The organism is Mycobacterium heidelbergense (assembly GCF_050205645.1).
In the GTDB taxonomy this organism is placed as follows: domain Bacteria; phylum Actinomycetota; class Actinomycetes; order Mycobacteriales; family Mycobacteriaceae; genus Mycobacterium; species Mycobacterium heidelbergense_A.
Window position 1 is genome coordinate 1 of sequence record NZ_JBNMQT010000012.1, and the last position, 55,354, is coordinate 55,354.

Annotated in this window: 57 protein-coding genes, 1 tRNA gene, 2 pseudogenes and 1 riboswitch (1 of these 61 cut by a window edge); of the genes and pseudogenes, 29 read left to right on the forward strand and 31 right to left on the reverse strand. The window is 66.9% G+C overall.

Features of this window, described 5'->3' with window-relative positions:
• The 5 genes and pseudogenes from ACQI5H_RS15275 to ACQI5H_RS15295 all read right to left on the reverse strand — a co-directional run.
• Positions 1 to 110: pseudogene (locus ACQI5H_RS15275) on the reverse strand (hypothetical protein); the annotation flags it as partial.
• A pseudogene (locus tag ACQI5H_RS15280) lies at positions 107 to 616 on the reverse strand (transglycosylase family protein); the annotation flags it as partial. The pseudogenes ACQI5H_RS15280 and ACQI5H_RS15275, both read right to left, overlap by 4 nt.
• 12 nt (positions 617 to 628) lie before the next feature.
• Positions 629 to 834: riboswitch (cyclic di-AMP (ydaO/yuaA leader) on the reverse strand.
• Between the two features lie 205 nt (positions 835 to 1,039).
• Positions 1,040 to 1,318, reverse strand: coding sequence for a MoaD/ThiS family protein (locus ACQI5H_RS15285; protein ID WP_427080199.1), 279 nt, complete (start codon positions 1,316 to 1,318; stop codon positions 1,040 to 1,042).
• Complete coding sequence (gene moaA / locus ACQI5H_RS15290) at positions 1,311 to 2,390, reverse strand: GTP 3',8-cyclase MoaA (protein WP_427080200.1); 1,080 nt, start codon at positions 2,388 to 2,390, stop codon at positions 1,311 to 1,313. Before moaA ends, ACQI5H_RS15285 begins: the two co-directional genes overlap by 8 nt.
• On the reverse strand, positions 2,387 to 2,788 hold the full coding sequence (locus ACQI5H_RS15295; RefSeq protein ID WP_427080201.1) for a YccF domain-containing protein: 402 nt from the start codon (positions 2,786 to 2,788) through the stop codon (positions 2,387 to 2,389). Before ACQI5H_RS15295 ends, moaA begins: the two co-directional genes overlap by 4 nt.
• A 163-nt stretch (positions 2,789 to 2,951) precedes the next feature.
• Here ACQI5H_RS15295 and ACQI5H_RS15300 point away from each other — a divergent pair, with 163 nt between their 5' ends.
• The 3 genes from ACQI5H_RS15300 to ACQI5H_RS15310 all read left to right on the forward strand — a co-directional run bounded on the left by ACQI5H_RS15300 (position 2,952) and on the right by ACQI5H_RS15310 (position 6,421).
• Positions 2,952 to 3,359, forward strand: coding sequence for a cold-shock protein (locus tag ACQI5H_RS15300; RefSeq protein WP_076057904.1), 408 nt, complete (start codon positions 2,952 to 2,954; stop codon positions 3,357 to 3,359).
• Positions 3,360 to 3,443: 84 nt separating this feature from the next.
• Positions 3,444 to 5,399 (forward strand): acyl-CoA dehydrogenase family protein, encoded by a 1,956-nt coding sequence (locus ACQI5H_RS15305; RefSeq protein ID WP_427080202.1) that lies wholly within the window; start codon positions 3,444 to 3,446, stop codon positions 5,397 to 5,399.
• A gap of 17 nt (positions 5,400 to 5,416) precedes the next feature.
• The gene (locus ACQI5H_RS15310; protein ID WP_427080203.1) at positions 5,417 to 6,421 is read left to right on the forward strand and encodes a glutathione S-transferase family protein; all 1,005 of its coding nucleotides are present in this window, start codon (positions 5,417 to 5,419) and stop codon (positions 6,419 to 6,421) included.
• 105 nt (positions 6,422 to 6,526) lie between these two features.
• Here ACQI5H_RS15310 and ACQI5H_RS15315 read toward each other — a convergent pair whose 3' ends face one another.
• On the reverse strand, positions 6,527 to 7,015 hold the full coding sequence (locus ACQI5H_RS15315) for a DUF2771 domain-containing protein (RefSeq protein ID WP_427080204.1): 489 nt from the start codon (positions 7,013 to 7,015) through the stop codon (positions 6,527 to 6,529).
• Complete coding sequence (locus ACQI5H_RS15320) at positions 7,012 to 8,670, reverse strand: MFS transporter (RefSeq protein ID WP_427080319.1); 1,659 nt, start codon at positions 8,668 to 8,670, stop codon at positions 7,012 to 7,014. Before ACQI5H_RS15320 ends, ACQI5H_RS15315 begins: the two co-directional genes overlap by 4 nt.
• A gap of 117 nt (positions 8,671 to 8,787) precedes the next feature.
• Here ACQI5H_RS15320 and ACQI5H_RS15325 point away from each other — a divergent pair, with 117 nt between their 5' ends.
• On the forward strand, positions 8,788 to 9,669 hold the full coding sequence (locus ACQI5H_RS15325) for a DUF3027 domain-containing protein (RefSeq protein WP_427080205.1): 882 nt from the start codon (positions 8,788 to 8,790) through the stop codon (positions 9,667 to 9,669).
• On the opposite strand, the gene ACQI5H_RS15330 is transcribed toward ACQI5H_RS15325, so the two are convergent.
• Complete coding sequence (locus ACQI5H_RS15330) at positions 9,666 to 10,121, reverse strand: SRPBCC family protein (RefSeq protein ID WP_076057898.1); 456 nt, start codon at positions 10,119 to 10,121, stop codon at positions 9,666 to 9,668. The genes ACQI5H_RS15325 and ACQI5H_RS15330 overlap by 4 nt on opposite strands.
• Before the next feature lie 9 nt (positions 10,122 to 10,130).
• Complete coding sequence (locus ACQI5H_RS15335) at positions 10,131 to 10,436, reverse strand: DUF2530 domain-containing protein (protein WP_427080206.1); 306 nt, start codon at positions 10,434 to 10,436, stop codon at positions 10,131 to 10,133.
• Positions 10,437 to 10,514: 78 nt separating this feature from the next.
• Between ACQI5H_RS15335 and ACQI5H_RS15340 the strand changes: the two genes are divergently transcribed.
• From ACQI5H_RS15340 to ACQI5H_RS15350, 3 genes are read left to right on the forward strand one after another with little or no spacing between them, the layout of a single operon-like run.
• Positions 10,515 to 10,946, forward strand: coding sequence for a MarR family transcriptional regulator (locus tag ACQI5H_RS15340; protein ID WP_076057897.1), 432 nt, complete (start codon positions 10,515 to 10,517; stop codon positions 10,944 to 10,946).
• On the forward strand, positions 10,943 to 11,767 hold the full coding sequence (locus tag ACQI5H_RS15345) for a TrmH family RNA methyltransferase (RefSeq protein ID WP_427080207.1): 825 nt from the start codon (positions 10,943 to 10,945) through the stop codon (positions 11,765 to 11,767). The genes ACQI5H_RS15340 and ACQI5H_RS15345 overlap by 4 nt, the downstream gene beginning before the upstream one ends.
• Positions 11,764 to 12,042: a DUF2537 domain-containing protein gene (locus ACQI5H_RS15350; RefSeq protein WP_076057895.1), complete on the forward strand. Its 279-nt coding sequence runs from the start codon at positions 11,764 to 11,766 to the stop codon at positions 12,040 to 12,042. Before ACQI5H_RS15345 ends, ACQI5H_RS15350 begins: the two co-directional genes overlap by 4 nt.
• Here the strand turns inward: ACQI5H_RS15350 and sepH are convergent, their stop codons facing one another.
• Together sepH and serC are read right to left on the reverse strand one after the other, a co-directional pair.
• Positions 12,043 to 12,822, reverse strand: a complete 780-nt coding sequence (sepH, locus tag ACQI5H_RS15355; RefSeq protein WP_427080208.1) for a septation protein SepH — start codon at positions 12,820 to 12,822, stop codon at positions 12,043 to 12,045.
• A gap of 122 nt (positions 12,823 to 12,944) precedes the next feature.
• The gene (gene serC, locus ACQI5H_RS15360) at positions 12,945 to 14,063 is read right to left on the reverse strand and encodes a phosphoserine transaminase (protein ID WP_427080209.1); all 1,119 of its coding nucleotides are present in this window, start codon (positions 14,061 to 14,063) and stop codon (positions 12,945 to 12,947) included.
• 199 nt (positions 14,064 to 14,262) lie between these two features.
• Here serC and ACQI5H_RS15365 point away from each other — a divergent pair, with 199 nt between their 5' ends.
• Positions 14,263 to 15,288, forward strand: a complete 1,026-nt coding sequence (locus tag ACQI5H_RS15365) for an AurF N-oxygenase family protein (protein ID WP_427080210.1) — start codon at positions 14,263 to 14,265, stop codon at positions 15,286 to 15,288.
• Between the two features lie 16 nt (positions 15,289 to 15,304).
• Positions 15,305 to 17,005 (forward strand): FAD-dependent oxidoreductase, encoded by a 1,701-nt coding sequence (locus tag ACQI5H_RS15370; protein ID WP_427080211.1) that lies wholly within the window; start codon positions 15,305 to 15,307, stop codon positions 17,003 to 17,005.
• Here the strand turns inward: ACQI5H_RS15370 and ACQI5H_RS15375 are convergent.
• Together ACQI5H_RS15375 and ACQI5H_RS15380 are read right to left on the reverse strand one after the other, a co-directional pair.
• Positions 17,002 to 17,457, reverse strand: a complete 456-nt coding sequence (locus ACQI5H_RS15375) for a VOC family protein (RefSeq protein ID WP_427080212.1) — start codon at positions 17,455 to 17,457, stop codon at positions 17,002 to 17,004. The genes ACQI5H_RS15370 and ACQI5H_RS15375 overlap by 4 nt on opposite strands.
• Before the next feature lie 126 nt (positions 17,458 to 17,583).
• A complete protein-coding gene (locus ACQI5H_RS15380; RefSeq protein WP_076119278.1) occupies positions 17,584 to 18,705 on the reverse strand; it encodes a citrate synthase 2 in 1,122 nt (373 codons plus the stop codon).
• Between the two features lie 71 nt (positions 18,706 to 18,776).
• Between ACQI5H_RS15380 and pdxH the strand changes: the two genes are divergently transcribed.
• Both pdxH and ACQI5H_RS15390 read left to right on the forward strand, forming a co-directional pair.
• Positions 18,777 to 19,436 carry a pyridoxamine 5'-phosphate oxidase gene (gene pdxH, locus ACQI5H_RS15385; protein ID WP_427080213.1) on the forward strand — a complete coding sequence of 220 codons (660 nt, stop codon included), beginning with the start codon at positions 18,777 to 18,779 and terminating at the stop codon, positions 19,434 to 19,436.
• Positions 19,437 to 19,612: 176 nt separating this feature from the next.
• Complete coding sequence (locus tag ACQI5H_RS15390) at positions 19,613 to 20,908, forward strand: citrate synthase (protein WP_427080214.1); 1,296 nt, start codon at positions 19,613 to 19,615, stop codon at positions 20,906 to 20,908.
• On the opposite strand, the gene ACQI5H_RS15395 is transcribed toward ACQI5H_RS15390, so the two are convergent.
• The 5 genes from ACQI5H_RS15395 to ACQI5H_RS15415 form a co-directional block, all read right to left on the reverse strand.
• The gene (locus ACQI5H_RS15395) at positions 20,909 to 22,480 is read right to left on the reverse strand and encodes a phytoene desaturase family protein (RefSeq protein WP_427080215.1); all 1,572 of its coding nucleotides are present in this window, start codon (positions 22,478 to 22,480) and stop codon (positions 20,909 to 20,911) included.
• Between the two features lie 15 nt (positions 22,481 to 22,495).
• A complete protein-coding gene (locus tag ACQI5H_RS15400) occupies positions 22,496 to 22,759 on the reverse strand; it encodes a DUF2630 family protein (RefSeq protein ID WP_427080216.1) in 264 nt (87 codons plus the stop codon).
• Between the two features lie 41 nt (positions 22,760 to 22,800).
• Entirely contained in the window at positions 22,801 to 24,141 is a 1,341-nt protein-coding gene (locus ACQI5H_RS15405) for a HAMP domain-containing sensor histidine kinase (RefSeq protein ID WP_427080217.1), read from the reverse strand.
• 17 nt (positions 24,142 to 24,158) lie between these two features.
• Positions 24,159 to 24,869: a two-component system response regulator PrrA gene (gene prrA / locus ACQI5H_RS15410; protein WP_139329770.1), complete on the reverse strand. Its 711-nt coding sequence runs from the start codon at positions 24,867 to 24,869 to the stop codon at positions 24,159 to 24,161.
• 79 nt (positions 24,870 to 24,948) lie between these two features.
• On the reverse strand, positions 24,949 to 26,088 hold the full coding sequence (locus ACQI5H_RS15415; RefSeq protein WP_427080218.1) for an FAD-dependent monooxygenase: 1,140 nt from the start codon (positions 26,086 to 26,088) through the stop codon (positions 24,949 to 24,951).
• Positions 26,089 to 26,190: 102 nt separating this feature from the next.
• On the opposite strand from ACQI5H_RS15415, the gene ACQI5H_RS15420 reads away from it, so the two are divergent.
• Positions 26,191 to 26,760 (forward strand): TetR family transcriptional regulator, encoded by a 570-nt coding sequence (locus ACQI5H_RS15420; protein WP_427080219.1) that lies wholly within the window; start codon positions 26,191 to 26,193, stop codon positions 26,758 to 26,760.
• A gap of 66 nt (positions 26,761 to 26,826) precedes the next feature.
• On the opposite strand, the gene ACQI5H_RS15425 is transcribed toward ACQI5H_RS15420, so the two are convergent.
• On the reverse strand, positions 26,827 to 28,299 hold the full coding sequence (locus ACQI5H_RS15425) for a carboxyl transferase domain-containing protein (protein WP_427080220.1): 1,473 nt from the start codon (positions 28,297 to 28,299) through the stop codon (positions 26,827 to 26,829).
• Between the two features lie 42 nt (positions 28,300 to 28,341).
• Between ACQI5H_RS15425 and ACQI5H_RS15430 the strand changes: the two genes are divergently transcribed.
• The 9 genes from ACQI5H_RS15430 to ACQI5H_RS15470 all read left to right on the forward strand — a co-directional run bounded on the left by ACQI5H_RS15430 (position 28,342) and on the right by ACQI5H_RS15470 (position 37,451).
• Entirely contained in the window at positions 28,342 to 29,073 is a 732-nt protein-coding gene (locus ACQI5H_RS15430; RefSeq protein ID WP_427080221.1) for an enoyl-CoA hydratase, read from the forward strand.
• A gap of 5 nt (positions 29,074 to 29,078) precedes the next feature.
• The gene (locus ACQI5H_RS15435; protein WP_427080222.1) at positions 29,079 to 30,194 is read left to right on the forward strand and encodes an MBL fold metallo-hydrolase; all 1,116 of its coding nucleotides are present in this window, start codon (positions 29,079 to 29,081) and stop codon (positions 30,192 to 30,194) included.
• A 32-nt stretch (positions 30,195 to 30,226) separates the two neighbouring features.
• Complete coding sequence (locus ACQI5H_RS15440; RefSeq protein WP_427080223.1) at positions 30,227 to 31,801, forward strand: serine hydrolase; 1,575 nt, start codon at positions 30,227 to 30,229, stop codon at positions 31,799 to 31,801.
• The gene (locus ACQI5H_RS15445; RefSeq protein WP_427080224.1) at positions 31,798 to 34,200 is read left to right on the forward strand and encodes a cation-translocating P-type ATPase; all 2,403 of its coding nucleotides are present in this window, start codon (positions 31,798 to 31,800) and stop codon (positions 34,198 to 34,200) included. The genes ACQI5H_RS15440 and ACQI5H_RS15445 overlap by 4 nt, the downstream gene beginning before the upstream one ends.
• Positions 34,201 to 34,233: 33 nt before the next feature.
• Positions 34,234 to 34,422: an antitoxin gene (locus ACQI5H_RS15450; protein ID WP_427080225.1), complete on the forward strand. Its 189-nt coding sequence runs from the start codon at positions 34,234 to 34,236 to the stop codon at positions 34,420 to 34,422.
• 4 nt (positions 34,423 to 34,426) lie between these two features.
• Positions 34,427 to 34,900: a type II toxin-antitoxin system Rv0910 family toxin gene (locus ACQI5H_RS15455; RefSeq protein ID WP_427080226.1), complete on the forward strand. Its 474-nt coding sequence runs from the start codon at positions 34,427 to 34,429 to the stop codon at positions 34,898 to 34,900.
• Complete coding sequence (locus ACQI5H_RS15460) at positions 34,884 to 36,107, forward strand: class I SAM-dependent methyltransferase (RefSeq protein ID WP_427080227.1); 1,224 nt, start codon at positions 34,884 to 34,886, stop codon at positions 36,105 to 36,107. Before ACQI5H_RS15455 ends, ACQI5H_RS15460 begins: the two co-directional genes overlap by 17 nt.
• Positions 36,108 to 36,181: 74 nt before the next feature.
• Positions 36,182 to 36,955 (forward strand): VOC family protein, encoded by a 774-nt coding sequence (locus ACQI5H_RS15465; protein WP_427080228.1) that lies wholly within the window; start codon positions 36,182 to 36,184, stop codon positions 36,953 to 36,955.
• 61 nt (positions 36,956 to 37,016) lie between these two features.
• Complete coding sequence (locus ACQI5H_RS15470; protein WP_427080229.1) at positions 37,017 to 37,451, forward strand: hypothetical protein; 435 nt, start codon at positions 37,017 to 37,019, stop codon at positions 37,449 to 37,451.
• Positions 37,452 to 37,454: 3 nt separating this feature from the next.
• Here ACQI5H_RS15470 and ACQI5H_RS15475 read toward each other — a convergent pair whose 3' ends face one another.
• The 3 genes from ACQI5H_RS15475 to ACQI5H_RS15485 all read right to left on the reverse strand — a co-directional run bounded on the left by ACQI5H_RS15475 (position 37,455) and on the right by ACQI5H_RS15485 (position 40,772).
• Positions 37,455 to 37,937 (reverse strand): VOC family protein, encoded by a 483-nt coding sequence (locus ACQI5H_RS15475; protein ID WP_427080230.1) that lies wholly within the window; start codon positions 37,935 to 37,937, stop codon positions 37,455 to 37,457.
• Positions 37,938 to 38,029: 92 nt separating this feature from the next.
• On the reverse strand, positions 38,030 to 39,544 hold the full coding sequence (locus ACQI5H_RS15480) for a carotenoid oxygenase family protein (RefSeq protein WP_427080231.1): 1,515 nt from the start codon (positions 39,542 to 39,544) through the stop codon (positions 38,030 to 38,032).
• 1 nt (position 39,545) lies between these two features.
• On the reverse strand, positions 39,546 to 40,772 hold the full coding sequence (locus tag ACQI5H_RS15485; RefSeq protein WP_427080232.1) for an acetyl-CoA acetyltransferase: 1,227 nt from the start codon (positions 40,770 to 40,772) through the stop codon (positions 39,546 to 39,548).
• A 259-nt stretch (positions 40,773 to 41,031) separates the two neighbouring features.
• Here ACQI5H_RS15485 and ACQI5H_RS15490 point away from each other — a divergent pair, with 259 nt between their 5' ends.
• From ACQI5H_RS15490 to ACQI5H_RS15500, 3 genes are all read left to right on the forward strand, one after another.
• Positions 41,032 to 41,994: a dipeptidase gene (locus ACQI5H_RS15490; RefSeq protein ID WP_427080233.1), complete on the forward strand. Its 963-nt coding sequence runs from the start codon at positions 41,032 to 41,034 to the stop codon at positions 41,992 to 41,994.
• A gap of 95 nt (positions 41,995 to 42,089) precedes the next feature.
• Complete coding sequence (locus tag ACQI5H_RS15495) at positions 42,090 to 42,518, forward strand: DUF6188 family protein (protein ID WP_427080234.1); 429 nt, start codon at positions 42,090 to 42,092, stop codon at positions 42,516 to 42,518.
• An 87-nt stretch (positions 42,519 to 42,605) separates the two neighbouring features.
• Positions 42,606 to 42,974 (forward strand): VOC family protein, encoded by a 369-nt coding sequence (locus tag ACQI5H_RS15500; RefSeq protein ID WP_427080235.1) that lies wholly within the window; start codon positions 42,606 to 42,608, stop codon positions 42,972 to 42,974.
• Positions 42,975 to 43,041: 67 nt separating this feature from the next.
• On the opposite strand, the gene ACQI5H_RS15505 is transcribed toward ACQI5H_RS15500, so the two are convergent.
• Complete coding sequence (locus ACQI5H_RS15505; protein ID WP_427080236.1) at positions 43,042 to 43,359, reverse strand: hypothetical protein; 318 nt, start codon at positions 43,357 to 43,359, stop codon at positions 43,042 to 43,044.
• Positions 43,360 to 43,877: 518 nt separating this feature from the next.
• On the opposite strand from ACQI5H_RS15505, the gene ACQI5H_RS15510 reads away from it, so the two are divergent.
• Positions 43,878 to 44,570, forward strand: a complete 693-nt coding sequence (locus ACQI5H_RS15510) for a winged helix-turn-helix transcriptional regulator (protein WP_427080237.1) — start codon at positions 43,878 to 43,880, stop codon at positions 44,568 to 44,570.
• A gap of 11 nt (positions 44,571 to 44,581) precedes the next feature.
• Positions 44,582 to 45,058, forward strand: coding sequence for a tautomerase family protein (locus ACQI5H_RS15515; RefSeq protein ID WP_427080238.1), 477 nt, complete (start codon positions 44,582 to 44,584; stop codon positions 45,056 to 45,058).
• A 25-nt stretch (positions 45,059 to 45,083) separates the two neighbouring features.
• On the opposite strand, the gene ACQI5H_RS15520 is transcribed toward ACQI5H_RS15515, so the two are convergent.
• From ACQI5H_RS15520 to ACQI5H_RS15550, 7 genes are all read right to left on the reverse strand, one after another.
• Positions 45,084 to 45,159, reverse strand: a tRNA-Arg gene (locus ACQI5H_RS15520).
• 49 nt (positions 45,160 to 45,208) lie between these two features.
• Positions 45,209 to 46,033: an LLM class F420-dependent oxidoreductase gene (locus ACQI5H_RS15525; protein ID WP_427080239.1), complete on the reverse strand. Its 825-nt coding sequence runs from the start codon at positions 46,031 to 46,033 to the stop codon at positions 45,209 to 45,211.
• Positions 46,034 to 46,058: 25 nt separating this feature from the next.
• Positions 46,059 to 47,123 (reverse strand): poly-gamma-glutamate hydrolase family protein, encoded by a 1,065-nt coding sequence (locus ACQI5H_RS15530; RefSeq protein WP_427080240.1) that lies wholly within the window; start codon positions 47,121 to 47,123, stop codon positions 46,059 to 46,061.
• Positions 47,124 to 48,365, reverse strand: coding sequence for an Nramp family divalent metal transporter (locus ACQI5H_RS15535; RefSeq protein ID WP_427080241.1), 1,242 nt, complete (start codon positions 48,363 to 48,365; stop codon positions 47,124 to 47,126).
• A 75-nt stretch (positions 48,366 to 48,440) separates the two neighbouring features.
• Entirely contained in the window at positions 48,441 to 49,154 is a 714-nt protein-coding gene (locus ACQI5H_RS15540) for an SDR family oxidoreductase (RefSeq protein ID WP_427080242.1), read from the reverse strand.
• 76 nt (positions 49,155 to 49,230) lie between these two features.
• Complete coding sequence (locus ACQI5H_RS15545) at positions 49,231 to 50,307, reverse strand: diacylglycerol kinase (protein ID WP_427080243.1); 1,077 nt, start codon at positions 50,305 to 50,307, stop codon at positions 49,231 to 49,233.
• A 10-nt stretch (positions 50,308 to 50,317) separates the two neighbouring features.
• Positions 50,318 to 51,109, reverse strand: coding sequence for an SDR family oxidoreductase (locus ACQI5H_RS15550; protein ID WP_427080244.1), 792 nt, complete (start codon positions 51,107 to 51,109; stop codon positions 50,318 to 50,320).
• 318 nt (positions 51,110 to 51,427) lie between these two features.
• On the opposite strand from ACQI5H_RS15550, the gene pstS reads away from it, so the two are divergent.
• The 3 genes from pstS to pstA are packed head-to-tail and all read left to right on the forward strand — an operon-like array spanning position 51,428 to position 54,439.
• Positions 51,428 to 52,540 (forward strand): phosphate ABC transporter substrate-binding protein PstS, encoded by a 1,113-nt coding sequence (gene pstS, locus ACQI5H_RS15555; RefSeq protein WP_427080245.1) that lies wholly within the window; start codon positions 51,428 to 51,430, stop codon positions 52,538 to 52,540.
• Between the two features lie 10 nt (positions 52,541 to 52,550).
• Entirely contained in the window at positions 52,551 to 53,540 is a 990-nt protein-coding gene (gene pstC / locus ACQI5H_RS15560; RefSeq protein WP_427080246.1) for a phosphate ABC transporter permease subunit PstC, read from the forward strand.
• Positions 53,537 to 54,439 (forward strand): phosphate ABC transporter permease PstA, encoded by a 903-nt coding sequence (gene pstA, locus ACQI5H_RS15565; RefSeq protein WP_427080247.1) that lies wholly within the window; start codon positions 53,537 to 53,539, stop codon positions 54,437 to 54,439. The genes pstC and pstA overlap by 4 nt, the downstream gene beginning before the upstream one ends.
• 4 nt (positions 54,440 to 54,443) lie before the next feature.
• Here the strand turns inward: pstA and ACQI5H_RS15570 are convergent, their stop codons facing one another.
• Positions 54,444 to 55,354, reverse strand: partial view of a Ku protein gene (locus tag ACQI5H_RS15570; protein ID WP_427080248.1) — the 3' portion only. 25 nt of this gene lie beyond the right edge of the window; only the last 911 of its 936 coding nucleotides appear in the window; the start codon falls outside the window, past its right edge; the stop codon is at positions 54,444 to 54,446.

A 55,354-nucleotide genomic window follows, 5' to 3' on the forward strand; every position in this document is an offset into this window, starting at 1 on the left:
CCAAACGCGTCGGCCGCGGCGGCCGCCAGCAAATCGAATTCGGAACGCGCGCCTGGCGCGCAGGACGCGACCGCATCGTCTTCGGACGGCAACAGCCGCCGAGAAGCGGCGCATCCGGGGGAGGCGCGTCTGCCGGCGGGGGAGCGTCCGGCGGTGGCGGCGGCGCCAGCCACGGCGGTGGTGCCAGCGGCCCGCCGTTGAGCCAGGGCAGATCCAGGCCGGCCGGGACGGGCGCGGGAGCCTCGCGCGGCGTCGGGCCCGACAGCGGACCACCGCACACGGGCCAGGCGCCACGGCCTTGGGTGGCCAGTACCCGCTCAGCGACCGCGATCTGCTGATCCTTGGTGGCCAACTGGGCCGAGGGGGCGTACTCGCCGCCGCCGTGCGAAGCCCAAGTGGCCGCGGTGAATTGCACACCGCCGTAGAAGCCGTTGCCGGTGTTGATTCCCCAGTTGCCACCGGACTCGCAACGGGCTACTTGATCCCATTCGCCGTCGGTGGCCGCTGCGGCCTGACCGGCCAGGGCGATGCTGCCGCCACCAAGTACCGCCCCCGTGAAGGCGATCTTGGCGACGCTGATGTTGGAACTAGTGGGCTTACGGTGCCGTCCACTCATGCGCGCCGAAATTTCCTCTCTCGTTCGCGCCTGCGAGGTCAGCTGTCGGGTTCGGGTTGGAGAGGCTACCCGGCCGACGTCGTCCTGCCGACGACATCGGCTTCACCCCAAGGAGCCGCATGCGACTCCAGTCCGATCACGGTGGACCGGTGGGTCCCCCGCCTCCATCCAGGTACGGATTCCCCGCCCTATTGGATGGAGCTCGGCGCGATAGGGAGGGGAGGAACGCCACCGGTAACTTGGCGAGCCTCCGGAGACGCTAGCGGGTTCTGTTGGTCTCGTCACGTCTCGCGAAACCGGGCGTTTCTCTCACCGTCATCGGGAAAACCGCCAGGAACTCCGCGCGCTGGCGCAGGTCAGAGCGCCCGAGATCGGAGCGTGTCCGCGCCGTTATCAATCCGTTATGTGACGCGTTTCACACTGTCAGCCGCCGGCGAACGGCGGCAGCACGTCGATCGTGTCACCCGATCGCAACGCCTTGGTCTCGTCGCGAACGGCTATTCCGTCGCACAAATACGAGCATCGAGTCAGCACCTTGGCCAGACGACTACCCGGGACCGCCAGTCGTTCAACCAATTCGGCCACCGTGGTGCCCGGCCGCAGGATCACCGACTCCGAGTCGGCCCCGGCGGCGGCGCGCGCGGCGGCGAAGTAGCGAACCGTGACCTTGATTCCGTCCGGTTCGACGGGAAGTTCAGCCACCGATCGAACTCATCGGCCGATCGGGCTGGATGAAGTTGGGGTCGTTGATGCCGTGGCCGGCGGGCTTTCCCCACATCGCGGTACGCCAGGCCGCCTCGATCGCGTCGTCGGGCGCGCCGCCACGCAACAGGCCGCGAAGGTCGGTCTCCTCGGCCGCGAACAAGCAGCTGCGAATCTGGCCGTCGGCCGTCAGGCGGGTGCGATCACACGTCGAGCAGAAGGCGTGCGAGACCGACGCGATGACGCCGAACTTTCCGGCCGGCGTGTTCGGGCCCGTGTCCACTAGCCAGAGCTCGGCCGGCGCCGAGCCACGGGGCGCGGGATCCGGCCGCAGCCGAAAGTGCGGGCGCAGCGCCGCCAGCACGTCGTCGGCCGTCAGCGCGGCCTCCCGGCTCCACTGGTGCCCGGCGTCCAGCGGCATCTGCTCGATGACCCGCAGTTGGTAGCCGTGCTCGAGGCAGAACCGCAGCACCTCGACCACGTCCTCCCGCCCAGTGGCGGGATCGAGCACGGCGTTCACCTTCACGGGCGCCAGACCCGCTGCCTTCGCGGCGGCCAAGCCGTCGAGCACGTCACCGAGCCGGTCCCGGCGGGTGATGGCCGCGAAGCGGGCGCGGTGCACGGTGTCCAGAGAGATGTTGACCCGGTCCAGTCCCGCTTCGACAAGCGCCGCGGCGCGGCGTGCCAGTCCGACACCGTTGGTGGTCAGCGAGATCTCCGGTCGCGGCCGCAGGCCGGCCGCGGCGGCGACCACCTCTTCGAGGTGGCGGGCCAACAGCGGCTCGCCGCCGGTGAACCGCACGCTGGTGATGCCGAGGCGGGTCACCGCGATGCGCATCAGTCGGGTCAGCTCGTCGGCCCGCAGCAGTTGCTCCCCGGGCAGCCAGTCCAGCCCCTCGGCGGGCATGCAATAGCTGCAGCGCAGGTTGCAGCGATCGGTCAGCGACACGCGCAGGTCGGTGGCGGCCCTGCCGTACATGTCCAGCAGCGGGCCATCGGTTGGCGCGTCGCCGTGCGTCCGGCCCGCATTGCTGCCGGGCACCGTCGGGACGCCGAGTGCGGTGAGGGTCATGCGGCCACCCGTCCTACGGCCGGCGCGTCGACCGGAACGATTTCCTTGCCCAGCGGCATCAGCGACACCGGGATCAACTTCAGGTTGGCCAGCGCCAGCGGAAGGCCGATGACGGTGATCGCCATGGCCACCGCGCTCACCAGATGACCGATCGCAAGCCACAATCCGAACAGCAATATCCAGATGACGTTTCCGATGAGGGCGCCCGTGCCGGCGGTCGGCTTTTCGACGATCGTCCGGCCGAATGGCCACAACGCATAGGACGCGATCCGCAGCGAGGCGAAGCCGAAGGGGATGGTGATGATGAGCAGAAAACTGATCAGCGCCGCCACCAAGTATCCGGCGGCCATCCAGAGGCCGCCGAATACAAGCCAGATAATGTTCAGGATCAGGCGCATATCTCCTCCAGCGGTCCTCCCAGCCTACCGAGTAACCCCTAAATGGGGGTGCTGGGCGGGCGGCCACCCGAGTAGGATCTGAATCCGCATCGCGTCCTGCACAGGCGGGGCGCTTCTTGTGTTGTCCATTCCTAGTTATCCGTTAGACAAGCAGGTGAGACGAGTGCCGACCGGCAAGGTGAAGTGGTACGACGCCGACAAGGGGTTTGGCTTCCTGTCGCAGGAGGACGGCGAGGACGTCTACGTCCGCTCGTCGGCGTTGCCCGCGGGTGTCGAGGGCCTCAAAGCCGGGCAGCGGGTGGAATTCGGTGTGGCGTCGGGCCGCCGGGGACCGCAAGCGTTGAGCCTCAAGCTGATCGATCCGCCCCCCAGCCTGTCCAGGCCGCGGCGCGAGGGGCCCGCCGAGCACAAGCACAGCCCCGACGAGCTGCACGGCATGGTCGAGGACATGATCACGCTGCTGGAGAGCACTGTGCAGCCGGAGTTGCGCAAGGGGCGCTACCCGGACCGCAAGACGGCCCGTCGGGTCTCCGAGGTGGTCAAGGCGGTCGCGCGGGAGCTCGACGCCTAAATCCGACGCTGTGCGCCGGCTTCCTTCGTGAGTAATGTCCCAGAGTGGGTATTCAACTCGCGACAATTGAGCGAGGAGGCTGCGATGGCACAGCAGGCGCAGGTCACCGAGGAGCAGGCGAGAGCTCTCGCCGAGGAATCCCGCGAAACTGGTTGGGATAAACCGTCGTTCGCGAAAGAGTTGTTCCTCGGCCGTTTTCCGTTGGAGCTCATCCACCCATTTCCCAAACCGTCCGACGCCGACGAGGAGCGCATCCGCGCGTTTCTCGACAAGCTGCGGCAATTTCTGGACACCGTTGATGGCAGCGTCGTCGAGCGCGACGCGCAGATTCCCGATGAATACGTGAAGGGCCTGGCCGAATTGGGCTGCTTCGGCATGAAAATACCGTCCGAATACGGCGGCCTGGGCATGTCGCAAGTCGCCTACAACCGCGCGCTGATGATGATTTCGAGCGTCCATCCCAGTCTTGGCGCGCTGTTGTCGGCCCATCAGTCGATCGGGGTACCCGAGCCGCTGAAGCTCGCCGGGACCGACGAGCAGAAGCGGAAGTTCTTGCCGCGCTGCGCCGCTGGGGCCATCTCGGCATTTCTTCTCACCGAACCCGATGTGGGCTCGGACCCGGCACGCCTCGCGTCGACGGCCACGCCGATTGAAGACGGCAAGGCTTACGAACTCGAGGGCGTGAAGTTGTGGACCACCAACGGCGTGGTCGCCGAACTGCTGGTGGTCATGGCCCGCGTGCCCAAGAGCGACGGACACCGCGGGGGGATCAGCGCCTTCGTGGTGGAGGCCGATGCCCCCGGGATCACCGTGGAGCGCCGCAACAAGTTCATGGGGCTGCGCGGCATCGAGAACGGCGTGACCCGGCTGCACGGAGTCCGGGTGCCCAGCGAAAATCTGATCGGCCGCGAAGGCGACGGGCTCAAGATCGCGCTGACCACACTCAACGCCGGACGGCTGTCGCTGCCCGCGAGCGCGACGGGGTCGGCCAAGTGGGCGCTGAAGATCGCGCGCGAATGGTCCGGGGAGCGTGTGCAGTGGGGCAAGCCGCTCGCCAAACACGAAGCGGTGGCCAGCAAGATCTCGTTCGTCGCCGCGACGTGCTACGCGCTTGACGCGGTACTCGAGCTGTCTTCGCAGATGGCCGACGAGGGCCGCAACGACATCCGCATCGAGGCGGCGTTGGCCAAATTGTGGGCCAGCGAGATGGCCTGCTTGATTGTTGACGAGGTTTTGCAGATCCGGGGTGGGCGGGGCTATGAGACCGCGGAGTCGCTGGCCGCGCGCGGCGAGCGCGCGGTGCCCGTCGAGCAGGTGGCGCGGGACCTGCGGATCAATCGCATCTTCGAAGGCTCCAGCGAGATCATGAGGCTGCTCATCGCCCGCGAAGCGGTCGATGCCCATTTGAGCGCCGCCGGCGACCTCGCCAAGGCCGACGCCGGGCTGAAGCAGAAGGCCGCCGCGGCGGTCGGCGCGAGCGGGTTCTACGCAAAGTGGTTGCCGCAGCTCGTCTTTGGCGAAGGTCAGCGACCGAAGGCCTACAGCGAGTTCGGCCCGCTGGCGTCACACCTGCGGTTCGTCGAACGCTCCACCCGCAAGCTGGCCCGCAACACCTTCTACGGGATGGCCAGGTGGCAGGCCAAGCTCGAGCAACGGCAGGGATTCCTCGGCCGCATAGTCGATATCGGTGCCGAGCTGTTCGCGATGTCCGCGGTGTGCGTGCGCGCCGAGGGCCAGCGCGCCGCCGACCCGACCGTCGGCAAGCAGGCCTACGAGCTGGCCGCGACGTTCTGCGAGCAGGCGACCCTGCGCGTCGAGGCGCTGTTCCACGAGCTGTGGAGCAACACGGACAGCACCGACGTCCAGCTGACCCACGACGTCATGGAGGGCCGCTACACCTGGCTCGAAGAGGGGATCGTCGACCAGTCGGAGGGCACCGGGCCGTGGATCGCGCACTGGGAACCGGGCGAGTCGACCGAAACCAACCTGGCTCGGCGGTTTCTGACGGTGTCCGCCGCGCCGACGGAGGCAAATCTATAGGAGGCGCAGTCGTTGTCATGGCCACCTACGTTGCCGGGGCGGGTGAATTCACCCGCGACACCAACTACATCACCACCCGCGTCACCGCCGACGGACGCGACGGCTATCCCGTAGAGCCGGGACGGTATCGGCTTGTGGTTGCCCGCGCCTGCCCGTGGGCCAACCGCACGATCATTGTGCGGCGGCTGCTGGGCCTGGAAGGCGTTCTCTCCATTGGTTTTTGCGGTCCCACCCACGACGAGCGCAGCTGGACTTTCGACCTCGACCCTGGCGGCGTCGACCCGGTGCTGAAGATCCCGCGGCTACAAGACGCCTACTTCAAGCGGTTCCCCGACTACCCCAAGGGCATCACCGTCCCGGCGATCGTCGACGTTCCGACCGGCGCGGTGGTCACCAACGATTTCGCGCAGATAACGCTGGACTTCTCCACGGAGTGGACCGCCTACCATCGCGAGGGCGCGCCGCAGCTTTACCCCGAGCCGCTGCGGGCCGAGATCGACGAGGTGAGCAAGAGGATCTACACCGAGATCAACAACGGCGTCTACCGCTGCGGCTTCGCCGGGTCGCAGCAGGCCTACGATGCCGCCTATGACCGACTGTTCACCGCATTGGATTGGGTGAGCGATCGCCTGAGCGCGCAGCGATACCTGGTGGGCGACACCATCACCGAGGCGGACGTGCGGCTGTTCACCACGCTGGCTCGCTTCGATCCCGTCTACCATGGCCACTTCAAGTGCAATCGAAGCAAACTGTCCGAGATGCCGGTGTTGTGGGCCTACGCGCGCGACCTGTTCCAGACGCCCGGTTTCGGCGACACCATAGACTTCGTCCAAATCAAGCAGCACTACTACATCGTGCACGCGGACATCAATCCCACCAGGATCGTTCCCGAGGGCCCGGATCTGGCCGGCTGGCTGAGTCCACACGGCCGGGAAGCGTTGGGAGGCAGGCCTTTCGGAGACGGGACGCCTCCCGGGGCGCCGCTCGAGGCCGAGCGGGTCCCGGCCGGTCACGGCGCGTAACCCCTTCGCCGGACGTCGAGTGTGCACTCACGGCCTTGAGTGTGAGCCCACGGCGGCGACACGCCGATGGAGGCCGCCCTGAGCGCACACTCAACGCCCGCAGCGTTAAGAAACCAGGCGCACTGACCATTCCGCGTGTGGGGCGTCGCGGAGCTCGCCGGAGGGATCGACCACCAAAGTCAGTAGCTGCACCACGATCCCGGTCAATCGCCCGCGATGCGGGTCGACCGTCGGAATGGTGACCGCGAGCCGAGTCCCCGGGCGAAACATGGTGGTGGCGGTGTTGGCGGGATCCTCGTATACCTGCAGCAGCCGCCACGGTGCCCGCGAAATGGCTTCGGGCACCGAGAGCTGCACCGGATAGCGTTCGGTGACCTTCAATTCGCCTTGCGCTTGTGGCGTCTGGCAGTCATCGAGGTTGAGCACGTTGCAGTACAGGTACGGCCCCACCCGGGTCAGGTGGCCGTGCGAATACACACTGATCTCGGGTGGCTGCGGGCCGGGCCGGCGCACGAGTAGCCAGGTTCCCACCCCGGCGCCCACGGCCAGCAGAGCCACCACGGCCGTAAGCAGCACGGCCACACGGCGTTTCACTCCGGCACCGCCGCCGGGCGCCGGGCGTGGCCGCGATGCATGCTCTCCTGCTCGACCATGACCGGCCGATTACCACCGAGGCCGGGAATCAACGAGTTGCCGCGGAAGCTGACGACGGTCTGCGCCAGCCCCAGAATGAGCAGGGCGCTGACCGCGGTGAAGCCGACCCACAATTCGGTGTAGATCATGACGCCGAGCGCGCCGCCCAGCACCCAGGCCAGCTGCAGCGTCGACTCGGACCGTCCGAACCCCGATGCCCGCGACTCCTCGGGCAGGTCGTGTTGCAACGACGCGTCCAGGGACGCCTTCGCGATCGCGCTGGAACCGGAGGTGACCAGGGTGGCTATCACGGCCACCAGCAGGTTGCCCGCCACGGCTGCGGCCAGGGCGACCGCGCACACCGCCACCGTGCAGCGCACCACCAGCACGGCCGGCCTGCCCAATTTCAGCCGTGCGCTGGTGAAGTTGCCGGCGAAGTTGCCGATCGCGGCCGCGGCCCCGATCATCCCCAGCATGGCGAGCTGGGCCCAGCCGTCGGCTTGGTGCGCCTTGGCGACGAACGCCGGATACAGGAACAGGAAGCCGACCATCACCTTGATGGTGCAATTTCCCCACAGCGAGGTGATGATGTTGCGGCCCAACGGTTGTCGCAGTGTCCCGCCGACCTTCTTGACTTCTTCGGGCCAGCTTCGCCGGAGCGGATTGCTGTCCTTGCGATAGCTCAGGGTGGCGGGGACCTCGCCCGCGGTCACTTCGACCCAGCGCGGAATCCGCATCGACAGCAAGGCGCCGGCGACCGTGACCGCGACCACCACGAACAACGCCCCGGGCAGCTTGAACAGGTGGGTGCAGACGAACTCGACGCCGCCCGCGATGGCGCCGCCGGCGATGGTGCCGCCCAGTAGCCCGAAGACGGTGAGCCGCGAGTTGACCCGCACCAGGTCGATGCTCGGCGGCATCACCCTGGGCGTCACGGCGCTGCGCAGCACGCTGAACGATTTCGAGAAAACCATCATGGCCAGCGCGCAGGGATAGAGCACCATCGACGGGAAGCTGCCGGTGGCGCCGTCGTAGTTCATGATCAGCACCACCGCCAAGGCCGTGCGGAGCGCGAAGGACAGAGCCAGCGCGACGCGGCGGCCGTGCTGCAACCGGTCCAGCGCCGGGCCGATCAGTGGGGCGATGACCGCGAACGGCGCGATCGTGATCAACAGGTACAGAGCAACTTTCGACTTGCTCTCCCCGCTGGCCGCCGCGAAGAACAGCGTGTTGGCCAATGCGACGGCCATCGCGGAGTCGACCGCGAAGTTCGCCACCACGGGCCACGTCAGCGCCGTGAGGCCGGACTTGTCGGCGCCGTCGGCGGTGGCCGCCCGCTGGACCATCCAGTACATGCGGGAACCCATCTCGCGGCTTCGCTGGGCCGCCGCGCGGGTGACGGTGATCCGTTCGCCGGAGGCGGGCCCACGCGGGGGGATCGGCGGGCGGTCCGGTTCGGGCTGCTGGCCCAGCGGTGGGAGATAGCGGTTGGCGCTGGGCGTGGGCGGCGAGCGGCGAGCCCGCCGGTAGTCGGGGTCGTCGGCGGGGTAATTGGCCATGCCGGGGTGCTGGTTGACCGATCCGTTGCGCGTCCGGCGGCCCGGGTGGGAGGCCACCCGGGCGGGATCGTCGCGCCGCCGTCCAGACACAGATCAATTCTGTCCTATCCCGGCAGGCAACCGGGCGTGGCTCGCCAACCTAGTATTGGAGGCGCAGTGCAGAGAGGGGACAGCGTGACCGGATCCATCGGGGAATCCGCCGTGGCAACCGAGGCCGAGTGGCCGGCCGGGTTGGCGGCGGTGCTCACGGGTGCGGTCGACGCGGCCCGGGCGGCCGTTGTGGAGTTCGCTGGCGCGGAGGCCGTCGGGGATTACCTGGGCGTCAGCTACGAAGATCCCAGCGCCGCCACGCACCGGTTCCTGGCCCACCTGCCCGGCTACCAGGGATGGCAGTGGGCCGCCGTCGTCGCGGCTTATCCGGGCGCCGATCACGCGACGATCAGCGAAGTGGTGCTGGTGCCTGGGCCGACGGCGCTCCTAGCGCCCGACTGGGTGCCGTGGGATCAGCGGGTGCGGCCCGGGGATCTGAGCCCCGGGGACCTGCTGGCACCGGCGGCCGACGACCCGCGGCTGGTGCCCGGCTACGCGGCCAGTGGCGATCCGCAGGTCGACGAGACCGCCGCCGAAGTCGGGCTGGGCCGCCGCTGGGTGATGAGCGCCTGGGGCCGCGCCGGGGCCGCCGAACGATGGCACACCGGGGACTTCGGCCCCGATTCGCCGATGGCGCGATCCACCAAACGCGTGTGCCGCGACTGCGGTTTCTTCCTGCCGCTGGCGGGATCGCTCGGCGCGATGTTCGGGGTGTGCGGCAACGAGTTGTCCGCCGACGGGCATATCGTCGACAAGCAGTACGGCTGCGGCGCGCATTCCGATACGCCCGCCGCCGCGGGCACCGGATCGCCGATGTATGAGCCGTACGACGACGGCGTGCTCGACGTCATGGACAAGCCCGCGGAGCAGCCGGCGCCGGAACCGACGGAAGAGCCCGCGCCGGAACCCTCGGAGGGGCCGACGGCGGAATCGTCGGAGGAGCCCCCCGCGGAGCCGTCGGACTAGCTTTTCTCGGCGGCGGCTTTGATGTTCGCCAGCGACGCGTTCATGCCCTCGACCAACTCACGTTCGAAGTTCGACGTGCCGCCGAAGAGCGTTTTCACCGAGACGTTCGAGAACGCGCTGACGCCGTTTTCGGCGTGCCGGCTCTCGATGACCCGGGTGCCCTGGCCGCTCGGCTCGAGCTCGTAGCTCCAGATCGTGCGATTGGTGTTGACCCGGAACGCCAGCTTCTTCTCCGGTACCACCTCGACGACGGTGCATGTGGTGGTCCAGAACAGGCGGTTACGGCGGTTCAGGTTGAGCGTGCGGGTTCCGGGGCGCAGCGGGCCGAAGGGCTTCATCCACCGACACTGCGGGCTCCACTCGGGCATCCGCCGAAAGTCGGAGATCAACGCCCAGACTTTCGAAGCCGGCGCGTCGATGTCGACCTGCGCCTGAAGTAGCGGGGCTACCACTGCACCTCCCTATTTGGGGTCGAGATAATTTTCGAGTCCGGTTTGCGCGCCACGGTCGCCGCGGCGGGCGGCGGCGACCTGCAACACGACGATGCTGCTACCGAGCAACCCGGTGCCCAGCCCGGCGAGCGTCACCGGTCGCCAACCCTCAAGCGCCGGTACGACGAAGGCGGCCGCCGCGGCGGCGAGCCAGCCCAGGAAGCCCACGACCACGACGGGCCAGACCTGGAGCAGCATCGGCGGCAGGGCCGGCGCTTCGGGGTTTTCGCCAGGTCCGGTCTCGCCGGGTGCTCTTTCGCCGGGTGCGACAGACATCACGCCCAACATAGCCTGCGCTCCGGCGTAGGGCGCGTTCGTGTTCCTAGTTATCTGCTTCCGATGTAACCTCGCGCCATGCCTGACAGCGATGCGCGGCTGGCCAGTGACTTGTCGCTGGCCGTCATGCGGCTGGCCCGCCAACTACGCTTCCGGAATCCGTCGTCGCCGGTGTCGCTGTCGCAGCTTTCGGCGCTCGCGACGCTGGCCAATGAGGGCCCGATGACGCCAGGCGCCCTCGCGATTCGGGAACGGGTCCGCCCGCCGTCGATGACCCGGGTGATCGCCTCGCTGGCCGACGAGGGCTTCGTTGACCGCGCCCCGCATCCCGTCGACGGCCGACAAGTGCTGGTGTCGGTGTCGGAGTCCGGCGCCGAATTGGTCAAGGCGGCCCGGCGCGCCCGCCAGGAGTGGCTGGCGGAGCGGCTGGCGACGCTCGACAGCGACAAGCGCGCCACTTTGCGCGAGGCCGCCGATCTGATGTTGGCCCTGGTCGACGAAAGCCCGTGAGCGACGGCCCGAATGTCCAGGACGTCGACGATCCCGACGATCCGCGACTCGACGATTTCCGCGACCTGAACAGCGTCGACCGCCGTCCCGATCTGCCCACCGGGAAAGCGTTGGTGATCGCGGAAGGCGTACTGGTCGTGCAGCGCATGCTGGTGTCGCGGTTCACCCCGCACGCTCTGCTCGGCACGGACCGTCGGCTGGCCGAGCTCAAAGCGGACCTCGCCGACGCCCCGGCGCCGTTCTACCGGGCCTCCGCCGAAGTCATGGCGCGTGTGGTCGGCTTTCACCTCAATCGCGGTGTCCTGGCCGCCGCGAGGAGGGTGCCCGAGCCCAGGGTCGCGCAGGTCGTCGACGGTGCCCGCACGGTCGCGGTGCTCGAGGGCGTCAACGACCACGAGAACCTGGGCTCGATCTTTCGTAACGCGGCGGGGCTGGGCGTGGACGCGGTGGTCTTCGGCAGCGGCTGCGCCGATCCGCTGTATCGCCGCGCGGTCCGGGTGTCGATGGGTCATGCGCTGTTGGTGCCGTACGCGCGGGCGACCGACTGGCCCGGTGACCTGATGACGCTGAGGGACAAGGGATTTCGTCTGCTGGCGATGACTCCGGACGGCCAGGCCTGCGCGCTGGCCGAGGCGATGGCCGCGGCGCGCGACGAACGGGTCGCGGTGTTGGTTGGCGCCGAGGGGCCGGGGTTGACGCCGGCCACGCTGCGATTGAGCGATGTGCGGGTACGCATTCCGATGTCGCGGGGCACCGACTCGCTCAACGTCGCGACCGCGGCCGCTTTGGCGTTCTACGAACGGGTTAGGCTCGGCCCGTGAGCGACCAGCGCTCCCAGTCTGTGCCGTGGGCAACGGGTTTGACGGTGGCCGGGTTTGTCGCGGCGGTTACCGCGGTCGCGATCGTCGTGCTCAGCCTCGGGCTGGTGCGAGTACATCCGTTGTTGGCCGTCGGGCTCAACGTCGTGGCGGCCGGCGGACTGGCGCCGACGTTGTGGGGATGGCGACGCACCCCGGTGCTGCGCTGGTTCGTGTTGGGTGCAGGCGTAGGTGTGACGGGCGCGTGGCTGACGCTGCTCGCGCTGGCCGTCTCGTAGCTAGCGCTGCCCGCCCGAGCGCACCCCGAGCAGCACGTCCTCCCACGCGGGAATGACCGGCTTGCCGCGTCGCGTGTGCACCGGCTGCTCCTGCGGCGTGGCTACGGCCGGCTTCACCGGCGTCGCGACCGACGGCTTCGCCGGCTCGTCGAAGTCGACGTGGGCCACCGGCGCCACCGGCCGCAGGGGACGCTCGAAGTTCGGGTCGATCAGCTCACTGGCCGCGTCGTCGATCGCGGTGACCGTGCCGCCGTGAGCGCCGGGCGTGAAGCAAAAGTGTGCGTTGTTGTCGGAGCGGCCGGCCTTCCACGCGAGCTGCACCGTCCACCGGTTGTCTTCGTTGCGCCAGGCGTCCCAGCTGAGCTTCTCGTGGTCGAGCCCCCGCGTCACCAGCGCGGCGCTGACGGTCTCCAGCAGGGTGAGCACCGCGGGCCCGTCGTCGAGCATCGGATGTGCGGCCGTTGCCAGCTCCGCCGCGCGAAAACGCTCCAGCAACACCGGGTGGGCGAAGCGGCGGATCCGCGCGATGTCGGAACCCGACGCCGCGGCCACTTGCTCGACGGACGCGCCCGCTCGGATCTTGGCCTGAATTTCTTTGGGGCTCAGCATGTTGGTGACGTCGATCTCGAGGTGCGGTTGCTCCGGCTGCGCGGCCTCGCCGTTCAGCGCGGCCCGCAATCGGTCGTCGATCGCCAGCCTGAACTCCTCTGCGGGATCATCGCTCTCGCAGACGATGTATTTGCTGTCGGCATCGAGCCTAACCATTTTGAGTTCCCGCATGGTGTTCTCCTCGCAGGCTCCGTGCAGGTCAGCGACGGACCCGTCACGTGCGCACTCTAGTCCAGCCGACGCCCATCACCTGTGCTGACACGCTGGGCGGTTGCGTGCGGATTGCCGGCGGGTTAAAGCCGTTCGACCACCCAGTCGACGCACTGGGTCAGAGCGCTGACGTCGTCGGGCTCGACCGCGGGGAACATCGCGACCCTTAGCTGGTTGCGGCCGAGTTTGCGGTAGGGCTCGGTGTCGACGATGCCGTTGGCCCGCAGAATCGATGCGACCGCGGCGGCGTCGACGTCGTCGTCGAAGTCGATCGTGCCCACCACCTGGGAACGCAGGCCGGGATCGGCGACGAACGGCGTCGTGTACGGCCGCTCCTGCGCCCAGGTGTACAGCCGCTGCGACGAGTCGGCCGTGCGCTTGACCGCCCAATCCAGCCCGCCGTTGCCCAACATCCAGTCGAGCTGTTCGGCCAGCAGCGCCAGGGTGCCGATTGCCGGGGTGTTATACGTCTGGTTTTTCAGGCTGTTCTCCACCGCGATCGGCAGGGACAGGAAGTCGGGCACCCAGCGACCGGACGCGGCGATGGACTCGACCCGGCCCAGCGCGGCTGGGCTCATGATCGCCAGCCACAGGCCGCCGTCGCTGGCGAAGTTCTTCTGCGGCGCGAAGTAGTACGCGTCGGCTTCGGTGATATCGACCGGCAGGCCGCCGGCGCCCGAGGTCGCGTCGATGACGACCAACGCTTCGCCCGAATCGGCCGGGCGTTGGACCGGCACCGAGACCCCGGTCGAGGTCTCGTTGTGCGCCCACGCGATCACGTCGACCGACGGGTCGCTCCGCGGCTCCGGTGCGCTGCCGGGATCCGCCTTGTCGATGATGGGTTCGCCGATGAACGGGTTCTTGACGACGGCGGAGGCGAACTTCGAGCTGAACTCGCCATAGGAAAGGTGCAGCGAGCGCTTGTCGATCAGCCCGAAGGCCGCCGAATCCCAGAATGCCGTCGCACCGCCGTTGCCCAGGATGACCTCGTAACCGTCGGGCACCGAGAAAAGCTCGGAGAGCCCCGACCGGACCCGCCCCACCAGATTCTTGACCGGCGCCTGCCGGTGCGAGGTGCCGAACAACGCGGCCGCGGTGGTGCTCAGCGCCTGCAATTGCTCGGGTCGGACCTTCGACGGACCCGATCCGAAGCGGCCGTCGCGGGGTTTGAGGTCAGCGGGAATCTGGAGCTCGTCAGCCATGTCAGCCAGCGTAGTAAGCGCCGCCGGACGGGTGGTGCGGCGGCCCGGCCGCCGGCTCGTGCTGTGAGCCAGGACACACGATTCGCCTGACCACTGGTCAGCCCACACTGCTCCGCGGGCTCTGGAACATTCCCGGTACCCGCGGTACTGTCTAGACACAGCACGTCCAAATGTAAACCTCGTTGGGGAGGGCTTGGATATGGCCAGGACGCGAATGGTCCGGCGTTGGCGCCGCAACATGGAAGTCCGCGACGACGTCGACTACGTAAACATGCTTGCCACGCTGTCCGAAGGGTCGGTGCGGCGAAACTTCAACCCGTATACCGATATCGATTGGGACTCACCGGAATTCGCGGTCACGGACAACGACCCCCGCTGGATCCTGCCGAAGACCGACCCCCTGGGCCGGCATCCCTGGTATCAAGCCCAGTCCGACGAGCGCAAGATCAAGATCGGAATGTGGCGCCAGGCCAACGTGGCCAAGGTGGGGTTGCACTTCGAGTCCATCCTGATCCGCGGACTGATGAACTACACGTTCTGGGTGCCCAACGGGTCACCGGAATATCGGTACTGCCTGCACGAGTCGGTTGAAGAGTGCAACCACACCATGATGTTCCAGGAGATGGTGAACCGCGTCGGCGCCGACGTCCCGGGGATGCCGCGGATGCTGCGCTGGATCTCGCCCCTGATTCCGCTGGTCGCCGGCCCGCTGCCGGTGGCGTTCTTCATCGGTGTGCTGGCCGGCGAGGAGCCCATCGACCACACTCAGAAAAACGTTCTGCGCGAAGGCAAGTCGCTGCACCCGATCATGGAGCGGGTGATGGCGATCCACGTGGCCGAGGAGGCCCGGCACATCTCCTTCGCTCATGAGTTCCTGCGAAAGCGGTTGCCGCAGTTGAGTAAACGACAGCGGTTCTGGGTCTCGCTGTACTACCCGCTGACTATGCGGGTGCTGTGCCAGGCGATCACCGTGCCGCCCAGGGCGTTCTGGCGCGAGTTCGACATTCCGCGCGAGGTCAAGAAGGAGCTGTTCTTCCGGTCGCCGGATTCGCGAAAGTGGTTGAGCGACATGTTCGCCGACGTCCGGATGCTGGCCAACGACACCGGGTTGATGGAAACCCGCTCGGCGCGGCTCATGTGGCGCCTGTGCAAGATCAACGGCAAGCCGTCGCGCTACCGCAGCGAACCGCAACGCCAGCACCTGGCCGCGGCGCCGGCCGCCTAGCGGTTCCAGGAGTTCTATGCCGCACGTTATTACCCAGTCGTGCTGTAACGACGGGTCCTGTGTCTTTGCGTGCCCGGTGAACTGCATTCACCCGACACCGGACGAGCCCGGGTTCGCGACCTCGGAGATGCTCTACATCGATCCGGTGGCCTGCGTGGACTGCGGCGCCTGCGTGAGCGCCTGCCCGGTGGGCGCGATCGCGCCCGACACCCGGCTGGAACCCGAGCAGCTGCCGTTCGTCGAGATCAACTCGTCGTTCTACCCGCCGCGGCCCGCGGGCGAGAAGCTGCCACCGACCTCGAAGCTGGCGCCGGTGATCCCGGCCGCCGAGGTGCGTGCCCGCCGTCACCCGCTGACCGTCGCGATTGTCGGGTCCGGGCCCGCGGCGATGTATGCCGCCGACGAGCTGCTCACCCAACATGGCGTGCGCGTCAACGTCTTTGAGAAGCTGCCCACGCCCTACGGGCTGGTTCGTGCGGGGGTGGCGCCCGATCATCAGAACACCAAGAAAGTCACTCAGCTCTTCGACCGGGTCACCCGGCATCGCCACTTCCGCTTCTATCTCCATGTCGAGATCGGCAAGCACCTGAGCCACGCCGACCTGCTGGCCCACCATCACGCCGTGCTGTACGCGGTCGGTGCGCCCGACGACCGCCGCCTGGACATCGACGGGATGGGGCTGCCGGGCACGGGAACCGCCACCCAATTGGTCGCATGGATCAACGGACATCCCGACTTCACCGATCTGCCAGTCGATCTCAGTCACGAGCGGGTGGTGATCATCGGCAACGGCAACGTCGCCCTCGATGTGGCCCGTGTGCTCACGGCGGACCCGGACGACTTGGCCCGCACCGACATCTCCGATCATGCGCTGGAGGCATTGCGCGGCTCCGCGGTCCGCGAGGCGGTGATCGCCGCGCGCCGCGGCCCGGCGCATTCCGCGTTCACGCTGCCCGAACTGATCGGGCTCACCGGCGCCTCCGAGGTCGTGCTCGATCCGGGCGATCACCGGTTGGTGGCAAGCGATCTCGCGTCCGCCTCGGACATGTTGACCCGGAACAAGCTGGAGATCGTGAGCAAGCTCGGCGATGCTTCCGCGCCGCGTGCGGACACGCGGCGCCCACGAGTCCGGCTGGCCTACCAGCTCACACCCCGGCGCGTGTTAGGCCAGCAACGCGCCACCGGTGTCGAGTTCTCGGTCACCGGCACCGATGAGGTGCGCCGGCTGGACGCGGGCCTCGTGCTCACGTCGATCGGCTACCGCGGCAAGCCGATTCGCGATCTTCCGTTCGACGAGTCCGCGGCGGTTGTGCCGAACGAGGGCGGCCGCGTCGTCGATCCCGCCTCCGGTGGCCCGGTGCCCGGCGCGTACGTCGCGGGATGGATCAAGCGCGGACCGACCGGCTTCATCGGCACCAACAAGTCCTGCTCCCTGCAGACCGTGCACGCGCTGGTCGCAGACTTCAACGCCGGCAGGCTGGCCGACCCGCTCGCCAAGCCAGACGCGCTGGACCTGCTGGTGCGTGCCCGCCAGCCCGACGCCGTCGGCTCCGCGGGGTGGGGCGCCATCGACGCCGCGGAGATCGCCCGCGGCAGCGACGAGAGTCGACCGCGCGTCAAGTTCACCGACATCGCCGATATGCTCGCCGCGGCGGCCACGGCCCCGCCGGCGCCGCCGAGGCGACGCCGGCTGCTGGCCCGGCTGCGCGGCGTCTAGCCGGCTTGCCCGGACATCGCCGCTTGAATGTCCTCGGGGCTGACCTCGCGCACCGGCTGACCCAACGACCAGTGATGCCCGAACGGGTCCTCGACCATGCCGTAGCGGTCGCCCCAGAACTGGTCCTCCAACGGCGTCACCACGGTGGCGCCCGCGTCCAGCGCCTGCTGGAACTTGGCGTCGACGTCGGTGACCGTCAGATGGATGGTGACCGGCGTGCCGCCGAGTGACTTCGGCGTCATCGACTTGCCACCGCACACTTCCGGGAAGTCGTCGTTGAGCATCACCAGCGAGCCGTTGATGCGCAGTGCGGCGTGGACCAATTTGCCGTCGGGGCGGGGCACTCGGCCCAGCTCAACGGCACCAAAAGCCTTGACGTAGAAGTCGATCGCCGCTGCGGCGTCGCCGACGACGAGGTGTGGGGAAACTGCGGGTTCGATATTGATTGCCATGGCGGCCTCCTTGCTGTCGGTCTCGTGGGCAGCCCCTGGCGGGGACTGCTCACGGTTATTGACTGCGCCCGCGACGCAAACTCATCGCGGCGATCGCCATTTAAACGCCGGGCACCGACAAGCGCCTCAGGCCGTGGTCAGAACCCGGTCCCAGCCCTGCACGGACTCCGGGCTGCGCGGTCCCGGCCCCACATAGATCGCCGACGGGCGAACCAGCTTGCCCAGCCGCTTCTGCTCGAGAATGTGCGCACACCATCCGGCGGTGCGGCCGCAGGTGAACATCGCCGGCATCATGTGGGCCGGCACCTGGGCGAAGTCCAGGATCACCGCGGCCCAGAACTCGACGTTGGTCTCGATCGGGTGGTCGGGGCGCCGCTCGCGCAGCTCGGCCAGCGCGGCCTGCTCGAGCGCGACCGCCACCTCGTAGCGCGGCGCACCCAGCCGTTCCGAGGCCGCCCGCAGCACCCGCGCCCGGGGGTCTTCGGCGCGGTAAACCCGGTGCCCGAATCCCATCAGCTTGTCGCCGCGGTCCAGGATTCCCTTGACCAGGCCGCGGGCGTCACCGGTGCGCTCGACCTCTTCGAGCATCGGCAGCACCCGGGCCGGCGCCCCGCCGTGCAGCGGACCGCTCATCGCCCCGATCGCCCCGGACAGGGCCGCCGCGACGTCGGCGCCGGTCGAGGCAATCACTCGCGCCGTGAACGTCGAGGCGTTCATGCCGTGCTCGGCCGCGGACACCCAATAGGCGTCGATGGCCTCGACGTGCCGGGGATCGGGCTCGCCCTGCCAGCGGGTCATGAAACGTGCTGTCACCGTGGAGCATTCGTCGATGACTCGCTGCGGCACCGCGGGCTGATAGATTCCGCGCGCCGACTGCGCGACATAAGACAGCGCCATCACCGACGCCCGGGCCAGTTGCGTGCGGGCGGTGGCGTCGTCGACGTCCAGCAAGGGCTTGTACCCCCAGATCGGCGCCAGCATCGCCAGGCCCGCCTGCACGTCGACGCGGACGTCGCCGGTATGGATCGGCAGTGGGAACGGCTCGGCCGGAGGCAGTCCGCGGCCGAACTCACCATCCACCAGCAGGCCCCACACCTCGCCGAAGGTGACCCGCTGGCTCACCAGATCCTCGATATCGACGCCGCGATAGCGCAACGCGCCGCCGTCTTTATCCGGCTCGGCGATCTCGGTGGTGAACGCGACGACACCGTTGAGGCCAGGGACGAAATCTTCCGGGACCACAGTCATAGGAAAATTCTCGCACCCCGCTTCCGGGCGGACGCTACCGGCCGGTAGCAAGCGCCGGTAGCGTTGGCGCGATGGCAGGACCAGACGACGACCACCTGCAACGAATGCGCGTCGAGTACGGGTCGATCGAGCGGGACGGCGGCCCCGACCTTGATGCGGACTGGCTCCACGACGGCTGGCTTGCGTTGCTGCGCAAGTGGATTGACGATGCCGAACACTTCGGAGTGCCCGAACCCAATGCATTCGTGCTGGCCACGGTCGCCGAGGGTAGGCCGATGAGCCGGTCGGTGCTGTGCAAGGGCGTGGACGAGACCGGGATCACATTCTTCACGAACTATGACTCAGCCAAAGGCATCGAGCTCATGGCGACGCCGTACGCGTCGGCGACCTTCCCCTGGTATCTCCTGGGGCGACAGGTGCACGTCCGCGGGGCGGTGACCAAGGTCGACCCGCGGATCACCGCGGAGTACTGGTCCAAACGGCCGCGCGGCTCGCAGCTGGGCGCGTGGGCGTCACACCAGTCGCAACCGATCGCGTCGCGCGCGGCGCTGCTCGACCAGCTGGCCGAGGTGACCGTGCGCTTCGCCGGCGACGAGCGCATCCCGGTGCCACCGGGCTGGGGCGGGTACGTCATCGCACCCGAAGTGGTGGAGTTCTGGCAGGGCCGGGAAAACCGGGTGCACAACCGGATCCGGGTCATCGGCTCGCAGGTCGAGCGCCTCCAGCCCTGACCGGCGTGAGCAGCGGCCGGGCCATGTGGCGGCCTTTGTGACGGGCCGCCTGATGATTGCCTAAGGAAGATCGTCGAGACCCACCCCGGGCAGGCGCCCCGCCACGATAACGACTACCTTCAGCTGTAAGCACCTAGTCAGGGCAGCCATACCAGCCAGAGCGCAAAGGGGTTCTCGTGGCCGACACCGACGACACCGCAACTCTCAAATATCCGGGAGGCGAGATCGACCTAGAGGTCGTCCGCGCCACCGAGGGAGCTGACGGCATCGCGCTGGGCTCGCTGTTGTCCAAGACCGGCCACACCACGTTTGACAACGGGTTCGTCAACACCGCCGCCTGCAAGAGCTCCATCACCTATATCGACGGCGACGCCGGGATCCTGCGCTACCGCGGTTACCCCATTGAGCAGCTCGCAGAGAAGTCGACCTTCATCGAGGTCAGCTACCTGCTGATCTACGGCGAGCTACCGGACAAGGACCAGCTGGCCGAGTTCACCACCAAGATCCAGCGGCACACCATGTTGCACGAGGACCTCAAGCGGTTCTTCGACGGCTTCCCGCCCAACGCCCACCCGATGCCGGTGTTGTCCAGCGTGGTGAACGCATTGAGCTCCTACTATCCGGATTCGCTGGATCCGATGGACAACGGGCAAGTCGAGCTGTCCACGATTCGTCTGCTTGCGAAGCTGCCCACCATCGCCGCGTACGCCTACAAGAAGTCGGTCGGACAGCCGTTCCTCTACCCGGACAATTCGCTGTCGCTGGTGGAGAACTTCCTGTGGATGACCTTCGGGTTGCCGGCCGAGCCGTATCGCGCCGATCCCGAGATCGTGCGGGCACTGGACATGTTGTTCATCCTGCACGCCGACCACGAACAGAACTGTTCGACGTCGACGGTTCGGCTGGTCGGCTCGTCGCGGGCCAACCTGTTCACCTCGATCTCCGGCGGCATCAACGCGCTCTGGGGCCCGCTGCACGGCGGCGCCAACCAGGCGGTGCTCGAGATGCTGGAGGAGATCCGCGAGAGCGACGACGACGTGAGCGAATTCGTCCGCAAGGTGAAGAACCGCGAGGCCGGGGTCAAATTGATGGGCTTCGGTCACCGCGTCTACAAGAACTACGACCCCCGCGCCCGGATCGTCAAGGAGCAGGCCGACAAGATCCTGTCGAAACTCGGCGGCGACGACGACCTGCTGAGCATCGCCAAGGAGCTCGAGGAGAAGGCGCTCACCGACGACTACTTCATCGAGCGCAAGCTGTACCCCAACGTCGACTTCTACACCGGCCTGATCTACCGGGCACTCGGTTTCCCCACCCGCATGTTCACCGTCCTGTTCGCGTTGGGCCGGCTGCCCGGGTGGATCGCGCACTGGCGCGAGATGCACGACGAGGGCGACAGCAAAATCGGCCGCCCGCGCCAGATTTACACCGGGTACACCGAACGCGACTACGCCACGATCGAGCAGCGTTAGTCACACCGAAGCCAGCACCGCCATCGCGGCGTTGTGTCCCGCGATGCCCGATACCGCTCCGCCGCGGCGCGCGCCCGACCCGCACAACATGATTCGCTCGTGCGCCGTGGCGACGCCCCATTGCCGCGCCGGGATGTCCAACGCGTCGTCGTCGTCCGCGAACGGCCAAGACAGTCCGCCGTGGAAGATGTTGCCCGCGGTCATCCCCAGTTTGCGGTGTAAGTCCAGGGTGGTCGTCGTCTCGATGCACGGCCGCCCATGCGCGTCGCTCATCAGCACATCCTGAATCGGTTCCGCCAGAACGGAATTCAGCGACGCCAGCACCGAATCCGTCAGCCGGTCACGCAGTGCCCCGGAGTAGGTGCCGTCGAATAGCGAATGTGGGGTGTGCAGGCCGAACACCGTCATCGTCTGAGCGCCCGAATCACGCAGCCCGGCCGGCAGGATGCTCGGGTCGGTCAGCGAGTGGCAGTAGGCCTCGCAGGGCAATGGATCCGGTAGGTGTCCGGAGGCCGCGCGCGAATACGCCGTATCCAGTTGCGTCCACGTCTCGTTGACGTGAAAGGTCCCGGAGAACGCTTGTTCGGCGTTGACGCGGTCATCGCGCAACCGCGGCAACCGCCGCAGCACCATGTTCACCTTGACCTGCGCGCCCTGGGCGGGGCTGGCCAGGCGTTCCCCGAGCAGGCCCGCCAACACCGTCGGCGTCACGCCCGCCAGAACGAACCGGCCACGGATAGTGTGCTCTTCGTCGCCGCTGCGATAGCGCACCATACCGTCCGGATCGACGGCGAAAACGTCTGCGCCGGTGGTGATTTCGGCACCGTGACGGACGGCCGCCGCGGCCAGGGCCGTGGTCACCGAGCCCATCCCGCCGATCGGGACGTTCCAGTCTCCGGTGCCGCCGCCGAGCACGTGATACAGGAAGCAGACGTTCTGGGCCAGCGACGGCTCCTCGAGACGGGCGAAGGTGCCGATCAGCGCGTCGGTCGCGATCACGCCGCGAACCAGGTCGTTGCGCACCGCGCCGGCGATGGCGCGTCCGATCGGCTCGTCGACGATGGCCCGCCACGCCGACGCCGCGTCCGGATCGCCGCCGTCGAGGACATGCCGGCGGGCCTGTTCTCGGGTGCGCAGCGGTTCCAGCAGCGTCGGCCACAGCCCTTCGGTGATCAGTCGGCAACGCCGGTAGAACGCCGTGAAACCGTCCTCGTCGTCGGCGGCGCCGATCGCTGCGAACGTGTCGGGACGCCCAACCAGTAGCCCGGTGCGGCCACCGGTGCCGGGGTCGGGCGTGTAAGACGAGAATCGCCTCCGGGCCAGGGGCGCCGCGGCGCCCAGGTCGTCGAGGATCCGCGGTGGCAGCAGGCTGACCAGGTACGCATAGCGCGAGAGCCGGACGTCGACGCCGTCGAACGGCTGCGCCGAGACCGCGGCTCCGCCGACGTGTCCTAGCCGCTCCAGCACGCGTACCCGAAGGCCCGCCCGGGCCAGGTAGCCGGCCGCGACCAGGCCATTGTGGCCGCCGCCGACCACGACAACGTCGCAATCCCGGATGCCGTCGACCGCCATATTCCGGATGTGTTCCTAGCCGAGGTATCCCTCGACCTGGCCGGGCGGACGCACCGCCGCTTCCTTTGGGTCGCCACCCGTCTCGCGCAGTGCGCGACGCTGCCGCAGCAGGTCCCAGCACTGGTCGAGTTCGATCTCCACCCGGCGCAGGCGTTCGTGTTCCTCGGACTCGGTGATGTCCCGGCGCTGCAGCTGCGCCCGCAGCGCTTTCTCCTCGGCGACCAGGTCGCGGATGTGCGCCAGGGCGTCGCTGTCGGTTGGTATGTTGCCATCGGCCATCGTCCTAGTGTGCCCGAGACCGGCGACGGGTGACGGCGACGCTAGCTCGGACCGGGAAGGCGCAGCACCAGCCGCGCGCCGCCCAGTGGGCTGTCTTCCAGCGAGGCCGTCCCGCCGTGCAGATGTGCCTGCTGCGCCACCAACGCGAGCCCCAAGCCCGAGCCCGAGTGTGAGGCCGTCGACCCGCGGGAGAATCGCTCGAACACCACCTCGCGCTCGCCTTCGGGCACCCCGCTGCCGTTGTCGTCGACGGCGATCTCCACTCCGGCCCGCGAGCTGACCGCCGACAGCTGGACCGTGGTGGCGCCGCCATGCTTGACGGCGTTCGCGATCGCGTTGTCGACCGCCAGGCGCAGCCCCGCCGGCAATCCCACGATGATGCACGTTGGCGACGGCACCAGCGAGACGTCGACGGTGGGGTAGATCCGGGTCGCGTCGTGGGCTGCGCGGTCGAGCAGGTCGGTGATGTCGACCGGCACATGATCGTCGGACGTCGACAGTTCGCCCTGAGCCAACCGCTCCAGGGCGCTCAGCGTGGCCTCGATCCGCGACTGGGTGCGGATGACGTCGTTGAGCACTTCCTTGCGTTGGTCGTCGGGCAGATCCAGCGTCGACAGCACCTCGAGGTTGGTGCGCATCGCGGTCAGCGGAGTGCGCAGCTCATGAGAGGAGACGGCGGCGAAGTCGCGCGCCGAAGCCAGCGCCTCCTTGGTCCGGTTCTGCTCATTCCAGATGCGCTGCAGCATTCCCCGCATCGCCTCGGCGATTTCGACCGCTTCGCTGGCGCCGTGCACTTCGACGCGCGGCGCCTCGTCTCCCGCGTCGATCGACCGGGTCTGCTGGGCGAGCTGCTTGAACGGGCGCACCGCGAAAGCGGCTAGCAGCCAAGCGAATACGGCCGCGGCGCCGATGGCGAAGCCACAGATCAGCATCACCCGTCGGTGCAAGTTATTGGTCTCGGCGAGGGTGGCGTCGTAGGTGGCGCCGACGGCGAGCGAGGTCGGCCCCGGCCCGGGAATCTCCACCGTCCGCACCCGGTAGCGCACTCCGTTGATGTAGGTGTCGGCGTAGTCGCCGCTCAGCTTGGGCAGCGTGACATCGGAATTCGACTTGATCAGGTTGCCGCTGCGGATCGTCATGATGGCGTCACGGTCGTTCGGCGAGCGCGGGATTTCGCCAAGACCGCGGGGCAGGAACGGGATCGCGAAGCCCGCGGCCTCGTCGAGACGGCGATCCAGCCGCTCCTTGCGGTCGTTCGTGATACCGACCCAGACCACGGCGCCCACGATCAGCACCGGAATCGCCGCCCCAATGGCCGTCGCGATCACCACCCGGGTCCGCAGTGACGGCGTTCGAGCGACGATTCGCGACAGGATGTTCATGGCCTGCTTCGATCCGGTTACTGCATGCGCAGCACGAACCCGACTCCTCGAACGGTGTGCAGCAGCCGGGGCCCGCCGTTGGCCTCGAGCTTGCGGCGCAGGTAGCCGATGAACACGTCGACGACGTTGGTGTCGGCCGCGAAGTCATACCCCCACACGAGCTCCAGCAGCTGCGCGCGCGACAGGACCGCCGTCTTGTGCTCGGCCAGCACGGCCAGCAAGTCGAACTCCCGCTTGGTCAGGTCCACGTCGACGCCGTTGACCCGGGCCCGCCGGCCCGGGATGTCCACCTCCAACGGCCCGACCGTAATGGTTTCCGAGGAGGACGTCGCGGTGGCGCCCCGGCGGCGCAGCAGCGCCTTCACCCGGGCCACCAGCTCGGCCAGCACGAAGGGTTTGACCAGGTAATCGTCGGCGCCGGCCTCCAGCCCGGCCACCCGGTCGTCGACCGAGCTGCGGGCGGACAGCACACAGACGGGCACGTCGTTGTCCATGGCGCGCAATGCCGTGACGACGCTGACGCCGTCCAGCACGGGCATGTTGATGTCGAGGACGATGGCGTCGGGCCGGGTCTCGGTGGCGCTGCGCAACGCCTCGGCGCCGTCGACCGCGGTCGACACCTCGAATCCGGAGAGTCGCAGTCCGCGTTCCAGCGAGGCGAGCACGTCGGAGTCGTCGTCGACAACCAAGACGCGAGGTGAGGTCACACCAGTGTCCATGTCGCCCATTTTGCCGGATTGTTCCCTATCGGGGTGGGAGGTCACCCGCCGGGTCGCGGGGGAGTGGGCCCCCTCCTCGTGCGATACATCACCGGCGGTCGAGGCCGCTGAGCTGAACCGCAATCTGCCGCCGCACCGCGGGAACCCCCGCGGCCAGGCGCATGGCCGCGTTGCGGACCGGGCGCACCGGGCGCGGCAGGGTCGCCATTTTGGTCAGGCGTCCCGTCAGTTTCAGCACCTGCTCGGCATATCCGCGCTGGACGGTGGCGTAGGCGTCCAACGCGGTGTCCGAGCCGCCACCCACGACCTCGGAGAGCGCGCGGGCGACCGAAATCGCATCGAGGATACCGAGATTCATGCCCTGGCCGCCGGCGGGGCTGTGCACGTGGGCGGCGTCACCCGCCAGCAATAGTCGCCCGGCCCGGTAACTGTCGGCGACGCGGTGGTGGATGTGGAACCGCGTTCCCCACAACAGCTCGGTGACAACCGACTCGCCGGGTCCGAACCCGCGGCTGTCGAGCAGCGCCTGCACGAATTCCGCCGACGGCTCCTTCGGTGCGTCCGACGCGGGCGCGACGATGCGGAAGATGTCGCCGGGCAACGGCGCCAGCACGGTCAGGCCTTCGTTGGCGTAGAACAGAATCACCTCGTCGCGGGGTGCGGCACCGGCCAGACGCACGTCGGCGAGCGTGAACGATTCGGCGAATTCGCTTCCGGCAAAGCCGATCCCGGCTTGCTCACGGACCGCGCTCTTCATGCCGTCGGCCCCGACGACATAGCTGGCCCGGATGGTCTCGCCGTCGTCGAAACTGGCCGTGACGCCGTCCGCGTCCTGGGCCAGTCGGCTGAGCGTCTTGGGTCGGATCACCTTGCCGCCCAGTTCGTGCAGCCGCTGCAGCAGGAGCTGTTCGGTGTCGGCTTGGGAGAGCATCAAGCTGTAGGGATATTTCGTCGGCAGCTCGCTGAAGTCGATCGAGACGAGCACGTGTCGGCCCTCACGCGTGGTGAACCGCGGCGCGATCAGCCCCGTGTCGACCAGCCGCCGGGACACGTCGAGGTCGTCGAGCACCTCCAGCGTGCGGGCGTTCACCACGGCCGCGCGGGTGGTGTTCTGGCCCTCGGCCAGGGCATCCACCAGGACGGCGCGCACCCCGCGGGCGACCAGGGAAGCGGTGGCGGCGAGGCCGGTGGGGCCGGCGCCGACGACCAGGACATCGGTGTCGTTCATGGTTGGCTCCTTTGCTGCGGATAAGTCAACGCTTGTTGGCATAACTCCATGCTGGCGCGCCATGCGTGCAAAGTCAACAGTTGTTGGCCTACAATTGTTGACATGCGGCGGTCATCGGAACAGACGAAAGCGGCGATCCTGGCGGCGGCCCGCGAAAGGTTCGGCGCGGCCGGTTTCCAGGCGGCGACGATCCGGGCGATCGCCGCCGATGCCGGCGTGGATCCGGCAATGGTGATGCGCTACTACGGGAGCAAGGACAAGCTGTTCGCCGCCGCGGCCGAGTTCGACCTGAGGTTTCCCGACTACGCGGCGACCGATCCGGCACAGGTCGGGCGCTCGCTCGTCCGGCACTTTCTCGAACGCTGGGAGGGCGACGAGGCGCTGGTGATCCTGCTGCGGTCCAGCGCCACCAACGGCGAAGCGGCGCAACGGATGCAGCGGATCTTCGAAAGCCAGGTCGAACCGTTGGTTGCGGCCCTGGCGCCAGCGGCCGAACATGAAGTTCGGGCCGGGCTGATCGCCACGCAGATCATCGGTATGGCGTTCTGCCGCTTCGTATTACGGCTTCCGCCCGTCGTCGAGATGACGCGCGACGAGATCGTCGACTGGCTCGGCCCGACGATACAGCGCTATTTCGGCCTGCCCTCCGAGGACGCCGTCGGCGAGACATAAACCATTGCGAAGTGTCGCGGCGTGTCTTCGCAACTGGTTATGTGTCGCTGACAACGCCTAGGCGGCTCAAGGCAATCCGATGCGGCGGTAACGCTGCAACCGAGCGGCCAGGCGCTCGGCATCGGCCATTCCACGCAGCGCGTGCAGTTCGGCGGCGATGGCGCGCGACAGTCGTTGGGAAAACTCGACCGGCTCGTCGGCGGCGTCGGGATATTCCGGCACGATGACGTCGACGATGCCCGACCGCACCAGGTCGGCCGACCGGATGCCTTGGGCCGCAGCGAGTTCGGCCGCATGAGCGGTGTCACGGAACACGATGGCGCTGGCTCCCTCCGGCGGGAGCGGCGCCAGCCAGCCGTGCAGCGCGGCCAGCACCCGGTCGGCGGGCACCATCGCCAGCGCCGGGCCGCCGCTGCCCTGGCCCAGCAGCACCGACACCGTCGGGGTATCCAGAGTCACGAGCTCGGCCAGGCACTGGGCGATCTGGCCGGCCAGCCCGCCCTGTTCGGCGTCGGCCGACAACGCCGGGCCGGCGGTGTCGATCACCAGCACCAGCGGCAGGCGAAGTTCGGCGGCCAGCGCCATGCCGCGCCGGGCCTCACGCAGCGACGCGGGCCCGACCAGCCCGCCGGTGACCCGCTGCTGGCCGAGCACGACCGCGGGCTGACCGCTAAACCGGGCCAGCGCCAACAGCGTCGTCGCCGCCTCGCCCTGACCGGTACTGGACAGCAGCACCCGGTCGGTGGTTCCGTGTCGCAGCAGCTGGCCGACGCCCGGCCGGTCCGGCCGTCGCGATGCCACCACCGAGTCCCACGCCGGTACGTCGGGGATTGGCCCGGCGGGCGGCGGCGGAACGGGCGGCTCGGGCGCGTCGGCGATCACCGTCAGCGCGCGATCGACCATGCGCTGCAGCCGGTCAAGCGGGACGACGCCGTCGATCACCCCGTGTCGCTGGAGGTTCTCGGCGGTCTGAATCCCAGCCGGGAACGGCTCGCCGTAGAGCAGCTGGTACACCCGCGGCCCGAGGAAGCCGATCATGGCGCCCGGTTCGGCGACCGTGACATGGCCCAGCGAACCCCACGAGGCAAAGACCCCGCCGGTCGTGGGATGGCGCAGGTAGACCAGGTAGGGCAGGCCCGCCTGTTTGTGCAGGCGGACCGCGGCCGCGATCTTCACCATCTGCAGAAACGCGACGGTGCCCTCCTGCATGCGGGTCCCACCGGAGCTCGGCGAGGCCAGCAGCGGCAGCCGCTCGGCGGTCGCCCGCTCGACGGCGGAGGTGATCCGTTCGGCCGCCGCCACGCCTATCGAGCCGGCGAGGAAGCCGAATTCGCAGACCACAACGGCCACCCGGCGCCCGTGCACGCGCCCCTCGCCGGTCACCACCGATTCGTCCCGCCCGGTGGCCGAGCGGGCGCCGGCGAGCTCTCGCGCGTACGAGTCGGTCACCGGCACGGCCAGCGGCTCTCGGTCCCAGCTGACGTAGGAGCCCTCGTCCAGCACGGCGTCGCGCAGCTGCTCGGTCGTGATACGACTCACGCGACGAGGCTATATACAACCCGGCTATATAGGCTGGGCCCCATGATCGGTGTCACACAGGCCGAAGCCGTCATGACGATTGAGCTGCAGCGCCCCGAGCGTCGCAATGCCCTGAACTCCCAGCTCGTCGAGGAGCTGCGGGAGGCCGTGTTGAAGGCGGCGGCGGGGTCAATACGCGCGATTGTCCTGACCGGTCAGGGCACGGCCTTCTGCGCCGGCGCGGACCTCAGCGGCGACGCGTTCGCCGCCGACTACCCCGACCGGCTCATCGAGCTGCACAAGGTGTTGGACGCCGCCCCGATTCCGGTGATCGGCGCCATCAATGGGCCCGCCATCGGTGCCGGCCTGCAGCTGGCCATGCAATGTGACCTCAGGGTGGTCGCGCCGGATGCCTTTTTCCAGTTTCCGACGTCGAAATACGGTCTCGCCCTTGATAACTGGAGCATCCGCCGACTGTCGTCGCTGGTTGGCCACGGCCGGGCCCGCGCGATGCTGCTGACCGCCGAGAAGCTGACCGCCGAGACGGCGCTGCAGACCGGGATGGCCAACCGCATCGGCAACCTCGAGGACGCCCAGGCCTGGGCCGCCGAGATCGCCGGCCTGGCTCCCTTGGCGATCCAGCACGCCAAGCGGGTGCTCAATGACGACGGCTCCATCGAGGAGGCGTGGCCGGAGCACAAGGAACTGTTCGACAAGGCCTGGGCTAGCCAGGACGTCGTCGAGGCGCAGATCGCCCGGGTGGAGAAGCGACCGCCGAAGTTCCAGGGAGCCTGACCGTCATGGTCCGTGCAGCGCTACGACTGGCCGCCGGCACGGCCACACTGGCGGCTGGCGGGTGGGCACTGCGCGCCCTGCACGGCGCACCGGCGGCGCTGGGCGCCCACCCGGCCTCGATCCGGGCGGTGGTGCAGCGGTCGCCGAACTACCGCGACGGCGTCTTCGTCAACATCGACCCGCCCACCTTCAACATGGACCGCGAGCAGTTGGGGATGATCGCGTGGGAGTTCGTGGGGGGACGCAACAGGAGCCGCCCGGCCGCGCCGATCCCGCTGGGCGCGCCGGGACTTTTCGACGGCGACCCCGGCCGGCTCGCGGTCAGCTGGCTGGGCCACTCCACCGCGCTGCTGGAGATCGACGGGTACCGGGTGCTCACCGATCCGGTGTGGAGCGACCGATGCTCCCCGTCCGACGTGGTCGGCCCGCAGCGACTCCATCCGCCGCCGGTGGTACTCGAAGCGTTGCCCGCCCTCGATGCCGTCGTCATCAGCCATGACCACTACGACCACCTCGACATCGACACCGTGCTGGCGCTGGCCCGCACGCAGCGGGCCCCGTTCTTCGTGCCCCTCGGCGTGGGCGCCCACCTGCGCTCGTGGGGCATCCCCGAGCACCGCATCGTCGAACTCGACTGGAACGAGAGCAGGAAGATCGACGAGCTGGCCCTGATTTGCATGCCGGCGCGCCACTTTTCGGGGCGCTTCATGGAACGCAACACCACGCTGTGGGCGTCGTGGGGCATCATCGGCCCGAGCCGACGCGCGTACTTCGGCGGCGACTCCGGCTACACCAAGAGCTTCGCGCAGATCGGCGCCGACCATGGGCCGTTCGACCTGACGCTGATGCCCATTGGGGCCTATAACCCGGCGTGGCCGGACATTCACATGAACCCCGAGGAAGCGGTTCGCGCTCATCTCGATGTGACGGTGTCCGGGTCGGGACTGCTGGTGCCGATCCATTGGGGCACCTTCCGGCTGGCCCCGCACCCGTGGGCCGAACCCGTCGAGCGCCTGCTCGCGGCGGCCGAAGCCGCCGACGTCAAGGTGGCCGTCCCCGCGCCGGGGCAGCGCATCGATCCGTCCGGGCTCACCCGCTTCAACCCGTGGTGGCGGCTCTGATCCGGTAGCCGCCGGGGCTAAAGTTTGCGGCCATGACGAAACGCGCGGCAACGGCCGCTGTCGTGGTGGCCCTGCTGGCGCTGCTGGGATGCGGGCCATCTCAACCGGTCTCGAGCCGGCTGTCGGACGCGTCGCCCGATGAGTTTTCGGGCCTGGACATCCCGGCGGGCCGTATCGGCGATGCCGTCGCCAAGGTCGACGGCTTGGTGAACGACCTGATGAAGAACACCGGTGTCCCGGGCATGGCGGTAGCGATCGTTCACGGTGGAAAGACGTTGTACACCAAGGGCTTCGGCGTGAAAGACGCAAGCAAGGGCGATGGCCAGGGCAACAAGGTCGACGCCGACACCGTCTTCCAGCTGGCGTCCATCTCCAAGTCGGTCGGCGCGACGGTGGTGGCGCACGAAGTGACCGACAACGTGATCAGCTGGGACACGCCCGTCGTATCCAAGCTGCCGTGGTTCGAGCTGTCAGACCCCTACGTCAGTAGCCACGTGAGCGTCGCCGACCTGTACTCGCATCGCTCCGGGCTGCCCGACCACGCCGGCGACCGGGTCGAGGATCTGGACTACGACCGCCGCCAGACGCTCGAGCGGTTGCGGTACCTGCCGCTGGCGCCTTTCCGAATCAGCTACGCCTACACCAATTTTGGCCTGACGGCCGCCGCCGAGGCGGTCGCGGCCGCCGCGGGCAAGCCGTGGGCGGACCTGTCCGAGGAGGTGCTCTACCGTCCGCTGGGGATGGCGTCGACCAGTTCGCGGTTCGCCGACTTCCTGGCCCGGCCCAACCGCGCCCTCAACCACGTCAAGGTCGGCGACAAGTGGGAGCCGCGGTTTCAGCGGGATCCGGATCCGCAGTCTCCGGCCGCCGGGGTGAGTTCGTCGGTCAACGACATGGCCCGCTGGCTGACGATGGTGCTGGCCAACGGGACGTACAACGGGCAGCGGATCACCTCGCCGGAGGCGTTGCTGCCCGCCATTACCCCGCAGGCCGTCTCGAGGCCCCCGGCGACGCCGAAGTCGCGGGCCAGCTTCTACGGCCACGGATTCGCGGTGTCGGTGAACTCGTCGGGCCGCACGACGTACAGCCATTCGGGCGCGTTCACCTTGGGGGAGTCGACGAACTTCGTGGTGATGCCGTCCGAGGACCTCGCCATCATCGCCCTGACCAACGCCGCACCGTTCGGCGTGCCCGAGACGCTAACCGCGCAATTCATGGATCTGGTGCAGTACGGGCAGATTCGCGAGGACTGGGCGTCGGTGTACAAGAATGCGATCGCCCCGATCAACAACCCGGAGGGCTCGCTTGTCGGCAAGAAACCCCCGGACAACCCGGTACCGGCCAGGCCGCCGCACGATTACGTGGGAACGTACGCCAACGACTACTGGGGCCCGGCCATCGTGAGCGAACATGACGGCGCCCTGCAGCTGGAGCTCGGGCCGAAAAATCAGAAGTTCAGCCTGACCCACTGGGACGGCGATACCTTCACCTTCTCGCTGACGAACGAAAATGCCCCGCCCGGAACGGTTTCCAAGGCCACCTTCGCCGCAAACACACTGAACCTCGAGTATTACGACGCCAACAAGCTGGGGACGTTCACCCGATGAGCTCATCTCTGATCAACGGCCTGACCGATGCCGAGGTGACACAGCGGGTAGCCGAGGGCAAGAGCAACGCGATACCGCAACGCGCCGCGCGGAGCATCGCAGACATCGTTCGGGCCAACGTCTTCACCCGAATTAACGCGATTCTGGGCGTGTTGCTGATGATCGTGCTGATAACGGGTTCGGCAATCAACGGGTTGTTCGGCCTGCTCATCATCGCCAACAGTGTCATCGGCATGGTCCAGGAAATCCGGGCGAAGCAGACGCTGGACAAGCTGGCGATCATCGGACAGGCGAAACCGTTGGTGCGCAGGCAATCCGGGACACGGGCGCTGCTGCCCAGCGATGTGGTGCTCGACGACGTCATCGAGCTCGGTCCCGGGGACCAGATCGTGGTCGATGGCGAGATCCTCGAGGAGGAAAACCTGGAGGTCGACGAATCGCTGCTGACCGGCGAGGCGGATCCGATCAACAAGGACGTCGGCGACGGGGTGATGTCGGGCAGCTTCGTGGTCGCCGGCACCGGGGCGTACCGCGCCACCAAAGTCGGTCCGGACGCCTATGCCGCCCAGCTCGCCGAGGAGGCCAGCAAGTTCACCCTGGTGAAATCCGAACTGCGCAACGGCATTAACCGGATTCTGCAGTTCATTACCTACCTGTTGGTGCCCGCCGGATTGCTGACCATCTACACCCAATTCTTCACCACGCATGCCGGGTGGCGGCAGTCCGTGCTGCGGACGGTGGGCGCGCTGGTGCCCATGGTGCCCGAAGGCCTTGTCCTGCTGACCTCGGTCGCCTTCGCTATGGGCGTCATCAGGCTCGGTCAGCGCCGGTGCCTGGTGCAGGAATTGCCCGCGATCGAGGGGTTGGCCCGCGTCGATGTGGTCTGTGCCGATAAAACCGGCACGCTGACCGAAAGCGGCATGCGGATCTCCGGCGTCGAGCAAGTCGGCCGGGCGGAACAATCCGTCGCCGATGTGCTGGCCTCGCTCGCCGCCGCCGATGCGCGCCCCAATGCGAGCATGCAGGCGATCGCCGAGGCCTATGACCAGCCACCCGGCTGGATCGCCACCGCGACCGCGCCTTTCAAGTCGGCCACCAAGTGGAGTGGTGTGTCCTATCGCGACCACGGCAACTGGGTGATCGGCGCACCCGATGTGCTGCTCGAACCCGCGTCGGCGGCCGCGGAGCGGGCCGCACAAATCGGCGCCCAGGGGCTTCGGGTACTGCTCCTGGGTACCGCCGCCGTGGCCGTGAATCATCCCGACGCGCCGGGCGACGTCACGCCGGTCGCGCTGGTGGTGCTGGAGCAGAAGGTACGACCCGACGCCCGTGAAACACTCGATTATTTTGCTGCGGAGGCCGTTTCGGTCAAGGTCATCTCCGGTGACAATGCGGTATCGGTGGGCGCAGTCGCCGACAGCCTGGGGCTGCACGGCGAGACGATAGACGCGCGTCGACTGCCGGCAGAGCCCGACGAACTGGCCGACATGCTGGAGTCATACACCACCTTCGGCCGAGTGCGGCCAGACCAGAAACGTGTCATCGTGCGCGCTCTGCAATCGCGCGGTCACACGGTGGCGATGACCGGTGATGGCGTTAACGATGTGCTGGCCCTCAAGGATGCCGATATCGGCGTCGCGATGGGCGCAGGCAGCTCGGCATCGCGAGCGGTGGCGCAGATTGTGTTGCTGGACAATCGATTTGCCACGCTTCCTTATGTCGTGGGCGAAGGCCGGCGGGTGATCGGCAACATCGAGCGGGTCGCCAACCTGTTTCTGACCAAGACCGTGTATTCGGTGCTGCTGGCGCTGCTCGTGGGGATCGAATGCCTGTTTTCCAAACCGCTCAAGGCGGACCCGCTGCTGTATCCGTTTCAGCCGATCCACGTCACCATCGCGGCATGGTTCACGATCGGAATCCCGTCGTTCGTCCTGTCGCTCGCACCCAACACCGAGCGCGCACAACCCGGCTTCGTGCGGCGCGTGCTGACGTTCGCGCTGCCGTCGGGACTCATCGTCGGCGTCGCGACCTTCGTCTCCTATCTGGTGGCCTACCACGGTCGCCATGCCACCTTTGCCCAACAAGACCAAGCCTCGACCGCGGCGCTGATCACGTTGCTGGCGACCGCGCTGTGGGTGCTGGCGGTGGTGGCGCGTCCCTACCAGTGGTGGCGGATAGCCCTAGTGATCGCGTCCGGACTGGCGTACGTGGTGATCTTCAGCATCCCGCTGGCTCGGGAGAAATTCCTGCTCGATCCGTCGAATGTGGTGGTGACGTCGACCGCCCTCGGCATCGGGTTGATTGGTGCCGCCGCGATCGAGGTGACGTGGTGGATCAGGGCCAGGATCCTCGGCGTGCGACCGCAGTTGTGGCGGGAGCCGGTGAGGGCCGCCAAGTAGAATTCCTGGCAATCAGCGGGGAAGGAACGGCGCATGGGATTACTGGACAAGGCGAAGGACCTGTTGTCGCAGAACGCCGACAAAGTCGGGGAGGCGATCGACAAGGCCGGCGACTTCGTCGACGAAAAGACGCAGGGCAAATACTCCGACACCATCCACAAGGTGCAGGAGGAGGCCAAGAAGGCCGCCGACTCGGCCGCCAAGGGCGACCAACAGAACTGAGCGCATGGCCAAACTCTCCGGATCGATCGACGTACCCCTGGCGCCCGAAGAGGCCTGGAAGCATGCCTCCGATCTCTCCCGGTATAGGGAGTGGCTGACCATCCACCGGGTGTGGCGCAGCACGCTGCCCGACCAGATCGAGAAGGGCACGGTCGTCGAGTCGATCGTCGAGGTCAAGGGCATGTACAACCGGATCCGCTGGACGGTCGTGCGCTACAAGCCACCGGAAGGCATGACCCTCAACGGCGACGGTGTCGGCGGCGTGAAGGTCAAGCTGATGGCCAAAGTCACGCCGAAGGATGACGGCTCCGTCGTCAGCTTCGACGTGCACCTCGGTGGCCCGGCGCTGTTCGGGCCGATCGGCATGATCGTCGCCGCCGCGCTGCGAGGCGATATCCGCGAATCCCTGGAGAACTTCGTCACGGTGTTCACCCGGCCGAATCCGCGCCTGAACGGGGATCGTGGCTCCGGTCGCTGATCGCCTGGCGGACCTGCTTCGAACCACCGCCGGCGTCGACCCGCCCGTTCGCATCCGCGCGTGGGACGGAAGCGAGATCGGCCCGGACGACGGCCCCGTCCTGGTGCTGCGGTCGCGGCGTGCCTTGCGTCGATTGCTGTGGCGCCCAGGCGAACTCGGCCTGGCCCGCGCCTACGTCACCGGTGACATCGATGTCGAGGGTGACCTGACCGACGGATTGCGGCGGGCCTGGCGACTGGCCCGAGCGCGCAAGCGCGCCGGCGCGACGATTCCGCCGCAGGCTCGCGCGCTGGCGGCGCTGCATGCGGCGCGGCTGGGGGCAATCGGCCCGCCGCCCAAGGCGCCGGCCAGCGAGGCGCGGCTGTCGGGCCGGCTGCATACCCGCCGCCGCGATCGCGCCGTCATCGCGCACCACTACGACCTGTCCAACGATTTCTACCGGCTGCTGCTCGACGAGCACATGGCGTACTCGTCGGCGTATTTCACCCGCCCGGGCCAGTCACTGCACGACGCGCAGACGGCGAAGCTGGACATGATCTGCCGCAAGCTTGACCTCAAAGCGGGGATGCGGTTGCTGGACGTCGGCTGCGGCTGGGGATCGCTGATCCTGCACGCGGCGCAACGCTGCGGTGTGCGCGCCGTCGGGATCACGCTGTCGGCGCAGCAGCGCGATTTCACCCTCGCCCGCGCCGCCGAGCGTGGTCTGGCCGACAGCGTCGAGGTCCGGCTGCAGGACTATCGCGATCTGAGCGACGAGACGTTCGACGCGGTCGCGTCCGTAGAGATGGGCGAGCACGTGGGCGAGCGGCTATATCCCAGTTACGTCGCGATCCTTGATCGCGCGCTGAGGCCCGGCGGCAGGCTGTTGCTGCAGCAGATGTCGCGGCGCGCCGATTCCGCGCCGGGCGGGGGAGCGTTCATCGAGGCCTACATCGCGCCCGACATGCACATGCGGCCGCTCTGGCAGACGCTGCGCTGCCTGCAGGACGCGGGCTTGGAGATTCGTTCCGTTGCGGCGATGCGCGAGCACTACGCGCGCACCGCCGAACATTGGCTGAAGACGCTGGACAGCCGCTTCGACGAATTCATGGCATTGCAGGGCGAAGAGGTCGCCCGCGTGTGGCGGCTGTACCTGGCCGGCGGCGGCCTCGCCTTCGAGGAAGGCCGGATGGGTGTCGATCAGATCTTGGCAGCCAAGCCTCGATGAGTTTCCGATTGGCCGCGAGTCGATATGTGTGAACCCGCGATCGCGGGGCACTGCGACAGCTGATGGAGGAGATCGTGCCCATTCGTGACGGTGCGCCGCTGGGCGCCCCCTGCTGGATCGATTTGACGACGTCGGACCTCGACCGCGCCCAGGACTTTTACGGCACGGTGTTCGGCTGGACTTTCGAGTCCGCCGGTCCCGAGTACGGCGGATATGTCAACGCCGCCAAGGACGGCCACCCCGTGGCCGGGCTGATGGCCAACCGGCCTGAGTTCGGCTCCCCGGACAACTGGGCCACCTACTTCCACACCGCCGACGTCAACGCGACGATGGCGGCCGCGACCGCGGCGGGTGGCATGGCGTGCATGGGGCCGATGGAGATCCCCGACAAGGGGCACATGGGCCTGGCGAGCGATCCGTCGGGCGCCATCTTCGGGCTGTGGCAGCCATTGGAGCACCGCGGGTTCGAGGTGATCGGTGAGGCCGGCTCCCCGGTGTGGCATCAACTGACCACCCGCGATTACCGCGCCGCGGTCGCCTTCTACCGCGAGGTCTTCGGGTGGCAGACCGAGCAGGTTTCCGACACGGACGAATTCCGGTACGCCACGGCGTCATTCGGCGATCAGCAGTTGCTCGGGATGATGGACGGCAGCGGCTTCCTCCCCGACGGGGTGCCGTCGAATTGGACCATCTTCTTCGGGGCCGAGGATGTCGACAAGACGCTGCACGTGATCGCCGACAACGGCGGGGCCGTGGTGCGGGACGCCGAGGACACCCCGTACGGCCGGTTGGCCGCCGCCAGCGACCCGACAGGTGTCATCTTCAACTTGTCGTCGCTGGAGAGCTAGCCGCGATCGTCGCGCCGCGTGGCGAGCGACGACTGCTTCGAGGTCCTATTACTGTCGAACCATGACTCGCCGCCTGCACCCCGGTTGGCTGGTGGCGTTTTTCGCCTCGGTGATTTCGGCCAGCGCGTGGATGCCGTGGCTGACGACGGCGGTCAACGGCGGCGGCTGGGCCAACGCGATCGGGGGTACCCACGGCAACCTGGAACTCCCGCGGGGGTTCGGGGCGGGCCAGCTCATCGTGTTGCTGTCCTCGACACTGTTGGTCGCCGGGGCGATGGTGGGCCGCGGGCTGTCGGTACGGGTCGCTTCGATTGCCGCGCTGGTTATTTCGCTGCTGCTGTTGGCGCTGACGGTGTGGTACTACAAGCTCAATGTCAACCCGCCGGTCTCCGCCGACTACGGGCTTTACGTGGGTGCGGTCGGCGGCGGCTGCGCGGTGGTCTGCTCGCTTTTCTCGGTGATCGCCGCGCTCGCGTCCGGTCGGCTTCCCCGCTGACGCTCAGGCGGGCGGGAAGTCGTGCTTGCCTGAGGCGGAGCTGTCGTCGGGTTCGTTGACGCCGAACACGAAGGGCGCGAACACGACTTCGCGGCCGTCGGGGTCGCGGTAGGTCACCGCACCCGTCGCCTCCCAGTACGGGTGCTGCTCGACGGGCTCCTGCCCGGCCTGCTGCAAGCGTGCAATCGCGGCCCGCTGGGCGTGCTTGTCCGGGAAGTACAGGCACAGCTGCTCGTGACGGTCCACGGCGACGTCCTCGTCCGCCTCGACGATTTCCATCGTCAGATTCCAGCTGGGCAGGCCGAAGATCGCGCCGTTGCTGCCGTAGCTGGCCTCGAACGTCTCGTAGAGCGGCAGCCCCACCAGCTCGCGGTAAAACCGCACTGTCTCTTCGAAGTTCGACGAGCGGCGGGCGAAGCGGATGGCGCCAATCGACGCCAATTCCAGTGGCCAGTGCGTCGTCCGGCGGTGCTTCTGCTTGTCCACTCCTACTCCGATTCGCCGAGCCTGTAATTCTGCAGGCCGCTACTCGTACTTTTCCTGCCGTATTACAGGCTCGGTGAGCAGCCCGACCCGCATCATAGCCCGATGGCGGCCGCCGCTGAGTCCGCGGTGTCCCAGCGCCGCAGCTGTTCGCCGGGGGCCCATGTCGAATGCGTGCCGCTGGAAATGCGCTCGGGCAGTTGAAGTTTGCACACGGGCCCGTCGCCGATCCGAGCGGCGTCGAAGATCACGCAGTAGGAGGCATCGGCGTTCATGTCGGTGGTGAGAGTGATCAGGTAGCCGTCGTCCTCGCTAATAGATCCCACCCGTGGCGCCATCGCGGTCTCGCTGCCGTAGACACCGTCGCCGAACGAGAATCCCTCCTGGCTTCCGGTGCGCACATCGTGTTTGACCAGACCGTCGAACAGGAACCAGCCCGGCTTGCCGGTGGCGGCGTAGGTGTAGCGGTAGTCGCTCGCGGCGTAGGCGGGGTTGATGGTGCCGAATTCGGTGATGGATTCCGACAACTGCTCTTCTTTGACCTCGCCGGTGACCAGGTTGAAGCGCCAGCGGTGCAGCCGGGCTTGCAGGCGATCCAGCGCCAGGAAGCGAAAGAGCTTCTCCCACTTGGTTCCACCGGTGTCGATCGGCTGAGGATCGCCTTCGAAGAAGCCGTCGAGCACGACCTCGTCGCCATCCTCGTAGGCGTTCGTGAAGTGCAGCACGAACGTCGGGTCCGCCTCGAACCATCGGATGTCGTCGGTGCCGCCGCGGCGCGGGATCACGGCGAAGCGCGACGGAATGTCGGGATAGAAGCACGGCAGGTGCACGTCGTGTTCGAGCAGCCTCGGATCCCAGAACAACGGGAAATCGTTGAGGATCGCGTAGTTTTCGGTGAACGCCATGTCGTGCGGCAGCCGCGGTCCGGGTAGCGGGATGTCGACGTAGTGGTTCAGCTCGTTGTTTCGGTCGACGACGCCGTAGCGCATGTACGGGTCCTGCTTGCTGTAGTTGAAGAACAACAGTTCGCCGGTCTTGTGGTCGACCTTCGGATGCGCGGAGACACCCCAGTCGACCGGGAAGTGTCCGTTCCAGGTTTCCTTGCCGAGGGTGTTGGCCGAGTACGGGTCGATCCGGTAGAGGTCGCCGCACTGGTAGAAGCTGGTCAGCGCGGTGCCGCGGTGGACGATGACATCGGTGCTCGACGCATCCTTCATCCGGGTGCGCGCGCCCCAGCCGTCTTCCCGCTTGGTCAATTGCACCGGTTCGGCCAGCCCCGGCCACAACGGCTCGCCGGCCTCGTTCTCGGCCACGAATCCGTCGGTCCGCACAAAGCGGTTGCGGTAGAACGCTTTTCCGTCGCGGAAACCGACCACGTGCAGCATGCCGTCGCCGTCGAAGGGGTGGTAGGTCTTCAACGCCGGGTGCAACGGGTTTTCGGTGTTGCGGAGGTAGACGCCGTCCAGGTCGCGCGGGATCTCGCCCGCTACGGGGGCGAGGTCGTCGGCGTCCCACTCGGTGGTCTGCGGCCGCCACGGCCCGGTTCGGTACGGGTGGTCGTCGTCTTCGGGCAGTGTGGACAGGAACTTGCCGACAATCTCAACGTCCATGTCACGAGCCTTCGGTGGTGCTGACAACGAAACTGACCGTGGTGGCGGTGCTGCCGCCGAAGTTCAGGGTGCCAAAGGTTTTCGCGTCGTCGACCTGGTACTCGCCGGCCGCGCCGCTGACTTGCTTGGCCGCGTCCAGCAGCATCCGCACACCAGAAGCCCCGACCGGGTGTCCGCCGCCGATCAGGCCCCCGCTCGGGTTGATCGGCAGCCGGCCGCCGATCTCGATCTCGCCGTTTTCGATGGCCTTCCACGATTCGCCCGGGCCGGTCAGCCCGATGTGGTCGATGGCCAGGTACTCGCTGGGGGTGAAGCAGTCGTGCACCTCGATCCCGTCGAGGTCGTCGAGGGTCACCCGGGCGCGGCGCAACGCGTCGAGCACCGCGGCCCGCACGTGCGGCAGCACGTAGGGATCGTCTGCGGCGCGGTCGAGTTTTTGTCGCAGACCGAGCCCGACGGTGCGATGTCCCCAGCCGTCGATGCGGCCGATCGGGCGCGCATCCGGATGATCGCGCAGGTAGGCATCGTTGACCAGGACCAATCCCGCGCCGCCGTCGGTCATTTGGCTGCAGTCGAAGCGCCTTAGCCGGCCCTCGGTGATCGGGTTGGTCGCGTCGTCGTCGGTAATGGGGTCGGGGACCGTCCAGCCGCGGGTCTGGGCGTTGGGGTTGCGGCGGGCGTTGGCGAAGTTGAGCTGGGCGATGGCCCGCAGATGGGTCTCGTCCAGGCCGTAGCGCCGGTCGTATTCGTCGGCGATCTGCGCGAACATCGACGGCCACAGGTAGCGCGCGCCGGCGCCCTCGTGTCCGGTCCAGGCGGCGGCTCCCAGATGCTGGGCGGCGGTGTCGCCGGCCACCGTCTTCTCCAGCTCGATCCCCACGACGAGCGCGCTGTCGTAGGAGCCTGAGCGCAGATCGGCCATCGCCGCCAACGCGGCCACGCTGCCGGACGCGCACGCCGCTTCGTGCCGAGCGGCCGGTGTGTCCCAAAGCTCGTCGCAGACCGTGGCCGGCATAGCGCCGAGGTGGCCTTGGCTGGCGAACATCTCGCCAAAGGCGTTTCCGACGTGGACCACCCCAGCGTCGGCGGCGTCCAGTTTGGCCGAGGCGAGAGTGCCTTCCACGACCTCGGCCGTCAAAGCCGCGAAGTCGAGGTTTTCTTTGGAGAGGTTGCGCGCGAAATCGCTTTGGTAGCCGCCAAGAATCCACACGCCTGCCGAGCCATCCATACGCCGCACGCTACTCCTGAATGGCGCGCCCGATCGGCGGTATGCGAGGTGCTCAGGCGTCAAAGGCGGACCCGTCGGCTCTCGGGCTGAACCGACGGGACCTAGGTGTGCGCGTAGGCCGGCCGACACGCTCACCCGTTGTGGGCATTACCACCCCTGACGGGTGGCAAACACACGAAACCGCCTGCGAAGCCGGGCCAACCTTTTCGAATGTGGGCTTTGCACTGCTCAGCGACAACCTGGTGCAATATCGATATTGATGACCTTGTTGTGGGAGCAGCACACCTGCCTGCCGCTTCAGACCGATGCCGACATCGACCTACTGGGTCGATACCGGCGCGCCGGGGGAGCGCTCGTATCGGTCAACGCGGGATATGCGCCGCACAGTCTCGACGACACGACCGCGTTGTTGCGCCACTATCGTCACGCGGTCAAGCTGCACCCTGACCTGGAGTTGGCGAGCAGCGTCCAGGACATCGACGCGATCGCCGATAGCGGTCGCATCGCGGTTGTTTTCGACCTCGAAGACTGCGCACCGCTCGACGGCGATCTCGACAACCTGGCGACTTTGGTCAACCTCGGGGTGCGCACGCTGCTGCCCACGTACAACCACGCCAACCACGCGGGCAGTGGGTGTTTGGATGCCGCCGACGGCGGCCTGACCGCGTGGGGTCGCTCCCTCGTTTCCGAGATGAACAGCGCCGGCATCGTTCCGGACGGGTCGCACTGCAGCACCCGCACCGGACTCGACATGTGCGAGGTGTCTACCGGCCCGGTCATCTATAGCCACTCCTGCATGCGGGCGGTCTGGGATCACCCCCGCAACATCACCGACGATCAAGCCCGCGCCTGTGCCGCCACCGGCGGTGTTGTCGGAATCACCGGGGTCGGCATTTTTCTCGGACCCAACACTCCAACTCTCGAGGCAATGACACGACATCTTGAATACGTCATTGAATTGATCGGCATCGATCACGTCGGTATCAGCACCGACTTCTCCTTCGATTTCGCCGATTTCAACGAGGAACTCGCGCGCAACCCGCACTTGTTCGACGAAAGCTACACGAGTTGGGGACCAATCCAATGGATGCCGCCCGAAACGTTCCTGGGGCTCGAGGAACACCTGCGCCGGCGCGGGTGGAGCGCCGCCGACCTGCAAGCCGTCCTTGGCGGGAACTTCCGGCGGGTGGCACAACAAGCCTGGCGTAACGACCGAGGGTAAGGGCCTTTCGCATCTGCTGCGGCCAGCGCATTTCGGCGGTTTCGCAATGACGCACACGCTTGTGCATGTGACTAATTGGGGTCAGAGTGGAATGTATGACCGAACAGAAAACAATCGAGCAGTGGCTTGAGGGCTGTGCGGTACAGCGGATCATGTTCCGCGACGGTTTGGTGCTGAATTTCGAGGATTACAACGAGCTTGTGATCACGGTACCGATGCGTCTGACGCTGCCAGCCATCGAATCCTCTCCCGCAGAAGTGGTCGCCATCGACCCGAATGACCCGGCGGACCAGGTGCGTCCGCTCTTCGATTTCGCCGGGGAAAAATGCACGGGTGCTGTCTGGTACGACACCGGAGATCTCCATCTCGAGTTCGCCGACGGTCACAAGATCGATGTGCCTCCCAATGAAAACGTCGCCGCGTGGGAGCTGTATGGCAAGTACCACGGTTACGCGGCCTGCCTGCCGAACGGTGAGATGCGGGTGGTGCGTTATGACGTGGCCGAGCCTGATCGCGGCCAGTGAGCTGACGAGCGGCGCGAGCTGGGCCTAGGCGAAACCGGTTGCGGCGCAGTCTTTCTGTGCGCTTCGGGAGCCGATACCGTGTACGTCATGCCTCGCGTGGACTATGTCATCCAATATGTCGAATCGCTGAGACGCTCGGTGGCGTTCTACCGCGACGTGATAGGGCTCAAGACACGGATCGAGGGTGACGGCTATGTCGAGTTCGAGATGGCGAACACCAAGTTCTCGCTTTTCGAGCGGTCCAAGCTTCCGGAGCTCATCGGGCGCGAGGGCGGCAACCCGCCGTGCGGCGAGATCGGTTTCCTGATCGACGACGTAGATCAGGAAGCGGAGCGGTTAAAAGGCCTCGGTGTCGAGATCCTCAGCGGACCGGTGGACCGGCCATGGCGTGAGAGGACGCTGCACATCGCCGACCCGGACGGCAACGTCATTGAATTTGCGCAGAAGCTGCGATGATTACCGCCTATCGGGTCGGCCGGAACACGAACCGCCCGTCTCACCAAAGGGTGATTAGGACGCCGAACTAGCGCGCGGCACCTGCGGTCTGCACTTTCGCTGAACGGCCGCGCGACGGGCTGATCAGCAGTGCGCTGAGGAATAGTCCGCCGACCACCGCTAGCGGGATGCTCCACGCGCGGCGCACCGCTATGGCACTGCCGCATCGATCGGCGAAATGGGTTCCAGTCGAGTCCGCGGTCATCGCCTGGCCGAATGCGCTGTGAAGCCCACTGCCGCAATTGATTTGGAAACCCCACTGGTCGAAGTCGCCGAGGAACACCGGGAAGCGAAGTGCGTAAAGACCGCCGATCAGCAGCAAGAGGCCGACCGCGAGCATCACCACGCGCCGAGTAGACCGATTTGCCACTGCGTTCGCCTTTGGCGTCGCTGACTTTTCACCCATTAGCCAGGAACTTGGATCCATTGTTCGGCCGGTCTCAGAGGGATCAAGGAAGTCCAATCGCGGTGGATAGTGCCGCGGCGGGCGGAGATCTAGCCGTGCAAGCCTGACCGGTGGCCTCGTGGCGGCCACAGCTGGGATAACGCCGTTCCGCGAAGGGACGGGCCGTAATGGCACGGCGCCTGCCGTTCGACCGGGGTCGTGGTCGGCGATGACGTCCGGTGCCGGCGATAGGCCGAGGTCGACTTCTTCCTCGGATGTGCTGGTTCGTGTGTCTGCAATTACGGACATTTGAGGTGCCTCCCTTACCGGCCGACTTCGCAGCTCTGGCTGGTTCCTAGCTGGGGCGGGGCCGACCGCTGCTCTGCAATGCTACTTATTTTAGAAGTATGCTATCTACTTTGCAAGCAATCAAGGTTTTCCGGTAGTATTGGCCGTATGTGGACCGCGAGGTGGGATCGGTGACACGTCGCAGCTATAGCCAGTACTGCGGGCTTGCCCGGGCGCTCGACCTGGTGGGCGAGCGGTGGGTGTTGTTGATCGTGCGCGATCTGGCAATACGCCCGCGCCGGTTCGGTGAGATCCTCGACGGCTTGCCGGGTTTGGGCACCAGTCTGCTGTCCGAGCGGCTGAAAAACCTCGAGGACGACGAGATCATCGAGCGGGCGATCAGCGGCAAGGGCCGGGGCGGCGTTGTGTATCGCCTCACCGCGCAAGGAAAAGCCTTAGCCCGTGCCCTTCAGCCGTTGGCAGCCTGGGGCGCAATGTTTCTGGACCCAACCAAAGCCGACAAGTTTTCGCCGGATTGGCTGTTCTTCGCGATCCGGTCCGCGTTCCATCCCGAAGCCGCCGCGGGAGTTCACGGCTGCTACGAGTTTTGCGTGGACAACGAAATTACGTTCTGGATCACCGTCGACGACGGCGACATCCAAATAACTCAAAAGCGTCCGCGGAAGCCGGATTTCACTCTCGAGGTGGCACTTTCGGACCTCGGGGGCATTGCCTCGGGTCAACTCAAACCCAAAGATCTCTTCGAGCAAGGGCGGGCAACGCTCCACGGCGACCGCCATGCCGCCGACCGCGCACTCGCACTCTTCGGCGCCGGTCGAACTCCGTCCGCCAAGGTCTCGAGTGAGCCGCCGCAACATCAATAGGGAGGTTCGAAGTGCCGTTCATTGAGATGTATGTCCCGGAGGGCCTGCTCGACGATGAGACCAAGCACACCCTCCACAACAATGTCAGCCGCCAGGTGCTGGAGGCGGAGGGCGCAACCTACGACGAGTCGCCGTTGGCCCAGGCAATCACCTGGATGCTGATCCACGAAATGCCCGAGGGCAGCTGGTCGGTAGGCAGCCGGGTTCAGTCAAGCCGCGACGAGCCACGCGTTCTCACTCGGGTAAGCGTGCCGCATGGATCGATGGATGACGCGCGGCGGGCCGATATCGCGATGCGGGTGAACCGAGAGGTCGTCAACGTGCTGGGGGACCAGTTCACCGATCCGACGAAGAGCTTCTGTCTTATCTCGGAGCAGACGTTCAGCGGTGGCGGAATGGTCGTCAGCTTCGGCGATCTCGTCCAGTGGCTCGGGCTGCCGCACCTGCTGGACCGCGACCAACCGGCGGCCGCATCCGCTCCTCCTTGATCTCGCAGCTGATCGCTGCACTCGCTGGTGCCCCCGGCAGGATTCGAACCTGCGACACCGGCTTTAGGAGAGCCGTGCTCTATCCCCTGAGCTACGAGGGCGGACGGGCTGAGCTTACCGGGAACCGCCATGCACTGACGCCCGCGAACGTCAGCGCAGCTCCGCGATGACCTTCGCGAACGCGTCGAGGTTGTTGTCCTGCACCGTGAAAGACGTCAGCCCGTACTTTTCACGCAGTCCGGACAGCGTGTCGGCCATCTCTCGAGGCGACCCACTGAGCACCGACGTCATGGACAGCAATTGCTCATCGGAGAGGTCCGGCGCGTACTGACGGGTCATTCGCAGGTCGGGCGCGGTCTCGCCCTCGGGCGGCATCGCCGTGATCACCATGTTCAGTTCCAGCTGATCAAAGCGATCGCCCGCGGCGTTGCGCACGAACTCGATGCGTTCGGCCAGCGGGTCGTCGACGTCTCGAACCCTGGCGCCGGTCAGCCCGATGATGTCCGCGTTCCGGGCGGCCAGGGTCAGCACCCGGTCGCCGTTGCCGGCGATCAGGATTGGCGTCGTCGGATGATGTTCCTTCAAGTAGGTCGTCATGTGTTCGAGGTAGTCGACCCGGGCTCCGGCGCTCGGGTAGGGCAGCTCTGCGGCCTCGAATTCTTCCTTGACATAGCCGGTTCCGAGCCCGATCTCGAGGCGGCCGTCGCTGAGCACATCCACGGCCTGCAGGTCCCTGCTCAGCAGTGCCGGCTTGTAGAAGGCGGCATTGAGCACATACATGCTCAGCCGCAACCGAGTCGTCACCATCGCGACTGCGGTCAGCGTTGGGCACGGTGCCGCCGCGCCGAGATGGTCAGGCACGCACAGAATGTCGTATCCGAGGTCTTCCGCTCGCTTCGCCGTGTCCACCAATTTCTCGCGCGACTTGAAGAACCGCATGCTCATCGAGAAGCGAAAATCTTTGGCCACCAACAACCTCCGTTCAACCAGCTAAGGACAATTACCAGGCGCGCGCCGCCGCCGCCAAGCCCTGCACCAGGGCGGTGGTGATCGGCGACAAGCCGTCGGGACCCGGGAGCGGGCTGCGCGGGCTCAGACCCCTGACGCGAACGGACAGCTCCAGTTGTGTTCCGCCGTTGCGTACCCGGTTGACCGGGTTGTCGGGATGTAGGCCCCGCAGTTCGGGCGGGATGTCGTCGAGATCGGTGACGACCTGATAGCCCGTCAGCCGGATGTGCCGGGCCAGGTGGGCGGCCAGCGCGCGATTGCGCCCGCCGGCCAGCAGCTGGGTGCTGCGACCGATGCGGCCATAGCCGTGCAGCGAGACCGCGACGTCGACATGATCGAGAAACTCGGCCAGCCGGGTCGATTCGCCGGGCTGGAAAACGACCGACGGCAGGTGATGCGGGTAGTGGTCGGGATGGCGCACCACATACACCGACGCGTCGGCGGCCTCGGCGGCGCGTTCGGCGATGACGTCGGTCATCTGCTCCAGGCCGCCGCCGTGGATGGCAAGAAAGCCGAAACGCGACCGCAGCCGGCTGGACTCGATCACGCCGGGTTCGTTCAGTAACGCTGAAAGTGACTGTGGCCCAGGGCCAGAACGCGGCCTCGCGGATGCCGGGCGAGGCCAGCGCGCAGGGTCCCAGCGGCGTAGGAAGTCGATCCAGCGTTGTGGAAGCCCGTGGTGCACCGCGCCGTCGATGATCCGCGGCAGGTAGCCGGGTCGCGGCGGACCCGGAGTCACCCGGTGATCGATGTAGACCCAGGCCGGTGCCGCTCCGTGGTTGGTGTTCACGGTGAGCCGGTCGCGCCGGTAGCGCACCGGCACGCCCTCGGCGCTGTCCAGGGTGGCCAGGTCGTGATCGGAGATCTGCCAGAGCACCCCGTGCACCTGGTTACCGGTAAACGGCTCGACGGTGGCCACGCCGCGCTCGTTGATCAGCCAGTCGTGGTCGGACAGGACCGCCGGTCGCGGATCGGCGGCGTCCGGACAGCGCAGCGCCATTTGGTTGACGCACAGGTTCGACCCGTATGCGAAGTAGGGATGCCGGCGGCCCGGCATTTAGCCGGTCACCGTCAGCCAAATCAGCGCCACGTTAAGCAGACTAATCATTATTCCGACCGCCCAGCCAACAGCCGTCGTGACGGGGTGGTTGGCGTCGGTACCCATCAGCGTGCGATTGCTGGTCAACCGGATCAGAGGCAGCACCGCGAACGGGATGCCGAAGGACAGGACGACCTGCGACAGCACCAGGGTGCGCGTGGGGTCGAGATCGAGCGCCAGGATCGCCACGGCCGGGCAGAGCGTGATCAACCGCCGCACCAGCATCGGGATCGAGCGGTGCAGCAATCCCTGCATGATCATCGCGCCGGCGTAGGCGCCCACCGACGCCGACGCCAACCCGGACGCCAGCAATCCGATCGCGAACAGGACCGCGATCGTCACTCCCAACGTGTTATGGACCGCGGTGTATGCACCCTCGATGGATCCGCTCGTTTCGCGGCCCTGCAGGTTGATGGCGGCGACCAGCAGCATCGCCGCGTTCACCGTCCCGGCCACCGCCATGGCCAGCACGACGTCCACCCGGGTGACGCGGAGCAGCCAGCGCCGGCGCTGGCCCGCCTCGGGATGCCCGTGCCGGTCCAGCGCCAGACCCGAATGCAGGTACACCGCGTGCGGCATCACCGTGGCACCCAAGATCGCTGCGGCCAGCAGCACGCTTTCGGTGCCGCGGAAACGAGGCACCAATCCGTTGATGACGGCTTCGGGCGGTGGCGTGGCTACGAAGAAACTGGCCGCGAATCCGACGGCGATGACGAGCAGCAAGCCCGTGATGACGCGTTCGAACAGAAGCTGCCCGCGGCGATCCCTGATCGTCAGCAGCAGCAGCGAAATGACTCCGGTGATCACCCCGCCGAGCGGTAGCGGCAAACCGAACAGGATGCGCAAAGCTATTGCGCCACCGATTACTTCGGCCACATCGGTTGCCATTGCCACGATTTCGGCTTGCGCCCAGAAGGTGAGTCGGAGCGGACGGCTCATCTGCGTGCCGATTGCCTCGGGCAGCGAACGTCCGGTCACCAGCCCGAGTTTCGCCGACAGATACTGCACCAGGCCGGCCATCACGTTGGCCGCGACGATGACCCACAGCAGGAGGTAGCCGAACTGGGTGCCGGCGCTGACGTTGGCCGCGACGTTGCCCGGATCGACGTAGGCGATGGCGGCGACGAACGCCGGCCCGAGCAGGTACCAGCTCGTCTTGAGCGAGGCCTGGGTGCCTTGCGCCAACGGATCGACCCTCATTTCACTGCCCGAATATAAAAGTGAGGTTAGCCGAACACTTGGCTAATTGTTAATTGCGGGGTACGGATTCCGCCGCTATGCGGCGACGATGCTGCCGCCCCCATCGACCCGGACGACCTGACCCGTGATGTACCCAGCGTCCTCGTGCAGCAGCATGCAGATCACGTGAGCGATTTCCGCTGGAGTACCGAGCCGGTGCAGCGGAATCAGGTCGAGGAGACGAGCTTCGCGTTCTGATCCGGCGGGACTGCGTTCGCGGTACATCTCGGTTTCGATCGGTCCGGGGGCTACCGCGTTCACGGTGATACCACTGGACGCAAGCTCACCGGCCCAAATACGGGTGTCCGTTTCCAGCGCGGCCTTCGCTGCGGCGTACGGGGTGCGTTCGGCGACGCCGAGCGTGGTCAAACTGGTCACGTTGACGATGCGACCCCAGCCCGCTTCGATCATGCCGGGCAACACGGCCTGCACCACCTGCACCGCGGTGCGCACATTCATGTCGTAGGTTGCAGAGAGGTCGTCCAGATCAATGGACCCGATACGGCCGAACCGCGCGAGACCGACGTTGTTGACCACCGCATCAACCCGGCCCGCTGCGACGATCTTGTCCAGTGTTTCCGCCGTCGCGGTCCGGTCGCCGAGGTCGACCTCGTAGAAATCTCCCGGAAAGTCTGTTGGTGCGGTCCGTGCGAGCCCGATCGGCTCATGGCCCTCGGCGGCGAGACGGTCCGCGACCGCACGCCCGATACCCTTCGACGCCCCGGTGATCAACACTCGCCGTTTCGACATCACATTCCCCTTTGCGCCGCGTACGTAATCGGTTGGCGCAACGCCGAAACGCCGGTGCTTTATGCCGTGTTGTCTATCACCCCGGGGCGTACAAGCCCCGGCCCGTGATCAGGGGCAGGTCGAGCGTCGTCACGATGCCGGGCGGTGCGGCGACCACCGCCGGAATCGCGTTGACTACCCGCATCGCGGTGGCGACCAGTCCGGCGTGGTTGTGATCGCCGTAGGGGCTGCTCAGGCAGATGTCCATGCCGTAGGACGGTTCGCCGGTGACCTCGATGCGGTAGGAACCGCCTTCCTGGGCCGGTTGCGGCCAGTCGGGGCACAAATCCTCCCGCAATCGGGTGACGTGTTCCACGACGACGACGGGGTCGCCGTCGACCATTCCGAACACCTCGAAGCGCAGCGCCGCGGCGCTGCCTTTGGGAATGTGGCCCGATGCGATGTCGAAGTCTTCGGGCGCCGGTTCGCGAACGTACGTCTGGGTGACCTCGTCGAGCGAAACGCCCAGGCCCGCAGCCAATTGCCGGATCACCGATCCCCACGCCAAGCTCAGCACGCCGGGCTGCAGCAGCATGGGGATGTCGTCCATCGGCTTACCGAACCCCATGACATCGAACATGACCGCGGCGCTGTCGTAGGTTGCATAGTCGACGATCTCCATGCAGCGAATCTGCTGAATGTTCTGACAAGTCCCGGCCAACGCCAGCGGCAGTAGATCGTTAGCGAAACCGGGGTCGATCCCGTTGACATACAGGCTCGAATTCCCTTCGCGCGCTGCGTCTTCCAAGGGTTTGATGAGATCCTCGGGGATCACCTGCCACGGGTATTGCAAAAACACGGGGCCGCTGCCGACGATGTTGATCCCGGCCGCCAGGACGCGCCGGTAGTCCTCCAGCGCCTCGGGCAGCCGGTTGTCGGCCAGCGCGTTGTAGACCGCGCATTGCGGCCCCGTGGCGAGCACGGCGTCCAGATCGGTGCTGGCCAGCACCCCGGTCGAATCTGTAAGCCCGGCAAGCTCTGCCGCGTCCTTGCCCGCCTTGGCATCCGATGAGACCCAGACGCCGGTGAGCTCGAACTCGGGATTGGTGATCAGGGCGCGCAGCGCGTGGATGCCGACGTTGCCGGTGCCCAATTGAACGACGGGTATGGCCATCAGTGGCTCCTCACAGGTCCGGGACGGGGATGTCAAGGTTTGGGAAGGTGAGGCCGCCGTCGACCTCCAGCGTCTTGCCGGTCAGGAAGCTGCCGGCCGGGGAAGCCAAATACACTGCGGCAGCGGCAATGTCGACGGGATCGCCGAGGCGGCGCAGCGGCGTCACCTTCTCCATCGGCTCGCGCAGCTCGTCGTTGGAGGCCACCACGTCCAGCGCGGAGGTCAGGATCGAACCCGGTGCGATGGCGTTGACCCGGATGCGCGGGCACAGGTCCAGCGCGGCCAGCCGGGTGTAGTGCGACAGCGCCGCCTTGGCGGTGCCGTAGGCGGCGAAGCCACGTCCGGCCAGCCGGCCCATGGTGGAGGTGATGTTGATGATGCTGCCGCCGCCGGAGTGCTCGAGCATCAACGGCACCGCCGCGACCGTCAGCGCGTGCGCGGTGGCGACGTTGAACGTGAATGCGTCCTTGAGGTCCTTGGTCGGGGTGGTCAGCAACGTGTTGGGCATGGTCCCGCCGACGTTGTTGACGACGATGTCGAGCTTCCCGAAGGCCTCGACGGCCTCACCGGCCAGCTGCGCGGTTGCCTCGGGATGCGCCAGATCGGCGGCCACGGTGTGCGCCCGCCGGCCGGTCGCGCGGACCTGTTCTGCGACGGCATCTAGTTGAGATTGCGTTCGCGAGGCGATGAGGACATCGGCGCCGGCTTCGGCAAAAGCCAGTGCCATGGCCGCGCCGAGGCCACGGCCGCCACCAGTGATGACGGCGACTTTGTCATCGAGACGGAACCTGTCAAGGATCATTGCGGCCTCTCTTTTTGGGTTATCGGATGAGACGGTAGCAAGCCGCGCCGTCTCGGATAGCGGCATTTCTGAAACAGGTTCTAGTTTGACATACCGTCGCTGCGGGTGTGACGGCGGCCACGTTGGCCCCTAGCCGGCCGGCGACGGTTGGCGGAAATTGTCGTGACAGGCGGCGCCCACGATGACGGCTAGCAAAATTCGCCGAACGTTAACCTTGTTACTGTTAGCTTCATGGCTGCGAGGAAGACAGCAGGTCGGCTGCCCGCGGCTCAGAGGGGCGGCGATCGACACAACCGTTACTCTTCTGAAGGAACTGAATTGAAGCCCAATCGATTTGGCGCTGCGCTGAGCATTCTGACCGTCGGCGCGCTGATGTTGTCGGCGTGCGGCAGTGACAACAACGCCACCGGCGGAAGCTCCACGAGCGGCACGTCGTCGGCGAATGTGGCCTGCGGCGGGAAGAAGACGCTGAAGGCTAGCGGGTCGACGGCCCAGGCCAATGCGATGACCCGCTTTGTCAACGCATTCGAACAGACCTGCCCGGGTCAGACGCTGAACTACACGGCCAACGGTTCGGGCGCGGGGATCAGCGAATTCAACGGCAATCAAACCGATTTCGGTGGGTCGGACTCGCCGCTGGCGCCGAATGAATACGCCGCCGCGCAGCAGCGCTGTGGCTCGCCGGCGTGGAACCTGCCGGTGGTGTTCGGCCCGATCGCGATCACCTACAACGTCAAGGGCCTGACTTCGCTGAGCTTGGACGGGCCGACGGCGGCGAGGATCTTCAACGGCGCCATCACCGCCTGGAACGATCCCGCCATTGCCGGTCTGAACGCCGGCGTCAACCTTCCCGCCGAGCCGATTCACGTCGTGTTCCGCAACGACCAGTCCGGGACCACCGACAACTTCCAGAAGTACCTCGATGCCGCGTCCAACGGCGTGTGGGGTAAGGGCGCCGGAAAGACGTTCAACGGCGGTATCGGCGAGGGCGCCAAGGGCAACGACGGCACCTCGGCGGCAATCAAGGCCACCGAAGGGTCGATCACCTACAACGAGTGGTCCTTCGCGACGGCGCAAAAACTGAACATGGCGAAGATCGTCACGTCGGCCGGCCCGGATGCGGTGGCGATCAGCACCGACTCGGTCGGCAAGACGATAGCCGGGGCCACGATCAAAGGTCAGGGTAACGACCTGGTGCTCGACACACTGTCGTTCTACAAGCCGACGCAGCCCGGCTCCTATCCGATCGTGCTGGCGACCTATGAGATCGTCTGCTCCAAGTATCCCGACCCCCAGGTCGGTACGGGCGTGAAGGCGTTCCTGCAGAGCACCATCGGCGGCGGGCAGAATGGCTTGGGGGACAACGGATATATTCCGATCCCGGACGCGTTCAAGTCGAGGTTGTCGGCTTCGGTCAACGCCATCGCATGATCGGGGATTGATGGCCCGAGAAACACTTGCCACGCCCCTCGGGGCGAAACCTGCGCTGACGGCGATCGATCCGCGCAAGGCGCGGCGCGGCGACAGGCTGTTCAAGTCCGTCGCCGCGGCCGCGGGCTCGACGATCGTCGCCGCAATCGCACTGATCGCGATATTCCTGTTGATTCGTGCCATCCCCTCGCTGCGCGCCAACCACGCGAATTTCTTCACCAGCGCAACGTTCGACACCGTCCACGCGCAGCACCTGGCGTTCGGTATCCGCGACTTGTTGATGGTCACGGTGCTGAGTTCGGTGTTCGCTCTGGTCTTGGCGGTGCCCATCGCCGTCGGGATCGCAGTGTTTCTCACCCAATACGCGCCAAAACGGTTGTCGCGACCGTTCGGAGCGATCGTCGACCTGCTGGCCGCGGTGCCGTCGATCATCTTCGGGTTGTGGGGCATCTTCGTGCTGGCGCCCAAGCTCGAGCCTGTCGCGGCCTATCTCAATCGCAACCTGGGATGGTTGTTCTTGTTCAAGCACGGCAACGTTTCCCTGGCCGGCGGCGGCACCATTTTCACCGCCGGCATCGTGCTGTCGGTGATGATCCTGCCGATCGTCAGCTCGGTATCGCGAGAAGTGTTCCGGCAGACCCCACGGATCCAGATCGAGGCGGCGCAGGCGCTCGGGGCGACCAAGTGGGAGGTGGTGCGGATGACCGTGCTGCCGTTCGGGCGTAGCGGTGTCATCGCGGCGTCGATGCTTGGCCTGGGTCGTGCGCTGGGCGAAACCGTGGCGGTGCTGATCATCTTGCGCTCGGCCGCGCGGCCGGGAAACTGGTCGCTGTTCGACGGTGGATACACGTTCGCTTCCAAGATCGCCTCCGCCGCATCCGAATTCAGCGAGCCACTGCCGACCGGCGCCTACATCGCCGCGGGATTCGCGCTGTTCATCCTGACGTTCGTGGTCAACGCGGCCGCCCGCGCGATTGCCGGCGGAAAGGTCAACGCATGACCGTGGAGACGCTCAACCGGCCAGTGAAGGCCGTGGTGTTTCGCCCGCTCAGCGCCAAACGGCGAATCAAAAACTATGCCGCGACAACATTCTTCCTCGCCTCGTTCGCCATCGCTTTGGTACCGCTGGTGTGGCTGCTGTCGGTGGTGATCGCGCGGGGCTGGTACGCCGTCACACGGTCGGGCTGGTGGACCCACTCGCTGCACGGCGTGCAGCCGGAGGAGTTCGCCGGAGGCGTCTACCACGCGCTGTATGGGACGTTGGCGCAGGCCGGGGTGGCGGCCGTGCTGGCCGTGCCGCTCGGCTTGATGACAGCGGTGTTTCTGGTGGAATACAGTGCCGGCTGGTTAGCGCGCGTGACCACATTCATGGTCGACGTGTTGGCCGGGGTTCCCTCGATCGTGGCGGCGCTGTTCATTTTCAGCCTGTGGATTGCCACGCTGGGATTCCCGCAGAGCGCGTTCGCCGTGTCGCTGGCGTTGGTGTTGCTGATGTTGCCGGTTGTGGTGCGTTCTACCGAAGAGATGCTGCGGTTGGTCCCCGACGAGCTGCGAGAAGCCAGCTATGCGTTGGGTGTGCCGAAGTGGAAAACCATTGTGCGGATTGTCTTTCCGATCGCGATGCCCGGAATTTTGTCCGGTGTCTTGCTCTCCGTCGCGCGGGTTATCGGCGAAACCGCGCCGGTGCTGGTGCTGGTCGGATACAGCCGCTCCATCAACGTGGACATCTTCAACGGCAACATGGCGTCGCTGCCGCTGCTGATCTACACCGAACTCACCAACCCGCAGCATTCCGGTTACTTGCGAATCTGGGGTGCGGCGTTGACGCTCATCGTCATCGTGGCGGTTATCAATATCCTGGCCGCTGCGTTTCGCTTCGTCGCAACTCGGCGGCGCTGACGGTTCAGGACTTCGACGCCGCTTTTGCTGGGGCCTTCTTGGCGGTTGTCTTCTTCGCCGTCGTCTTCTTCGCCGGTGCTTTCTTCGCGGTCGTCTTCTTCGCAGAGCCCTTCTTGGCGGGTGCCTTCTTGGCCGGCGCCTGGCCGTCCCCGGAACGCGCTTTCACACTGGCTTCCAGCTTGGCGAGCAGGTCGGAGACGTCTTCGGTCTCGTCCAGTTCCTTGGGTTGCTCCTCGGTGGTAAACGCTTCGCCGCCTTCGAGTTTCGCCTGGATCAGCTCGTGGAGCTGTTCCTGGTAGTCATCGTGGTAGCGGTCCGGGTTGAACTCCTCGGCCATCGACTCCACCACCTGCCCGGCCATCTTGAGCTCGGCGGGCTTGACGTCCACCTTCTTGTCCAGCACCGGGAAGTCCGGATCACGGATCTCGTCGGGCCACAACAACGTGTGCACCACCATCACGTCGCGCTTGCCGAAGTCCTTGACGCGCAACGCCGCCAGGCGCGTCTTGTTACGTAACGTGAAATGAACGATCGCCATCCGGTCGGACTCGGCGAGCGTCTTCGCCAGCAGCACATACGATTTGGACGACTTCGAATCCGGCTCCAGGAAGTAGCTGCGGTCGAACAACATCGGATCGACATCGCTGGCCGGGACGAACTCCAGCACTTCGATTTCGCGGCTGCGTTCTTCGGGCAAAGTGGAGATGTCGTCGTCGGTGATAATCACCATTTGGCCGTCGTCGGACTCGAACGCCCGGGCGATGTCACGGTATTCCACGACCTCGCCGTCCAGCTCGCACACCCGTTGATACCGGATGCGGCCATTGTCCTTGGCGTGCACCTGATGGAACTTGATGTCGTGGTCCTCGGTGGCGCTGTACACCTTGACCGGCACGTTCACCAGCCCGAACGCGA

Excerpts from the sequence above, each read along its gene's own strand:
- ACQI5H_RS15405 (WP_427080217.1), bottom strand. The coding sequence starts at position 24,141 with ATGAACATCCTGTCGCGAATCGTCGCTCGAACGCCGTCACTGCGGACC.
- sepH (WP_427080208.1), bottom strand. The coding sequence starts at position 12,822 with ATGCGGGAACTCAAAATGGTTAGGCTCGATGCCGACAGCAAATACATC.
- pdxH (WP_427080213.1), top strand. The coding sequence starts at position 18,777 with ATGGCAGGACCAGACGACGACCACCTGCAACGAATGCGCGTCGAGTAC.
- ACQI5H_RS15550 (WP_427080244.1), bottom strand. The coding sequence starts at position 51,109 with ATGATCCTTGACAGGTTCCGTCTCGATGACAAAGTCGCCGTCATCACT.
- ACQI5H_RS15430 (WP_427080221.1), top strand. The coding sequence starts at position 28,342 with ATGATCGGTGTCACACAGGCCGAAGCCGTCATGACGATTGAGCTGCAG.
- ACQI5H_RS15485 (WP_427080232.1), bottom strand. The coding sequence starts at position 40,772 with ATGGATGGCTCGGCAGGCGTGTGGATTCTTGGCGGCTACCAAAGCGAT.
- ACQI5H_RS15445 (WP_427080224.1), top strand. The coding sequence starts at position 31,798 with ATGAGCTCATCTCTGATCAACGGCCTGACCGATGCCGAGGTGACACAG.
- moaA (WP_427080200.1), bottom strand. The coding sequence starts at position 2,390 with ATGACCCTCACCGCACTCGGCGTCCCGACGGTGCCCGGCAGCAATGCG.
- ACQI5H_RS15500 (WP_427080235.1), top strand. The coding sequence starts at position 42,606 with ATGCCTCGCGTGGACTATGTCATCCAATATGTCGAATCGCTGAGACGC.
- ACQI5H_RS15420 (WP_427080219.1), top strand. The coding sequence starts at position 26,191 with ATGCGGCGGTCATCGGAACAGACGAAAGCGGCGATCCTGGCGGCGGCC.
- ACQI5H_RS15490 (WP_427080233.1), top strand. The coding sequence starts at position 41,032 with ATGACCTTGTTGTGGGAGCAGCACACCTGCCTGCCGCTTCAGACCGAT.
- ACQI5H_RS15540 (WP_427080242.1), bottom strand. The coding sequence starts at position 49,154 with ATGTCGAAACGGCGAGTGTTGATCACCGGGGCGTCGAAGGGTATCGGG.
- ACQI5H_RS15545 (WP_427080243.1), bottom strand. The coding sequence starts at position 50,307 with ATGGCCATACCCGTCGTTCAATTGGGCACCGGCAACGTCGGCATCCAC.
- ACQI5H_RS15530 (WP_427080240.1), bottom strand. The coding sequence starts at position 47,123 with ATGCCGGGCCGCCGGCATCCCTACTTCGCATACGGGTCGAACCTGTGC.
- ACQI5H_RS15305 (WP_427080202.1), top strand. The coding sequence starts at position 3,444 with ATGGCACAGCAGGCGCAGGTCACCGAGGAGCAGGCGAGAGCTCTCGCC.
- ACQI5H_RS15375 (WP_427080212.1), bottom strand. The coding sequence starts at position 17,457 with ATGGCAATCAATATCGAACCCGCAGTTTCCCCACACCTCGTCGTCGGC.
- ACQI5H_RS15470 (WP_427080229.1), top strand. The coding sequence starts at position 37,017 with ATGACTCGCCGCCTGCACCCCGGTTGGCTGGTGGCGTTTTTCGCCTCG.
- ACQI5H_RS15415 (WP_427080218.1), bottom strand. The coding sequence starts at position 26,088 with ATGAACGACACCGATGTCCTGGTCGTCGGCGCCGGCCCCACCGGCCTC.
- ACQI5H_RS15380 (WP_076119278.1), bottom strand. The coding sequence starts at position 18,705 with ATGACTGTGGTCCCGGAAGATTTCGTCCCTGGCCTCAACGGTGTCGTC.
- serC (WP_427080209.1), bottom strand. The coding sequence starts at position 14,063 with ATGGCTGACGAGCTCCAGATTCCCGCTGACCTCAAACCCCGCGACGGC.
- ACQI5H_RS15335 (WP_427080206.1), bottom strand. The coding sequence starts at position 10,436 with ATGTCTGTCGCACCCGGCGAAAGAGCACCCGGCGAGACCGGACCTGGC.
- ACQI5H_RS15400 (WP_427080216.1), bottom strand. The coding sequence starts at position 22,759 with ATGGCCGATGGCAACATACCAACCGACAGCGACGCCCTGGCGCACATC.
- ACQI5H_RS15370 (WP_427080211.1), top strand. The coding sequence starts at position 15,305 with ATGCCGCACGTTATTACCCAGTCGTGCTGTAACGACGGGTCCTGTGTC.
- ACQI5H_RS15440 (WP_427080223.1), top strand. The coding sequence starts at position 30,227 with ATGACGAAACGCGCGGCAACGGCCGCTGTCGTGGTGGCCCTGCTGGCG.
- ACQI5H_RS15340 (WP_076057897.1), top strand. The coding sequence starts at position 10,515 with ATGCCTGACAGCGATGCGCGGCTGGCCAGTGACTTGTCGCTGGCCGTC.
- ACQI5H_RS15295 (WP_427080201.1), bottom strand. The coding sequence starts at position 2,788 with ATGCGCCTGATCCTGAACATTATCTGGCTTGTATTCGGCGGCCTCTGG.
- pstC (WP_427080246.1), top strand. The coding sequence starts at position 52,551 with ATGGCCCGAGAAACACTTGCCACGCCCCTCGGGGCGAAACCTGCGCTG.
- ACQI5H_RS15435 (WP_427080222.1), top strand. The coding sequence starts at position 29,079 with ATGGTCCGTGCAGCGCTACGACTGGCCGCCGGCACGGCCACACTGGCG.
- ACQI5H_RS15480 (WP_427080231.1), bottom strand. The coding sequence starts at position 39,544 with ATGGACGTTGAGATTGTCGGCAAGTTCCTGTCCACACTGCCCGAAGAC.
- ACQI5H_RS15450 (WP_427080225.1), top strand. The coding sequence starts at position 34,234 with ATGGGATTACTGGACAAGGCGAAGGACCTGTTGTCGCAGAACGCCGAC.
- ACQI5H_RS15310 (WP_427080203.1), top strand. The coding sequence starts at position 5,417 with ATGGCCACCTACGTTGCCGGGGCGGGTGAATTCACCCGCGACACCAAC.
- ACQI5H_RS15535 (WP_427080241.1), bottom strand. The coding sequence starts at position 48,365 with ATGAGGGTCGATCCGTTGGCGCAAGGCACCCAGGCCTCGCTCAAGACG.
- ACQI5H_RS15395 (WP_427080215.1), bottom strand. The coding sequence starts at position 22,480 with ATGGCGGTCGACGGCATCCGGGATTGCGACGTTGTCGTGGTCGGCGGC.
- ACQI5H_RS15495 (WP_427080234.1), top strand. The coding sequence starts at position 42,090 with ATGACCGAACAGAAAACAATCGAGCAGTGGCTTGAGGGCTGTGCGGTA.
- ACQI5H_RS15455 (WP_427080226.1), top strand. The coding sequence starts at position 34,427 with ATGGCCAAACTCTCCGGATCGATCGACGTACCCCTGGCGCCCGAAGAG.
- pstA (WP_427080247.1), top strand. The coding sequence starts at position 53,537 with ATGACCGTGGAGACGCTCAACCGGCCAGTGAAGGCCGTGGTGTTTCGC.
- prrA (WP_139329770.1), bottom strand. The coding sequence starts at position 24,869 with ATGGGCGACATGGACACTGGTGTGACCTCACCTCGCGTCTTGGTTGTC.
- ACQI5H_RS15365 (WP_427080210.1), top strand. The coding sequence starts at position 14,263 with ATGGCCAGGACGCGAATGGTCCGGCGTTGGCGCCGCAACATGGAAGTC.